General features: G+C 40.9%; 63 protein-coding genes and 3 tRNA genes (2 of these 66 cut by a window edge). 30 read left to right on the top strand and 36 right to left on the bottom strand.

Annotated features, from left to right (window positions below):
- From A11Q_RS12215 to A11Q_RS12205, 3 genes are all read left to right on the top strand, one after another.
- Positions 1-329, top strand: the 3' end of a protein-coding gene (locus tag A11Q_RS12215; RefSeq protein ID WP_015471130.1) for a P1 family peptidase. It extends 730 nt beyond the left edge of the window; the window shows 329 of its 1059 coding nt (coding positions 731-1059); the start codon falls outside the window, past its left edge; the stop codon is at positions 327-329.
- Between the two features lie 49 nt (positions 330-378).
- Positions 379-1074, top strand: coding sequence for an HNH endonuclease (locus A11Q_RS12210; protein ID WP_015471129.1), 696 nt, complete (start codon positions 379-381; stop codon positions 1072-1074).
- A gap of 159 nt (positions 1075-1233) precedes the next feature.
- Positions 1234-1632 (top strand): hypothetical protein, encoded by a 399-nt coding sequence (locus A11Q_RS12205; protein ID WP_015471128.1) that lies wholly within the window; start codon positions 1234-1236, stop codon positions 1630-1632.
- Positions 1633-1664: 32 nt separating this feature from the next.
- Here the strand turns inward: A11Q_RS12205 and A11Q_RS12200 are convergent, their stop codons facing one another.
- Positions 1665-2900 (bottom strand): PQQ-dependent sugar dehydrogenase, encoded by a 1236-nt coding sequence (locus A11Q_RS12200; RefSeq protein WP_015471127.1) that lies wholly within the window; start codon positions 2898-2900, stop codon positions 1665-1667.
- Positions 2901-3096: 196 nt separating this feature from the next.
- Positions 3097-4101: an NADP-dependent oxidoreductase gene (locus A11Q_RS12195; protein ID WP_041575287.1), complete on the bottom strand. Its 1005-nt coding sequence runs from the start codon at positions 4099-4101 to the stop codon at positions 3097-3099.
- Between the two features lie 514 nt (positions 4102-4615).
- Between A11Q_RS12195 and A11Q_RS12185 the strand changes: the two genes are divergently transcribed.
- The 3 genes from A11Q_RS12185 (at position 4616) to A11Q_RS12175 (ending at position 8038) form a co-directional block, all read left to right on the top strand.
- On the top strand, positions 4616-6148 hold the full coding sequence (locus A11Q_RS12185) for an AAA family ATPase (RefSeq protein WP_015471125.1): 1533 nt from the start codon (positions 4616-4618) through the stop codon (positions 6146-6148).
- A complete protein-coding gene (locus tag A11Q_RS12180; protein ID WP_015471124.1) occupies positions 6129-6773 on the top strand; it encodes an HNH endonuclease in 645 nt (214 codons plus the stop codon). The genes A11Q_RS12185 and A11Q_RS12180 overlap by 20 nt, the downstream gene beginning before the upstream one ends.
- A gap of 146 nt (positions 6774-6919) precedes the next feature.
- A complete protein-coding gene (locus A11Q_RS12175; RefSeq protein WP_015471123.1) occupies positions 6920-8038 on the top strand; it encodes a DUF3800 domain-containing protein in 1119 nt (372 codons plus the stop codon).
- 260 nt (positions 8039-8298) lie between these two features.
- On the opposite strand, the gene A11Q_RS12170 is transcribed toward A11Q_RS12175, so the two are convergent.
- From A11Q_RS12170 to A11Q_RS12160, 3 genes are all read right to left on the bottom strand, one after another.
- Complete coding sequence (locus A11Q_RS12170) at positions 8299-9396, bottom strand: tyrosine-type recombinase/integrase (protein ID WP_015471122.1); 1098 nt, start codon at positions 9394-9396, stop codon at positions 8299-8301.
- Positions 9386-9634 carry a helix-turn-helix domain-containing protein gene (locus A11Q_RS12165; RefSeq protein ID WP_015471121.1) on the bottom strand — a complete coding sequence of 83 codons (249 nt, stop codon included), beginning with the start codon at positions 9632-9634 and terminating at the stop codon, positions 9386-9388. Before A11Q_RS12165 ends, A11Q_RS12170 begins: the two co-directional genes overlap by 11 nt.
- Positions 9635-9734: 100 nt before the next feature.
- A complete protein-coding gene (locus A11Q_RS12160; RefSeq protein WP_015471120.1) occupies positions 9735-11108 on the bottom strand; it encodes a DNA primase family protein in 1374 nt (457 codons plus the stop codon).
- A 97-nt stretch (positions 11109-11205) separates the two neighbouring features.
- Here A11Q_RS12160 and A11Q_RS12155 point away from each other — a divergent pair, with 97 nt between their 5' ends.
- A complete protein-coding gene (locus A11Q_RS12155; protein WP_041575284.1) occupies positions 11206-12192 on the top strand; it encodes a hypothetical protein in 987 nt (328 codons plus the stop codon).
- 106 nt (positions 12193-12298) lie between these two features.
- Here A11Q_RS12155 and A11Q_RS12150 read toward each other — a convergent pair whose 3' ends face one another.
- Positions 12299-13363 carry a hypothetical protein gene (locus A11Q_RS12150; protein ID WP_015471118.1) on the bottom strand — a complete coding sequence of 355 codons (1065 nt, stop codon included), beginning with the start codon at positions 13361-13363 and terminating at the stop codon, positions 12299-12301.
- 797 nt (positions 13364-14160) lie between these two features.
- Between A11Q_RS12150 and A11Q_RS12145 the strand changes: the two genes are divergently transcribed.
- From A11Q_RS12145 to A11Q_RS12130, 4 genes are all read left to right on the top strand, one after another.
- Complete coding sequence (locus tag A11Q_RS12145; RefSeq protein WP_015471117.1) at positions 14161-15054, top strand: SpoIIE family protein phosphatase; 894 nt, start codon at positions 14161-14163, stop codon at positions 15052-15054.
- A 10-nt stretch (positions 15055-15064) separates the two neighbouring features.
- Positions 15065-15472 carry a hypothetical protein gene (locus A11Q_RS12140; RefSeq protein ID WP_015471116.1) on the top strand — a complete coding sequence of 136 codons (408 nt, stop codon included), beginning with the start codon at positions 15065-15067 and terminating at the stop codon, positions 15470-15472.
- Positions 15473-15484: 12 nt separating this feature from the next.
- Complete coding sequence (locus A11Q_RS12135; protein WP_015471115.1) at positions 15485-15916, top strand: hypothetical protein; 432 nt, start codon at positions 15485-15487, stop codon at positions 15914-15916.
- Between the two features lie 155 nt (positions 15917-16071).
- Positions 16072-16302 (top strand): hypothetical protein, encoded by a 231-nt coding sequence (locus A11Q_RS12130; protein ID WP_148285001.1) that lies wholly within the window; start codon positions 16072-16074, stop codon positions 16300-16302.
- Positions 16303-16372: 70 nt separating this feature from the next.
- Here the strand turns inward: A11Q_RS12130 and A11Q_RS12125 are convergent, their stop codons facing one another.
- The 6 genes from A11Q_RS12125 to A11Q_RS12095 all read right to left on the bottom strand — a co-directional run bounded on the left by A11Q_RS12125 (position 16373) and on the right by A11Q_RS12095 (position 20915).
- Positions 16373-16780 carry a hypothetical protein gene (locus tag A11Q_RS12125; RefSeq protein WP_015471113.1) on the bottom strand — a complete coding sequence of 136 codons (408 nt, stop codon included), beginning with the start codon at positions 16778-16780 and terminating at the stop codon, positions 16373-16375.
- 9 nt (positions 16781-16789) lie between these two features.
- Positions 16790-17092 carry a helix-turn-helix domain-containing protein gene (locus A11Q_RS12120; protein ID WP_015471112.1) on the bottom strand — a complete coding sequence of 101 codons (303 nt, stop codon included), beginning with the start codon at positions 17090-17092 and terminating at the stop codon, positions 16790-16792.
- Positions 17093-17700: 608 nt separating this feature from the next.
- A complete protein-coding gene (locus A11Q_RS12115) occupies positions 17701-18456 on the bottom strand; it encodes a CPBP family intramembrane glutamic endopeptidase (protein ID WP_015471111.1) in 756 nt (251 codons plus the stop codon).
- Between the two features lie 362 nt (positions 18457-18818).
- Positions 18819-18986, bottom strand: coding sequence for a hypothetical protein (locus A11Q_RS13905; protein ID WP_158320378.1), 168 nt, complete (start codon positions 18984-18986; stop codon positions 18819-18821).
- Positions 18987-19001: 15 nt separating this feature from the next.
- Positions 19002-19790, bottom strand: coding sequence for a helix-turn-helix domain-containing protein (locus tag A11Q_RS12110; RefSeq protein WP_015471110.1), 789 nt, complete (start codon positions 19788-19790; stop codon positions 19002-19004).
- An 876-nt stretch (positions 19791-20666) separates the two neighbouring features.
- Entirely contained in the window at positions 20667-20915 is a 249-nt protein-coding gene (locus A11Q_RS12095) for a helix-turn-helix domain-containing protein (RefSeq protein WP_015471107.1), read from the bottom strand.
- 87 nt (positions 20916-21002) lie between these two features.
- Between A11Q_RS12095 and A11Q_RS12090 the strand changes: the two genes are divergently transcribed.
- Genes A11Q_RS12090 through A11Q_RS12080 form a run of 3 tightly spaced genes read left to right on the top strand, consistent with a single transcriptional unit; the run spans position 21003 to position 23151 of the window.
- Complete coding sequence (locus A11Q_RS12090) at positions 21003-21563, top strand: hypothetical protein (RefSeq protein WP_015471106.1); 561 nt, start codon at positions 21003-21005, stop codon at positions 21561-21563.
- Positions 21564-21609: 46 nt separating this feature from the next.
- On the top strand, positions 21610-22857 hold the full coding sequence (locus A11Q_RS12085) for a tyrosine-type recombinase/integrase (RefSeq protein WP_015471105.1): 1248 nt from the start codon (positions 21610-21612) through the stop codon (positions 22855-22857).
- A 12-nt stretch (positions 22858-22869) separates the two neighbouring features.
- Positions 22870-23151 carry a hypothetical protein gene (locus A11Q_RS12080; protein ID WP_015471104.1) on the top strand — a complete coding sequence of 94 codons (282 nt, stop codon included), beginning with the start codon at positions 22870-22872 and terminating at the stop codon, positions 23149-23151.
- Positions 23152-23445: 294 nt separating this feature from the next.
- Here the strand turns inward: A11Q_RS12080 and A11Q_RS12075 are convergent.
- Positions 23446-23538, bottom strand: a tRNA-Ser gene (locus A11Q_RS12075).
- Between the two features lie 161 nt (positions 23539-23699).
- Here A11Q_RS12075 and A11Q_RS12070 point away from each other — a divergent pair.
- The 4 genes from A11Q_RS12070 (at position 23700) to A11Q_RS12055 (ending at position 25931) form a co-directional block, all read left to right on the top strand.
- Positions 23700-23776: transfer RNA gene (locus tag A11Q_RS12070), tRNA-Arg, on the top strand.
- A gap of 303 nt (positions 23777-24079) precedes the next feature.
- Positions 24080-25342: an MFS transporter gene (locus A11Q_RS12065; RefSeq protein ID WP_041575279.1), complete on the top strand. Its 1263-nt coding sequence runs from the start codon at positions 24080-24082 to the stop codon at positions 25340-25342.
- A 2-nt stretch (positions 25343-25344) separates the two neighbouring features.
- The gene (locus A11Q_RS12060) at positions 25345-25773 is read left to right on the top strand and encodes a hypothetical protein (RefSeq protein ID WP_015471102.1); all 429 of its coding nucleotides are present in this window, start codon (positions 25345-25347) and stop codon (positions 25771-25773) included.
- An 82-nt stretch (positions 25774-25855) separates the two neighbouring features.
- Positions 25856-25931: transfer RNA gene (locus tag A11Q_RS12055), tRNA-Asn, on the top strand.
- 39 nt (positions 25932-25970) lie between these two features.
- Here A11Q_RS12055 and A11Q_RS12050 read toward each other — a convergent pair.
- The 3 genes from A11Q_RS12050 to A11Q_RS12040 all read right to left on the bottom strand — a co-directional run bounded on the left by A11Q_RS12050 (position 25971) and on the right by A11Q_RS12040 (position 28742).
- Positions 25971-27470: an FMN-binding glutamate synthase family protein gene (locus A11Q_RS12050; RefSeq protein ID WP_015471101.1), complete on the bottom strand. Its 1500-nt coding sequence runs from the start codon at positions 27468-27470 to the stop codon at positions 25971-25973.
- 62 nt (positions 27471-27532) lie between these two features.
- Entirely contained in the window at positions 27533-28207 is a 675-nt protein-coding gene (locus A11Q_RS12045) for a hypothetical protein (RefSeq protein ID WP_015471100.1), read from the bottom strand.
- A 148-nt stretch (positions 28208-28355) separates the two neighbouring features.
- On the bottom strand, positions 28356-28742 hold the full coding sequence (locus A11Q_RS12040; protein ID WP_015471099.1) for a hypothetical protein: 387 nt from the start codon (positions 28740-28742) through the stop codon (positions 28356-28358).
- 380 nt (positions 28743-29122) lie between these two features.
- Here A11Q_RS12040 and A11Q_RS12035 point away from each other — a divergent pair, with 380 nt between their 5' ends.
- Genes A11Q_RS12035 through A11Q_RS12025 form a run of 3 tightly spaced genes read left to right on the top strand, consistent with a single transcriptional unit; the run spans position 29123 to position 31145 of the window.
- Positions 29123-29932, top strand: coding sequence for an alpha/beta fold hydrolase (locus tag A11Q_RS12035; RefSeq protein ID WP_015471098.1), 810 nt, complete (start codon positions 29123-29125; stop codon positions 29930-29932).
- 36 nt (positions 29933-29968) lie between these two features.
- A complete protein-coding gene (locus A11Q_RS12030) occupies positions 29969-30610 on the top strand; it encodes a DNA N-6-adenine-methyltransferase (RefSeq protein WP_015471097.1) in 642 nt (213 codons plus the stop codon).
- A gap of 7 nt (positions 30611-30617) precedes the next feature.
- On the top strand, positions 30618-31145 hold the full coding sequence (locus tag A11Q_RS12025; protein WP_015471096.1) for a PaaI family thioesterase: 528 nt from the start codon (positions 30618-30620) through the stop codon (positions 31143-31145).
- 27 nt (positions 31146-31172) lie between these two features.
- Here A11Q_RS12025 and A11Q_RS12020 read toward each other — a convergent pair whose 3' ends face one another.
- Entirely contained in the window at positions 31173-32150 is a 978-nt protein-coding gene (locus A11Q_RS12020; protein WP_015471095.1) for a type II secretion system F family protein, read from the bottom strand.
- A 12-nt stretch (positions 32151-32162) separates the two neighbouring features.
- On the bottom strand, positions 32163-32600 hold the full coding sequence (locus A11Q_RS12015) for a hypothetical protein (protein ID WP_015471094.1): 438 nt from the start codon (positions 32598-32600) through the stop codon (positions 32163-32165).
- A gap of 226 nt (positions 32601-32826) precedes the next feature.
- Between A11Q_RS12015 and A11Q_RS12010 the strand changes: the two genes are divergently transcribed.
- Together A11Q_RS12010 and A11Q_RS12005 are read left to right on the top strand one after the other, a co-directional pair.
- Positions 32827-33297, top strand: a complete 471-nt coding sequence (locus A11Q_RS12010) for a Dps family protein (RefSeq protein WP_015471093.1) — start codon at positions 32827-32829, stop codon at positions 33295-33297.
- 34 nt (positions 33298-33331) lie between these two features.
- Positions 33332-34030: a pirin family protein gene (locus A11Q_RS12005; protein WP_015471092.1), complete on the top strand. Its 699-nt coding sequence runs from the start codon at positions 33332-33334 to the stop codon at positions 34028-34030.
- Positions 34031-34147: 117 nt separating this feature from the next.
- Here the strand turns inward: A11Q_RS12005 and A11Q_RS12000 are convergent, their stop codons facing one another.
- Positions 34148-34921, bottom strand: coding sequence for a S1 family serine peptidase (locus A11Q_RS12000; RefSeq protein WP_041575278.1), 774 nt, complete (start codon positions 34919-34921; stop codon positions 34148-34150).
- A gap of 350 nt (positions 34922-35271) precedes the next feature.
- Between A11Q_RS12000 and A11Q_RS11995 the strand changes: the two genes are divergently transcribed.
- The 4 genes from A11Q_RS11995 to groL all read left to right on the top strand — a co-directional run bounded on the left by A11Q_RS11995 (position 35272) and on the right by groL (position 39208).
- Positions 35272-36102: a phytanoyl-CoA dioxygenase family protein gene (locus A11Q_RS11995; protein ID WP_015471090.1), complete on the top strand. Its 831-nt coding sequence runs from the start codon at positions 35272-35274 to the stop codon at positions 36100-36102.
- A 1-nt stretch (position 36103) separates the two neighbouring features.
- On the top strand, positions 36104-36880 hold the full coding sequence (locus A11Q_RS11990) for a phytanoyl-CoA dioxygenase family protein (protein ID WP_015471089.1): 777 nt from the start codon (positions 36104-36106) through the stop codon (positions 36878-36880).
- Positions 36881-37187: 307 nt separating this feature from the next.
- Positions 37188-37475, top strand: coding sequence for a co-chaperone GroES (groES, locus tag A11Q_RS11985; protein WP_041576151.1), 288 nt, complete (start codon positions 37188-37190; stop codon positions 37473-37475).
- Between the two features lie 86 nt (positions 37476-37561).
- Positions 37562-39208: a chaperonin GroEL gene (groL, locus tag A11Q_RS11980; protein ID WP_015471087.1), complete on the top strand. Its 1647-nt coding sequence runs from the start codon at positions 37562-37564 to the stop codon at positions 39206-39208.
- Between the two features lie 263 nt (positions 39209-39471).
- Here the strand turns inward: groL and A11Q_RS11975 are convergent, their stop codons facing one another.
- Positions 39472-41064, bottom strand: coding sequence for a hypothetical protein (locus tag A11Q_RS11975; RefSeq protein ID WP_148285000.1), 1593 nt, complete (start codon positions 41062-41064; stop codon positions 39472-39474).
- A gap of 202 nt (positions 41065-41266) precedes the next feature.
- On the opposite strand from A11Q_RS11975, the gene A11Q_RS11970 reads away from it, so the two are divergent.
- Together A11Q_RS11970 and A11Q_RS11965 are read left to right on the top strand one after the other, a co-directional pair.
- On the top strand, positions 41267-41656 hold the full coding sequence (locus A11Q_RS11970; RefSeq protein WP_015471085.1) for a response regulator transcription factor: 390 nt from the start codon (positions 41267-41269) through the stop codon (positions 41654-41656).
- Positions 41649-42002, top strand: a complete 354-nt coding sequence (locus A11Q_RS11965; protein ID WP_015471084.1) for a hypothetical protein — start codon at positions 41649-41651, stop codon at positions 42000-42002. The genes A11Q_RS11970 and A11Q_RS11965 overlap by 8 nt, the downstream gene beginning before the upstream one ends.
- 28 nt (positions 42003-42030) lie before the next feature.
- On the opposite strand, the gene A11Q_RS11960 is transcribed toward A11Q_RS11965, so the two are convergent.
- The 16 genes from A11Q_RS11960 to A11Q_RS11885 all read right to left on the bottom strand — a co-directional run bounded on the left by A11Q_RS11960 (position 42031) and on the right by A11Q_RS11885 (position 55692).
- Positions 42031-42234 carry a hypothetical protein gene (locus A11Q_RS11960; RefSeq protein WP_015471083.1) on the bottom strand — a complete coding sequence of 68 codons (204 nt, stop codon included), beginning with the start codon at positions 42232-42234 and terminating at the stop codon, positions 42031-42033.
- 217 nt (positions 42235-42451) lie between these two features.
- Complete coding sequence (locus tag A11Q_RS11955) at positions 42452-42826, bottom strand: hypothetical protein (RefSeq protein WP_015471082.1); 375 nt, start codon at positions 42824-42826, stop codon at positions 42452-42454.
- Between the two features lie 10 nt (positions 42827-42836).
- Entirely contained in the window at positions 42837-44507 is a 1671-nt protein-coding gene (locus tag A11Q_RS11950; RefSeq protein ID WP_015471081.1) for a DUF6531 domain-containing protein, read from the bottom strand.
- Between the two features lie 17 nt (positions 44508-44524).
- The gene (locus A11Q_RS11945; RefSeq protein ID WP_015471080.1) at positions 44525-45427 is read right to left on the bottom strand and encodes a type II secretion system F family protein; all 903 of its coding nucleotides are present in this window, start codon (positions 45425-45427) and stop codon (positions 44525-44527) included.
- A gap of 11 nt (positions 45428-45438) precedes the next feature.
- Complete coding sequence (locus A11Q_RS11940) at positions 45439-47658, bottom strand: ATPase, T2SS/T4P/T4SS family (protein ID WP_015471079.1); 2220 nt, start codon at positions 47656-47658, stop codon at positions 45439-45441.
- Between the two features lie 117 nt (positions 47659-47775).
- Positions 47776-49416: a BON domain-containing protein gene (locus A11Q_RS11935; protein ID WP_015471078.1), complete on the bottom strand. Its 1641-nt coding sequence runs from the start codon at positions 49414-49416 to the stop codon at positions 47776-47778.
- Positions 49417-49435: 19 nt separating this feature from the next.
- Positions 49436-50281, bottom strand: coding sequence for a Flp pilus assembly protein CpaB (cpaB, locus tag A11Q_RS11930; protein WP_015471077.1), 846 nt, complete (start codon positions 50279-50281; stop codon positions 49436-49438).
- A gap of 26 nt (positions 50282-50307) precedes the next feature.
- Positions 50308-50916 (bottom strand): hypothetical protein, encoded by a 609-nt coding sequence (locus tag A11Q_RS13645; protein WP_015471076.1) that lies wholly within the window; start codon positions 50914-50916, stop codon positions 50308-50310.
- A complete protein-coding gene (locus tag A11Q_RS11920; RefSeq protein WP_015471075.1) occupies positions 50910-51587 on the bottom strand; it encodes a hypothetical protein in 678 nt (225 codons plus the stop codon). Before A11Q_RS11920 ends, A11Q_RS13645 begins: the two co-directional genes overlap by 7 nt.
- A 6-nt stretch (positions 51588-51593) precedes the next feature.
- Positions 51594-51914 carry a hypothetical protein gene (locus A11Q_RS13820; RefSeq protein ID WP_015471074.1) on the bottom strand — a complete coding sequence of 107 codons (321 nt, stop codon included), beginning with the start codon at positions 51912-51914 and terminating at the stop codon, positions 51594-51596.
- On the bottom strand, positions 51877-52038 hold the full coding sequence (locus tag A11Q_RS11910) for a hypothetical protein (protein WP_235044615.1): 162 nt from the start codon (positions 52036-52038) through the stop codon (positions 51877-51879). The genes A11Q_RS13820 and A11Q_RS11910 overlap by 38 nt, the downstream gene beginning before the upstream one ends.
- An 85-nt stretch (positions 52039-52123) precedes the next feature.
- Positions 52124-52327: a Flp1 family type IVb pilin gene (locus tag A11Q_RS11905; protein WP_015471072.1), complete on the bottom strand. Its 204-nt coding sequence runs from the start codon at positions 52325-52327 to the stop codon at positions 52124-52126.
- A 324-nt stretch (positions 52328-52651) separates the two neighbouring features.
- Positions 52652-53170: a hypoxanthine phosphoribosyltransferase gene (gene hpt, locus A11Q_RS11900; RefSeq protein ID WP_015471071.1), complete on the bottom strand. Its 519-nt coding sequence runs from the start codon at positions 53168-53170 to the stop codon at positions 52652-52654.
- A gap of 22 nt (positions 53171-53192) precedes the next feature.
- Entirely contained in the window at positions 53193-53912 is a 720-nt protein-coding gene (locus A11Q_RS11895) for a tetratricopeptide repeat protein (protein ID WP_015471070.1), read from the bottom strand.
- Positions 53912-54655, bottom strand: coding sequence for an outer membrane protein assembly factor BamD (bamD, locus tag A11Q_RS11890; RefSeq protein ID WP_015471069.1), 744 nt, complete (start codon positions 54653-54655; stop codon positions 53912-53914). The genes A11Q_RS11895 and bamD overlap by 1 nt, the downstream gene beginning before the upstream one ends.
- 152 nt (positions 54656-54807) lie before the next feature.
- Positions 54808-55692, bottom strand: a complete 885-nt coding sequence (locus tag A11Q_RS11885; RefSeq protein ID WP_015471068.1) for an IdeS/Mac family cysteine endopeptidase — start codon at positions 55690-55692, stop codon at positions 54808-54810.
- A 140-nt stretch (positions 55693-55832) separates the two neighbouring features.
- Between A11Q_RS11885 and A11Q_RS11880 the strand changes: the two genes are divergently transcribed.
- On the top strand, positions 55833-55855 hold the 5' end (the start) of the coding sequence (locus A11Q_RS11880; RefSeq protein ID WP_015471067.1) for an aminotransferase class III-fold pyridoxal phosphate-dependent enzyme. It continues 1399 nt past the right edge of the window; the window shows 23 of its 1422 coding nt (coding positions 1-23); its start codon is at positions 55833-55835; the stop codon falls past the right edge of the window.

Raw genomic sequence — 55855 nt, 5'->3', positions numbered from 1 at the left:
CCGGAGAAAACACCACCATCGGAGTGGTCGCAACGAATGCTCGTCTAACCAAATCCGAAGCTCAGCGCGTGGCGATCATGGCACAGGATGGTTATGCGCGCTCGATTCGTCCGGTGCACACGCCGTTTGATGGAGATACTGTTTTTGCAGCCTCAACAGGGCAGTGGGGAAAAGACATCGAAGCCCGCGCCGATTTAGTAAATCGAATTGGCCTAGTCGCAGCAGATTGTTTGGCCCGCGCCGTGGCCCGTGGTGTGTACGAAGCCACAGCACTCGGTGGCATGCCAGCCTACCGCGAAGTGCACGGTAAAAATCTGCGCGTGAAATAATATTTATTCTAGAGATATTCATAATTAATATTAGGAAAAGAGCTGTTTTTTGAAACCAGGTGATATTATTTCTTATAGTCAAATGTGTATGGAAGAGGGTGGAGGAAGTCTTCAAAAAGGAATGAACTATCGCCTTCGAGGACGGAATACGGTGATCCTAATGAGCTTGCAGCCAAATGCTCCCTACGCAGATGCTGTATTGGATGATGGTAAAATTTTGATTTATGAAGGTCATGATATAAATAACAGACGGAACGGCCCAGATCCTAAAACCCAAGATCAACCGATGTATAATCCAAATTCCAAAACTTTGACAGCAAATGGTAAATTCTATGAAGCCGCGAAAAATGCAGTTCAAGGGGAAAAACCAGAGCTAGTTCGGGTTTATGAAAAGATTAAAGCAGGCATTTGGTCCTTTAATGGTATATTTGAATTAGTAGATGCTAATATTGTTAATGAGAACAATCGCAAAGTATTTAAATTTACATTGCACATTACTGATAAAAGCTTAGATGAAAAATCTAATAATATTCAAACGCTTGAACATAACCGAATGATACCTTCACAAGTAAAACTGGAAGTATGGAAAAGGGATGGAGGAAAGTGTACAACATGTGGAAGCTCAGATAATTTACATTATGATCATATTTTGCCTTTTTCCAAAGGAGGATCATCTTTAGTTGCATCAAATATTCAATTGCTCTGTGCTCGACATAATTTGGTAAAAAGTGACAAAATAGAATAAGCTAATGATCATTCAAGAAATAAATTTTCATTTTTAGTTGTCCAAACTTTTGACGATCTCGTAATATTTATAGCCTTTTAAATCCCACGTTGTTGGCCCCATCGACATCAGATAAATTCGCTCCATTCAAAGTTTCAAATATAAACTTTAAGGAGAAACATGAAAAACGTAATTTTGACTCTAGTGTTAGCGGTTGTAGGTTTGTCGGTAACAGCAAAAGCTGAAAGCCAAGCTTCAGCAGCAGATCGCGGCGCACAGGTCGCTTCTATCGTAGCAAAGGTATTAGCTTCGCCATCTCCATCTGTAACTCAAGAGGCAAAAGATGCTTTAGGAGCTGTAATAGCTCCACAAAGTTATGAGTCTCGTTCGAGCATCACCTCATTCAGCTGTGCTCGTGAAGGATACAACAAAGTTTCCTGCGATATCGAAATCGGCACGGACGATTTAACTGACGACGACAGCGGTTGGGGAACAATTAAAAGAGTCACTGTGGATGGCGTAATGGTTGAAGGTAGTTTGAAAATCAGAGCGGCCACATTGTTTTTGATCGCGGGTTAATTTATTTTGTATCAAAGTTCGTTGTAAAGTCATCAGGGAGCCGGAGTCACCACCCAAATTTCTCCGGCGTCGGTTGCGATATACAAATTTCCATCTGGCCCCTGAACTGTCGAGCGTAGACGAGCCGCAGGTAACTGACCTGCAGTCATTTGCTCTATTAAGTTTTCATTTGCAACTTGTAAGACCTCTAGTCGAGCGCCTCCCATAATTCCAACCACTAGGGCGCGATCCCAACTTTTCCATTGTGAGCCCACTAAAAATCCACAGGGCCCCATTCCTTGGGAGTCATTCATTGAAAGAACAGGTTTCATCGCATTGGGGAATTTATTTAAATCTGTCATAGAGGTTGGTGTTCCTGCCGTATTATTGGAACCATAGCCACAGTAATTATCAGCACAGTTCACTCCCGCATCAGGTTTCGGGTCCCATCCCGCGTTACCTCCAGCAGAAATCAAAGTGACCTCGTCACTATGATTGGGGCCATGCTCTGCTGTGTACGCCTGACCTGTATCGGGATGGAAACAGATGCCTTGAACATTACGATGTCCATAGGTGAAGATGCGCGCGTCACCACCAAACGGAGTGTTGTTGCCAGCAGCTGCTTGCCCATTTCGATCAACACGTAAAACTTTTCCACCTAAACGCTGCAAATCCTGAGGCAGTGGCCCATTGTGGTTGTCTCCGGTTGTGACATATAAATAACCATCGGGTCCAAAGCGCAGTCGCCCGCCGCTGTGCGCTCCGATTCCGCCGTGACTGTTGCTTTGATGTTTAAAAGGGATATCTGTGATAATATCCACGCGGTTGTTGACCACCGAATAATCGCTATTCACTGTTAAGCGCACAACGCGATTCGTACGCGGGTTAGAAATATTGGACGCCATAAATAAATAGATCATGCGATTGCTTTGGAAGTCAGGATCAATAGCGATGCCGTGTGCTCCGCTTTGCCCTTCACAAAACATATCGGGTGCCGCCAATATAGCTCCAGCTGGTCCAAAAAGACGCACAGTTTGTCCATCTGTTTTACGCACGGAAAGTCCGATACATCTTTCTGTAAAAAGCAAATCTCCATTGGGAACAAATGCTAAATCCCAAGGCTGACTGAGTCCCATCATCAAATTTGTTTTTGAAAGTTGGGGTGGATCCGCAGAGAGACTTTGTGGGGGAGTCGTTGATTGACTATTAGCAGGACCACAATTCGAAACTAAAACAAAAGCCAAGAAAATAGCTAGTGCAGGAAAGATAAGTTGCAGTTGTTGGCGCATGACGACCTCACGTTCTGCAGATTGTTATGTATTAAATGAACATACAAGCTGCCGCTAAGAAGAAATGCAAATGAGTCGCCAAACTGAAATGGAATATAAGCCGAAGACAAATAAAATTTCAGTCTATCGGGGCAATGTTCCACCTGAAAAAATCAATCTGAAAAAAACTATAAAAATTAGTTTTGCAGAGAGCTTGCTAGTCTCGGATTTTGACCACAACTTTTCCGCGACTGCGGCCGAGCTCCAGATGATCCAGAGCTTTCTGTGCATCGTCAAAAGCAAATTCTTTATCAATGATCGGTTTGATTTTTCCATCTTCAATCAGCTTCGCTATTTTAGCTAGTTGATCTCCGGAGGGTTTCATAAAGATAAAGCGATAGTGGCCCTTCGTTTTTGCAGCCATGCAATTTGCCTTCAGACCGACAAGACGCAAAATTTCGCGTTTGATAAAACCTAAACCCATATCGTCAGCCAAGCGTTGATCAGGGGCTCCCGAAATAGAAACCACATGGCCACCGGGGCGTAGCACTTGAAATGATTTGTAAAGAGCTTCGCCGCCTAAAGTATCAAAGACGATATCGACCTCTTTCAAAACCTCTTCGAAGTTTTGTTTTGTGTAATCAATAATTTCATCAGCACCAAGGCTTCGAACAAAATCTGTGTTGCGACCGCTGGTCGTCGTGATTACATAGGCACCGAAGTTCTTAGCTAGCTGAATCGCAAAAGTTCCGATGCCGCCGGCTCCAGCTTGAATAAAAACCCGATCTCCGCGTTTCATACCCGCCACATCGAACAGCGCCTGCCAACTGGTTAATCCCACAAGTGGAATGCTAGCCGCTTCTGTGAAGCTCAGATTTTTTGGTATGTGAGCCAGCTCGCTTTCATCCACCGCAATAAACTGAGCTAAACCACCAATGCGATCATTTTGCGGACGTGAATAGACCTTGTCGCCTTTCTTAAAACCAGTGACTTTGCTGCCGACATCGACGACCACACCTGCGATATCATGTCCTAAAATCAAAGGAAATTTATACGACCGCACAAACTTAACTTGTCCATCACGTATTTTGAAATCAATCGGATTCAGACTGGCGGCATGGATTTCGACAAGAACGTCTGTGTCTCCGCAAGTGGGGATATCAACATTGGTGAATTTAAGTTTTTCGTTTTTTCCGTATTTCGAGATGAGGGCGGCGCGCATTTTGGTCATAGATGAATTTTGCAGGAATTAAGCGCCGAGGGCAAGAAGATGAAGTGGAGCAAATGGTACGGCATAGAGCTTTACCTCAGTTGTGTAAAGAAGTACGGCTGGTGCAGTATGTGTTTGAATATAGATGGTATCTAGATTTGCAGTATCAGAATTGCGCTGGATATTTGGTGGCCATAAATCCCTATAGAGGAAATTGCAATTCGATCAGCCTTAGTATTTAGTTTCTTACTTTTCCTGCTACGGGTTACAGGAAAAAGAGACATCGGAGAAATATCCCTGCTGACTTTCTTCAGCGTCTTCTTTTAAGTGCAAATGTTCACTACTCTTCGTAGAAGGCGACACAAGTCAGTCTTAGACAGCATCATCGGTGTTGTAGTTTTGACTTCTATTTTGAGATACAGATTTTTTTGAGCCAGCTTTTAGTCTAGACTATGAAATACTAATTAAAATTTCTTCGTTTAAACAACACTATATAAATAGAATTATATTTGAAAGAGAAATATTTATGTTTGTGTTAGAGAAAATTGTCATTCAAAAACATGAAATTTTGGGTGACTGCACTATTGACTTTTTAGATAACAGAGATTCTGGGTACATTAATTATAAGACTATAATTATCGGAACAAACGGTTCTGGAAAATCCACCCTTTTGTATTTGTTAACTGACATTTTTATCAACCTAGATAAAATGCGTAACGCCGTACTAGATAAAGTATCAAAACAAAAATACCGGTGTGATTTTGAATTATCTTATTCTGTTAATAATAATAGATATGTGATCGATTGTAGAGATGAAATAATTGCAATTAAAAAAAATGACAAACCTGTGATGATTGAAAATATAGAGTTGCCATCAAAAATTATTGTTTCGACAAATACCGTCTCTGAGAGATTTCCTTTAAAGTATGACCGTATAAGATTTTTTGAGAACCACTTCGACGAATATTACCAATACTTTGGAACACGTTCACGGCGAGGGCAGTTGGTTTATGGGATGCATATACGTAATGCTTTTGAAGTCTTTATTAGTAGGTCGAACGATACTTTTTACAGAAGAAACATTAAAAGACTCCTTGAGACGTTAGATTTTCAATCACATATAGATATAAGATATGTAATACATAAATTAACTAAATATAAGCAAGGTTTCGATGAAAAGATAAGTAAGAAAACGGCGCGACAGATAGTAGAGGATGCGATAAATGGAAGAAGTTCTTATAGAACTTCTGAATTAGTGCGGTTAGGTTATTTCAATGATGAAGTTTTAAAAGATAAAATTTCGAAAACTTTATTTGAAATGATAGAATGCTCGTTCCGAGATAGAGGTATTAACTGGCGAAGTGAGCTGAAGTTTGACTTGCTTGGTGGACATCTTGAGTTAAATGGAAAAACTTTAAATAATGAAATGGAAGAATTTAAAGTTTTGCAAGAGTTAGGGATAATTAGGTTACAGGATCTTATTTTATATAAAAATGGAAAGGCCGTAAATTATCGTGAAGCAAGCAGTGGTGAGCTTCAACAGCTGGCAACATTTATGGCTTTACTTGGAGTGGTAGAGGACGACGCATTAGTTTTAATTGATGAGCCAGAAATAAGCTTGCATCCAGAGTGGCAAACTAGGCTCGTGGACAATTTGGATCAGATCTTATCTAAATTTAGAGGCCTACATTATTTAGTCGTGACACATTCGCCGTTTATTATTTCGGATGTAAAATCAGATGAGGCCAATATTCTTAGAATGGAAAAAAAGAATGGTAAAATTTTAGTTAGACAATATAAAGGTGAGACATACGGACTTTCGGTTGAAGAAATTATATTAAATACATTCAATATGGCAACATCTAGAAACTATTATTTAAACGATAAAGTTGGAAAGATTTTTCAATCGTTAAAAGATCATAAAGGAATATGGACTTCCAGCGATAGAAGTAACATTGATGAGCTTTTGGATCTGACTAAAAAACTTAATACGAGTGATCCGATATATTTACTAGTTCAAAAAATATCGAAGGCTATAGATGGGCAAAAACAGAATTGAAAATTTATATACACTAAGCAATTCTGAAAAAGAATTATTGAAATTGCCTGAATCGAAAAAAAAAGATTCCTGGGATACCCATACCTTCCAAGATTTAAAAAAAAACTTAAAAAGCCATTTGTATGTAGAGCAAGAGAATCTCTGTGTTTATTGTAAGCAGGAGTTGTCTAAAGAGACCCGGCTTACGCACATAGAGCATGTTATTGCTCGCGACAACAATGAAAAATTCTGTTTTGCTTTAAAAAACTTAGCACTTTCGTGCCGAGATTGTAACTCAGCCAAAAGTGCTAAGTATGTGTACCACAATGAAAGGACCGAAAAATCTTTATCAAGATACCCGCACCGATCCGTAAGATTTCTCATTCCTCACCCTCACTATGATAATTTTGATGAGCATGTGAGTTTTTTTTTAGATTTTTATCCGATTGAAGTAAATCAAAGTAGCAAAGGGATAAAATTAATAGAAATATGCAATTTGCGCAGATTCGGGTTGATGGCTAATAAAATTACTGCTGAATTCAAAAACTCTGCAGGTGGAATGGAAGAAAAAATATATAAATTATCTGCGAAGTCTCCAGAAGAAGCGCTGGCAGGAATTGATGAAATTATCGCTGAGTTGCTTTGAAGAAGAATATAAAAAATATATAGTGCTGAAGCTAACAGACGATTCAATTTCTGGTAAGTTGTTAGAAGTTTATATTGACATACGCTACGACACTCAATGTTGTGAGATATATTAAACCGCCCCTAAATGGTAGGTAAAAAGTTTGCATGAATAAAGCCAATTTGAAAAGAATGCTTCACATAGATGCTGAAATGCATGGACTGAATAACTTAGATGATGAGTATATATTTTTTTATGACGAAACAAATAATACAAGAAAGTTATACGTTACAGACGATAATACTTTAAATGTGCCGACAGTATCGAATTTCGTATTGGGTGGGATTGTTTGTGACGAAAAAAGTAAACCATTCGATATACTCGAACTAAGACAAAGACTAAAGTTACATAAAAACATTGAAGAGATTAAAACTAAAAATATCGCAAAAGGTAATTTTGAAGAAGCAATTTCTTCAAAAAAATTAAACGGATTTTTAAAGTGGCTTTATGAACATAAAGTCTATATTCATTATTCTGATACAGACCCAATTTATTGGTCTATAACAGATATAATTGATTCGGTTTTAGTTGAAAATCGAGATCTTTTTCCAGATCATTTTATGTTAAAGGCTGAGCTAAATGCTGTATTGGTAACTCATTTTGATTATACGATTTATTTGCTAGGTAAATTTAACTATCCGGATATTCCTCCGGAGGTGTTGCCCAAGTTCGTTGAGAAAATTTTAGAATTAGTCGAAAATCACGATTATGAAGGTGAGTCGACTGAGGAACACTTTAATCATATGATGCTTAAAGGTGTAATTCAGATGGCTAAAAAACAGGAAAAAATGGAGTTTATTCAAGGTCAAAAAGGTAAAAGTCTAATTGATGGGTTCGCAGCATTTTATATAAATAGAATAATTCGGTTTGAAAAATCATATCATTGTTTTGATGTTGAACCAGTTCTTATAGAAAAGATTAAAAATTCTCCACTTATTCATAAAGAAGTTAAAGATAGTTTTTCATTCAAGGATTCTAAAGACGAAGTGGGTATTCAAGTTTCTGATGTTGTTGTCGGTATATTGGGTAAGCTGTTTACTTTTATGAGGCTTAACAGTGTTAAAGATTTGGAATTATTTTATTCATCTTTGAGTGAAGTGGGTAAGGAAAACCTTCGGTTGATAGGTATTCTCACAGATATTTCAAATACAAGATGTAAGGCTTTTCTAAATCGTCTTGGAAGTATCTATGATAGACAGAAAGAGCTTATTTTACTCCAGCATTAATAATAGAAGCGCAAACTACATGACCAACTACAAATCCACTACAACTACCGTTATTTTGCAGGAAATTGCGGGATATCGAAAGCGAACCTGCTCAGCTCATCAAGCCTAACCTGTTATTATTATTTGTTTTTAGTTTTTGATTTTTCTGACCCTGAATACGAACGAATTTGGCGGAGAGGGTGTCGATTAAAAAATCACCGTGATTTCAGTAATTTACAATTTAGCCGCTTACCGCCTCTTACATGGACCTTAAATGCCATTTAATTAGCTTTAAATTCAACCAATTTGCCCATTTCTACACCATGTGTTTCGAGTCCATCTAAAACCTTAGTGGCCCCCTTGATGTCGATTCCTGCTTTACGCATATAGATCATCATGGTGTCCATGTCCTTCCAGCCCCCCATTGCCATAACCTGACTTGGGGGAACACCTTTTGCTAGCAGCATAGTGGCCCAGCTTGCTCTTAGATCGTGAAACCTAATCCGTGGTAAGCCAATAGATACTAAAAACATTCGTAGTTCTCGGGCTTGTTCCCCTTTGTCCCACTTTTGCAGACGGGGAAGCACAAAAAGACTATCCGCTGATTGCAGCTTTAGCTCTTGAAGTAGGGGCATAAGTGGCAAAGGTATTTCTACTATGCGGTCGTCACCTGACTTTGTCGATTTAAAGCCATTTTTGTTATTCCAAGAGCAGTCCACTTTGATTTGTCGTAGCTCAAGATTCACCTTGTCCCAAGTGAGCGCATAGAGTTCGCCGTTTCGCATACCCGTAAATAGGGCCATTGCATAATGCGGGTACCAATCCCACTTTACTTCTTGGGCTTTTCTAAGTAGCACAACGATTTGCTCTTCACTGAGGACAGACTTAATCTTGTCGTTCACTTTGAACTTAAGTTGTGGGGTGGGATTCCTAAGAATCAACCCTTGATCGTATGCACTCTGAAAAACTGAACGTATGCAGTTCAAGATATACTTTTTATGAGATTCAGCGCTTTTACCTAAACCTTCACGGACTAGGCGTAGCACATCGTCCGTTGTGATTTCGTCTACGAAACTATTGCCCCAAAGTTCAAGTGTATGACACCTTAAGACCTTTTCTCGGGAGTGAATCGTGGTGTTCATTAAGTCGGATGTCTTCAGTCGGACTAAGTAGTTTTCCAGATGCTTTGCCCAAGTGGGCATTATCTTCTGTTTGATCTTCTCGTTAACTTTGATCACTAACTCTGTATAAACGCGCTGAGCTTCAATCTTTGTCTTTATGCGAGTTCGTTTAAGCTGTAACGGCTGCCGTGTGATCGGATGCCTTTTCGCATAGGAAACAGAATAGGTCTTTGTGGTCTCATCAAATTTAATGCTCATGTAGCCCTCTTTTATTTTTCAATAAGAGAGCGTTCAATTCGGTTCGTTTGTATCTGTTTCGTCGGCCAAGTTTGTAAAATGGAATTTGGCCATTACTGGCCATGTTTCGCAACATAGCCACAGATACCTTTAAAAATTGAGCTGCTTCATAACTATCTAACCATTCATCTGTCAAAGAACTTGGGTTCTCTGATAACACTGGGTCAGATGGTTTTGCAATAAAAAGCCCTTTTGCCATAAAAAAGTTCCCCTAAATGAAATAAAGCTTACTAAATGGTGTTGCACTGTCGACACAGTCGATTTCGACTTAATCTTTTATAGATCACCAATTAGTAAGTTTAATTAGTATTTTCCTGTGTTGAGTGTGTCGGATTGAATTTCACTCCAATAATTACGCGCGTTCGTTTGCCTTGATACATAATAGCATTTGACGGACGTTTGGCATTTTTGAACTGGGATTCAATTTCTTGAAACAGGTCAGGATACTTTACTCTTGGGACAAGGCCACTTTCTATATCCATCTTTAGAGTTTTCAAAATAATTTCTGTGGGCTGAGTAAAGTTAGGAATAGACTCAAATCTGTCAGCAATCCATAAGCGGATTGAGTTTGAATTCATTTTTAGGCGTAACAGTTCTTCTTTTTTACGTTCTGAAGATGTAAAAGAGTTGTTTGATGTAAGTCTGCTGGCGCCTTCTAAGGCCCAGTTTAAAATTCCTTCAAGTTCACCAGATTTAAGCCAAAAATCTTGCTCTAGATATTCTCTTTTTTGATCTTTGGGGTTAATGGTTACTCCAAATTTGATATACAAAATCCGTCTCCAGATGCCGTCAGTCTTTTCGTTAAATTGCGGAAAGTCATTAGTTGCTACAGTTATCTTGGCTGATGGATTCATTTGAAAAGGATCTTTGAACTTTCTTTCGACTGTAAATGTGCCGCCATTTACATATTGTTTCAGAGCTTCCTCTACTCTTCTATTTACTTGCCCACCTTCTTCACAAATGTTGGCGAGTTTTCCATCCGTAGATGCTAATTTAAAAGTCTTATCAGGTTCAAAGGCGCTAAGAGGTATAGATGAAACATTTTCTGCCCCGAGCAGTAAACGTAAAACTAACAACACGACACTTTTGCCATTTGCTCCATGACCTTCAAAAAACATCATTTTGGAAAATGAAAGACCGGGTATAAAATGATACCCAATCCACTCTTGAAGTAGTTGTCTGTCTATTGGATTTGGCAGTATCTGAGTGATAATTTTATGCCAAATTGGACACTCTGATTTTTCTACATAGGAGTAAGGAATTTGGGCTACGTTAAAAAATATAGGGGTGTGAGGAAGTACATCAGCTTCAAAAAATGAGTTAATAGCTTGGTCCATATCAACAATACCATTTTGAAAAGCCAGATAATAACCGCTGGTCTTATTTAAAAAAGTATTTTTTGTAAGATTTGGAACTTGGCATTTGGTTTTAATATGGTGAAGAGCCTCGTCTGCATTTCTCTTTGTATTATCAAAGTTCTTTTGCTTATAAGCCCAATGCGTAAAGGCTGTTTTGATATTTTCCTCTGTTGTTTCGTAATAACAGCCATTTTTCCACTGATAAAAACGTCCACTGTTATATATTAGCTCAGGGGCTTGAGCTGTTTTATTGAAAAATTCGCTACTTAAAAAGCTGTCGACTACAAATCTGGCGGGTTTTGATTTATTGCTCATTTGTTACTCCTGAAATTTTTTCGTAAAATGCCATTATCTTAAGTGATTTCATCATATCTACTCTCTTTCTTTGTTATTTCGAGATAACTCTCTGGGCATGGATACTGACAAAGACAAAAGCGAAAAGATATTTAGAGATTTGTGCAAAGAACTTTCACAAATAAATACAGAATCAGAGCTTACTAAGCCTATGAAAGAGCTTCTGACGGAATATGGGTTTCGTTCTCATAACCCACTAGAGCATGATTGCTATCCATTTAATATAAAAGTAGAAGAGGGGAGTGTCGTATCTCTTTCAAAAGCGAATGCTGATGAAATTTGGACCTCTGTACTTAAAGAAGTCTTTCCAATAATCTACAGTTATAAAGCCACACAAAAAATAAGTAGTCTGTTTAACCCAGATGAACACTCAACATTAGATTTATTAGATTGTGTTGTTAATATTATTGATTACTTTGTCTATGGGTATGTTTCTGGGCTGGGTACAACATCTAGAGGGAAGTCTCTAGGGGGAGATGCATATCCTAGTTTTAATAAGGTAGATGTAGAAAGAATAGAGAAGTCTTGTGTTGATGCGATAGAGAAAGTCTACAGCTGCATGAAAAATCCTCCAATCGAAATTTTAAAGCTTTTAAACAATATGAAGAGTAACATTAAAAGCAATATTCAAAAAATTGAGCGTCATATTGAACTGAATAGAACTCGTAGGGCATATGCTCAGAGATCATTGTTAATACTGTCATATTATACCAGTAAAAGCACAGGTGTGATTACTAGGAGTATAGCAGCGGATTTAAATAGATTTGGAATTGAACTGAAAGTTACTCCAAAACAATTTGTTGACCAGACTACTCAGTTCGAAAAAAAAGTATGTAGTGAATTATCAAAAGCGAAAAAAACTGATTTGCTAGATTATCTTTTGTCGAGGGATTTGGGCAAAAAACAGAATAAAACATATTTTGTATCTAAACATGAGGAGTTTGATGTCTCCAAAGATAATAGTTTCCCTGAGCCAGAGCCTCAGCAACTTGGACCCGAAGATGCGAAAATCGTAGAAATTCTTAAAAGGAAGTCTAAGAAGTAACCCCAGCAATTTGTATTCAAAATACCTAAAATTAATTCGAAATGAGCCCAATAAAGTATAGGGTTAAAAAGGTTAAGTCAGAATGAAGGCTGGTTAGATGTGTAAGTTAAAATTTAAAGTCTATTTCTTCGGGCAATCTAACTCTTTGAGTAAAAGCTTTCATTATACGTTCTACAACTTTCTCTGAAGGATGAGGTGTTTTTGGTAACTCTGCAATGAAGTGCTTAATCCAAAGAGCGTTGGTGTCACTGTTTAACGCCCTATCTGTAACATGGTGAGAAGGATCATTACAAAAAAATATAGCATTCGCAGGACATGGGTTAGTATACCCCGCTGCTGCTAAATCTATCATAGAGTCCTCCAGCTCTTTAATCCAAGTCTTAAACTGTTGCTCGTCTTTGTAAGGCGGGAGATTCACATCCACAAAAATGTAATATGGAATTTCTGAAGCCTTTTTATAAGCTTTAGTGACAAGCGACTTGGCTTTGACGCTATTACCATGCTCTTCTATTTTTCCTTCTGTAAATCCAAGAATACCGTTTCTATGGCGGCTTTTAGCTTCAACAGCAATTTTGTTAGATGAAAACTTGTCTGCAGCTATAAATTCTGGATGTGTAGAGTTTCCATCAGATTCATCTTGAAAATCCAAATTAAATCCAGCGGCAACGCAAATGGCAGCTACCCTTAGTTCATGCCTTGCGCCCTGAAAAGTTAAAGGGTTAATAAGTCGTTTTTTAAGCTGTTCTTTTAATGTAGCATTATCTCTGATTGTGTACAGATCGTACGCCAAGCGGTACCATGCGTCTCTGTGTCCAAGGTGTATAGGTTTAATAATATTATCGTCAAAACTATGAACAGAGCTAAACCACTGAATAATTGGATGTAACTTCTCGAACGGTTTTGTGAGTCCTTGTTTAAAGAAATCTATTCCTAAAGCTATCAATGCATTATCATGTATTATATTTGCAAAATTATAGCTGCTGCCGTTTGTGCGAAGATATACTTTGCCATCTAAAGCAAATATCACATCATTGTTTTCTGATCTAATTGCCATTGGAGGATTGATGTGGCCAAAGTTTTCAACAAAATCACTTTTGGTCTCTTTTTTGGCCCTAATCATTTTTTCAACTCTTTTAATGAGTTCTGATGACATAGTTTCTGGCTGTTTCATGAAGCGTAATATCTTATATATGTTGCTACTTTGTATACTAAATAAGGAGAAGATTCGTGTGGTAGAACTTAGTTCAGAGTCCAAATCCTTCGTGTCTTTTCTTTTTAAGAAGCATAGAGTTTTCCTACACTTTTCATTGGTAGAGAGTCATCGTTTGATATGGTAGCTCAACAAAGCTTTCTTTTGTAGAGCCCGCGCTGGAATCTATTGAGTCAGTTGTTTTTGAAGTATAAAAAATATCCTAGATTGCGAGTTGTTCTGATTTAGTTAATCTCAAAAAGAATGAGCAGAAGAGCTTACGGGTTGCTTGATGAAGCTATTAAAAAGGCATTCTCCCCTTTATTTAAAAAACTGAGGGTCTTTTTGGTTAAGATAATTTAATTTTATTTAAAATAAGGGTTGGTAGGGACTAACTCTTGAAGCGGCCTTTAATCCAGCCATATAAATTTATTGTATTATTTACAAATGTATAAAAACAATATTAAGTGTTTATGATCATAAGTATTTGATATTACTGTTGATTAATTAATTATACGTATAAATTACAATTGTTTTTCGAAATGATACATATTTGATGTATTATATTCTAATTGCTCTCTTATCTTGTGTACGTACATAGGTAAAGAAGAGCGTTAAAGATAATGTATACATAAATAAGTTATATATTATATGTATATACATAACATTTATAAATAAACTATTTAACTTAAGTAAATACTTGTACTTACAAAAATATACGTATAAATATATAAAAATATATGGTATTATACATATAATATGTATAGGGGACAGTATCTATGAGTCAAATAGGCAAGGCGATACGTAAATTCAGATTAGAGAGTAATATGTCCCAAATGGACATAGCTAAAAGACTGGGCATTTCTCAAGCTCATGTTTCTCGGCTGGAGAAGGGTAACTTTGAAGTCCCGCCTCATCTTTTTGTTAAAATTCAAAGACTCTTAAGGTTGCCAATAGAGTCTCATAAGTTTTCATTAGCAATTGCGAGTGAAAGCAATTGGAGGATTTCTTATTTTTCGTATCCTGAAAAATCTAGTGGAGACAAAGTAAGAGTTAACACAAAAGCAAGCCAAGATAAGGTGTGGCTATTGCACTGTGATGCTGTAGGTTCAGATAATTTTGCAATTAAAGATGCTAATTATTTAGAGGTAAGCTTTGATACAGTTATCAACTCTATTCCTCATATTGGTTTGTCTCCAGAAGCAGTTTATATGGCTGTTAACAAAACTATTAGAAGCTCAGTAGAGCTGTGGAGAGGTGAGCCAAGCGGAAACATAGTTTCTTTAACTAAAGGATCAGATCGGCTGGATTTTATAAATGCTGGTATGCCAACGCCGCTTTGTTATGATGGCAAAAAAACGAGTGTAATTAAAGTTCAATCAGGCAATAAGCCGATACCACCGATAGGACAAGCTGCGAATAAAGAGAGTTTTACTTCTAAGTCAATTTGCATGAAGAAGGAAGACGTAATGTTTTTTTTCTCTGATGGGTTTGAAGAATTGTACAAACAAATTTCAAGAGTGCCATTGGAAATTTTGATTGAAACTTTTTGCAAAATTCAAAAAGGTGATGTTGAGGGTATTGGTTCAAAAATTTTAAAAACCATAGAAGAGCAATTGGCGCACAAAAGAATTGAAGATGACTTTTCTTTCGCGCTAGTTTCACTAATTTAAGGAATGAAGTATGTCTAAAGAATGGGTTATCAAAAGGAAAGAAGTAGCGCGTGCAACATTTGGAAAGCTACATAATCCTCAAAAAATAAGAGAGTTGGATGAACAACTAGAAGAGGTTTGTTTAAGGGCTGGAGATGATAATTTAGTTCAAAAACTGTGTAGAAAAATAATTGAAGAAGTCGTAAACATTATGCAGCACAATGATTCTTGGAATGAAATAGCAGTGCAGTCAAAGTTTAATGATAGTGGTAGTAATTTTAAATTTAGAATACAATATGATGGGGGGCAGTATTACGATCCGATTGAAAAAGGACTTGAGAATGTCGTAGGGCGATCAGTCGATCAGTTTCAAGAATACTTGCGCAGCAAAACAATAGAAGATGGATTAGTTACTATTAAACTTCAGATTAAAATATAAAAGGTGATACTTATGGATAATACAATAAAAACACAAAAGCCTTTTGAGCGAGCAAATTTAATCAACTCTCGTGGAATTAGAATTGGCTATATATATAAATTTACAGGTAAAGTTGGTTACGTTACTGAAACAAAAGATTTTGAATTATTTCAAACTGATTTTGACAAAATAAAAGAAGAATCTAAGGCTGGGGAAGTGGTTGTTTTGGATGTAACGAGTCTTATCAGATGGGATACACTTAGCTTGAAAGTGATCTTTCCTGTAATTGTTGCTCTTAATAAAGAGCTTAAGAATAAAGGTAAGCCGCTAATAGGTGTAATAGGAAATAGGAGTGGAGATGTTTTTGATGCCTCATGGGAGCGTCACAAAGAAAGTGGAACAGAAGTAGTTCCTTGGTTTCAAACTCTTCAAGAATATTTGGCAAACTATAATTTATTGACCTAAGAATATATTTTTTTAGGATAGCTACTTGTCTAAATATGAAAGCTTAAAGAGAAAATTATAATGGGTGAGCTGATGGATAACGGTGGTGTCATTAAATTTCAATGAGGCCATTTTAAATGGTCGGCTTACAAAGTAAGACCAAAAAAAGAGGTGGCATGAAAAACGTTAAAATCACTCGAACGGGACAAGCGCGAGCGAAAAAGATGCTAGATAAATTAATTTCTCGATCTGAGTTTATGGCTAGAAATCCTACTCAGAAGGAGATTGATACTTATGACATGATAAGGAAACAACTAGAGCTTGGAGCTGCAGAGGGTTTTATTTCAAGAATTCAGATATTAGATTCAAAGAGAAAATCGACTAAACCTAAGGCATCTGCCAAGTAATTATTAGCCTTCAATGCCTTATGTTTAGAGGTTGGAGTAATGGGATTTCATTTAAGCGAAATTATCTTAATTAACGATTATCCATGCTTTCCAAATCCCCATCCACTTCTTGTAATTCAGAAATTTTCCCATTAGTAAAAGTCATTTTATAAAACTTCGATTTAATCCCAGTTTTCCAATCTCCAACTCGTAGTTGATAAAGCTGTATTTCAGAATTGCCCGCAGCCGTTAACTTCTTTTGTGATTTGATAGGTTCATTGTTCCACATAGCCTTTAACTGCTCTTGGCTCATTCCGACCCAAGCTTCCCCATTTATAAACTGTTGTTTTTGTTCTGCACTCAGTTCTGGAAATTGTGAAACAATGGTGGTTCTTTCTGTCTGCGTAGGCATTGTGTTCGACCCAGTCATGGCTTTGTCGATATTCGCACAACTTGAAATGGTTAAAATAGTGATTACGCAATAAAATAGTTTTTTCATGTTCTCTCCTTATTTGGTGCTGACCTTTACTTTTTTGATGGAAATTTCAAACGTCCCCTTAAAGAAGTCTTCTTTCATAATCTTTTGAAACGCCTCTTGTGCATCGTCTTCGCCGAATAATAAGAAATGTAGACTAACACCAAGCTCATTAGCCACTTTTACGGCTTGAACGGGGTTGGGAGTTCTATTGCTTAACCATTCGGAGATAGTCGATTTCGGCACTCCAGTCGCTTTTGATAAAGAAATCAGAGTTTCGCCGTGTTCGTGCATAAGGCGTTTTAAGACAGTATTGATCTTTAAGTTGTTAGACATTTTCACCCATCAAAATTCTGAACTGAGCCTCGGTCAGTGTTGAGACCAGTTCCGATATATCGAGCGGAAATACGAGTTCTCGTTCAGAAAAGTCCTGAAATTCCGAGAAGTCGTATTTCGGTTTGGATTACTGACGGGGAGTAGTCCCCACAATAAAGCCATACGCGCATTCGATTCTGTTAATAAATGTCTTTGGGCAGATGAAGGTTAAACGTTGAAGAGCGCAGCTTTTAAAGCGTCTGAATAAGCTTTGTAAGAGTCCTCTGTAATCGGATTTTCGGCGATTACAACGCCGATTACAAAATGACTACAACACCCCTTATTTCGGCTTATTTTGACTGATATAGCGAAAGCGAACTAGACGCTCTCTTTGTTAATTAAGTCTAAGAAATCCCTATGATTTCTTTACTTTACTGTGTCGATGTTGAACTTAAAGTTTTTGTGATTTTTCAAGGTACGAATTTGGCGGAGAGGATTTTAATAATCATTAAAAATGATTTTCCTTAATTATATCATATATTTAAGCCATTACAAAAATAGTTGGGTGACGGGTGGGTGAAATTTTAAACCCATTCCAAAAATTTTTAGCCCTCAATAGTAAAATAATACTATATTGCGAAATAAGTAAAAGCCGAAAGGACAATCAGGGTTATGGTTGTGGGCAATATACCTTTAATGAAAACTTTTTTATCCTCGGTAATATCTCGGTAAATGGAGGTTTTTTTAGACATTGATAAAATACCAATAATTAAAATATCCTGAACCCAATGGAACAAAAAGGCTAAGAAAATACCCTGAGTTTCAAGGACACTCTTAGCCAAAAACCAACCAAGAAAACCAGCCAGAATAATGCCAAGCCACTTACTTGGGTGGCCAAAATAATGCGGCAATCCAAAGGCAATCCCAGAACACAGGGCGAGAGTTGCGGGGGACAAGTTCCCGACACTTAGCGGAATAAGCCTATAAAGAATTTCCTCAATAGCAGCATTAATTAGAGCAAGAAACAGAATGATAAAAAACCATTGAAAAGACCATTTTGGTCTTTTCAATAGTTTCTTATTTGGAATGTATAAGGAAAGAAAAGTTACAAGGCTTATGGAAAATAAAAAGCCAACGGATACAGTTTTCCAAGTTTCCGTTTCGCCAATTCCAAGCCAATAAACAGGGGAAGCCATGGCCGAAAGATCCCCAAAATTCAAGAAATCACTATGTATAAAACCAAAGTAATAACAAAAATTAAATATAATAAAACCGGCCAAAAGACGGGCTAACTGAGCGGCAAATAAAGATTTACTCACTACAAAGCGAAACACCAAAAACTCTACCGACCAAATACCTAAAATTAAAATACTAATGACGACCATGGTTATAACTTTCAGTGTTGGGGTGACCTTGTATGATAAGTATTTTATTCATAGTAAAATTATACTACAATAGGAACGGACTACAATCAAATAATTAGCGGGTATTTCTACGGCCAAAAGTTTCCCAATCTATCCTCTCTTGTTCCTTGTATATGGGATAAGCCTTTATCCACACACTCAAAAAATCCACGACGACAATTAGGATAAATGCCCCGCACATTGCTAAAAATTGGTTCCCCGTTAAAGACTTTCCAAATAAGGGAAAAACGGGAACGGAAAAAATCACGGACAAAAATAACAGCCACGACCGCACCGCAAAGCGGTAGAAAAAATATAAGGGGTCATTCTTATCAGGCCGCACATTATTTAAAAGCACTCGCCACCTCACCTATTAGCCAAAAAGCCCCCGCCACCGTAAAGGTGAGCGGGGTAGGGAGTAGGAAGAGGACAAAGAAGGAAACAAAGAAAAAATAAAAAATCACCTCAATAAAATAAGTAATTTTCTTTTTAGGACGGCCCACCTTTCCCATATTCCTTAAATAGAATTAGGACGGGGATAATTTTTTATCCCGTTCGGCTTGTGATTTTTCCCTTTCAGTTTCCACCACGGCTAAAAACTCGGCGGCGGTTTTATTAAGTAGGGTTTCCCGTAGAACCGTTCGCCGCTCACCGTCCAGATTTTCACTTATAAAAATATCTTTTAACCGCTCTACTTGCTCGCCGCTTATGTAGTCTTTTTTTATTTCAAGCCATTCAATAAAATCACGACAGGCCCGCCAGATATTGACCGCCCTAAATTTCTTTTCCTCAAATTCAAGCCTTAACTCTATTGGTAAAGTTGAGGATAAGATTTTATCCACCATACTCACAGGAACCGCACGGGTTCGCCTAATTTCCCCCGTTGATAAGGCCCGCTCAAAATCCTCGGCCAATGTTTTATTATCCAAATACACATAGGAAAACACAGGCACGGGGGAACCGTTTAACTCATAACACCGCTCTATACTCGTCTTTAAGTCCAGAGTAGGACACCACTCGGCTGGATTTTTTAAATTAACTCGGTATTGATTTACTTTATTCTTATAGGTTTCCCCGTGGATAGACACAGAGGCCGTTATAAATCCTAATAATTGGAGTTTAGTAATCGCCCGCTTAATCGTTGAGTTTCCTAATGAGAGTTTAGCGGCCAATTCTCTATAAGACGGGTTCCAGTTTCTATAAGTTGAGGACATTAAAAATAATAAAACCGCCTTTTCTTGTGGAGTGAGTTCGTCACACTCGGCCAGAAAAGCGGGATACGGAATAAAAATATATGGCACTTGTTTAGGTTTCATTGGTTCCCCCTTTTCTATCTAAATGGGAAACCTTAAAACCATTGAGAACACCTAAGCCCGTGGGTGTTTCCAATAGGTAGGGGAACAAAAGGAAAGAGAAAGAAGAAAAAAGAAAGGGGGCTATTTTCTATTTATAGAACTGATGACAAAAGGGGGCCTCAGTTATGTTTAAATTTTACGGGTGGTTTTTAAATTCTCAGGTAGTTTCTAATTCAGGGCTTAGGTTACTTTTACTTTTCCGTTACAGGGTTGAGACTAATCCCCACTTACAGGCTAAAAAAGTCTTACAGTTTTCTCGTAGGGATTTAGGATTTTCTACGGGCCTATCTTACAACTCAGTTCAAGCGGGATTAAAGCAACTCAATGAACTAAGACTTATACAACTTGACCCCTTGGATAAAGGCTCTAAGCAATGGTTAAGGCTCACAGAACCCACGGAGTATAATTGGGAAGTGATACAAGCACGGTTAGGGTTTAACTTTAAGCCCCTTGATACTGATAAAACATAATCACCGTCAAAAAATGGGGATAATCAAAAATTGATTATTTTCTCTTTAAAATAATTATTATTAGGAAATTTTATCTAATTTCCTAATAAGCGGCGGCACTCGTCAAAGTTTAACGGAGTGGTTCCATTTAGTTTTTATGAGGAGAAAAACAAATGGAGCCACTCAATCTAATATGGCCAGAAGAACAATTTAAAGAAGACTATTTTATAGTCTATCGGGTTAGGTCTTTATCTTATCCTAATTCAATCGCTCTCATAAAAGTCAGTAAGAACCGTTACAAGATTTTTAAGGGAGAATATGAATTAAAATTAGGGGAAATAATTATGCTCTATAAACTCGCTAAAAGCCTAATGGACGACTTTCGCCGCTATTCCTCGTAGAGGTCTTTAACCTTACATTCAAGGGCAAGGGCCAAGGCACAGAGTTTTTTAAATGAGATATTTTCAGCACCCTTTAACTTAGTAATGTTTTGGTAGTGATTTAATCCAAGCCGCTCGGCTATTTCCATATAGGTTAAGCCACTTTCCTCAATCGCCTCGCCAACTCTCAACCGTGGGAGTTTTCGCCGTTTCTTTTTATACAGGGCCTTAATATCTATCGTTTCATTTTGGGCCATAGGCTTATCCTCTCATAGTAAAACAATACTACACTACTATAAAAATAAATTGACTTACAGCATTATTTTATAGTATTATTTTACTATATGAACAATCCACTAATGCTAATCTTTATTTCCCCCATTTTCCTTGGCCCTATCTTAATGGGGTTAGTCCTCGCTTGGTTTCTATGGGCGGTATTAGGGGCCGTTATTGGCCGCATACGGGGGCCTAAAATCATTTACACCCCTAAAACAGACAGCCCCGAACTCATTGAGGCCATTAGAACGGGTTACACCCCACGGCTCGGTTTAGAGTTAAGTGAGATATTCCCCGACACCGTAACGGGGCCAGACATTGACCGCCTTTTAGCGGTGAGAGAAAAACTTTTTCCCCGTGAGTTTAACGGATTTTTCTACTCGGTAGAGACACAAGACTTAAGCCCTAAAGAATTTAAGGCTATGGCTCTACGGCTCTATTTAGAAATGGCCTTTACTCGTTCCTACCTTTTAGAAAACTCGTCAAGACTTTGGCCCGACAAAATGGAGACCCTTTGGGTTTATCACACCCCTAAGCCGCTTAGAAAATTAAACCCCGACTACTACGGGCAATTACTCACGGAGTTTAAAAAATCCCGCACGGGGAACCGCTCGCCCGTAGCGGCTTAAATTCAATCTTTTCAAAAATTTACCGAAAAGAGAGAGGGAAAAACTTATGGACGAAAATCAAAACAAAAAAACAGAGAAAAAAGAAAAATACTTAAGCCCTCACGACAAAGTTAGGAAAGTTGAGGAATGTATTTACAGAATGGTCAATAGTAACCGTTTTATGGTTGTAGTTCAAAAACGGATTAACGGAAAAGTTAGAACAAAAAAAAAGAGACAGGTAAAACTCATTCAAGAAGCCCGACAGTTAAGAAAAAAATTTACCTACGAATTAGAACAAGAGGATATGAAGCACAGAGACGGCCAATTAAAATGGGAAGCCGCCTACGGTAGATACATAAAGCACATAGAACAAAAAATTGAGGACAGTAAAAACAGTTACAAGCCATTAGGACAAGGTTCATTAGAGACGGCCAAGGCGGCCTACAAATATACAAGACATTGGGAAAAATTATTTCTTTCTCAAATATCTATTCACCACATTGAGACAATGATTAGAAGCCGTGAGTTTAGTATTCTTTCCTACGGAATGAAGAAGCACTATATGAGACACATACGGACGGCCTTTAAATATATTTTAGGCCCCGCCGCCAGTATTTACCTTAACCCCGCCCACGGAATTTATTTACCACAGGATAGGGACGACCAGCCTTATCAAGTGAGGTGGATACGGCCCGAAGATATGAATAAGGTCATAGACCTACTACACGGCCCGAATATGGAGCCACTTTCAAAATGGGCCGCCGTTTTTTATATCGCCTACTACACGGGAATGAGGAGCGGGGAACTCTACTCATTAAAGTGGGAGAATGTTCATTTAGAGGAGCCAAAGAACAGTTACATAGTGGTTAAATCTACTTTTAATTGGAGAAACGAAACAATCACTACGACCAAAACGGGCAAAGAGAGGCAGATAGATATAACCGCAATTAGGAAATATGTTTTAGCCCACAAGTTGAGAAGCCCAGAAAAAGAATTTGTATTTCCCCGTGATAGTGAATGGCAAGGTGGTAAAGCGGCCAGAGCCTTACAATCGGTTTTAAAAGAAGTGGGATATATCCCCGAAAAAAATCATAAGGGTGAGGAGGCTTGGCCCATATTCCACTCATTAAGAAGTTCCTATGTAATGAATTTATTAACGGCCCCTATTCCAGTTTCTTATTTAGTAGTCCAGACCCTTACAGGCCATAAGGACTACAAAAGTCTTAAACACTACATAGCCCACCTTAAAAGCAAGGACACGGCGGGGGTTTCTTACAACTTAAAGCCCTACACGAAAAAACAAAAAAGCGGATAGATAGGAAATGATATGGCAAAGAAAAAAACGAAAAAAGAAATAGAAGTAGAAAAAGAACTACGGGCAAATAAGAGAATAAAAAAAATCGTAGCAAAAAAACTTAGAAAATCTCACGAACTTAGTGAGAGTGAAGTGGCTTATTTAGAAATTTGTATGGGGGCATTGTTACAGGACAATCCCAAAATGCCAGATAAAAAATTATGGATAAAGGCGGTTGAGCAGACCACTAAGCAAATGATTAAGGGGTTCAAGAACAGATTAGAAAAACGGTTTAACGAAATCAAAAATAGGTAAAAAATTTCCACCCCAAAGCAGATAAGCACTAATCACAATTCAATAACTAAAAAACCGCAAAAAAAAGCGGTTTTTTTATTCCTAAAATCCAAGCGGAAAAAATTTTTGTAATAGGCCGTCACCCAGTGGGTGACCTGTGGGTTGTTACAAAAAATTAAAATTTCCAACCGTTAAAAATGAGGTGGGGAAATTTTTGTAACTAAACCCCCGAAAACACTAAATTTTTGTAATGGGGCCGACCAAGGAGCAGGGACTTATAAATTTTCTTGTAATAGCCTATATTTCTTAAAAAAATGGCGGAGAGAGCGGGATTTGAACCCGCGGTAGCTCTTTTGGAACTACGAGCGTTTAGCAAACGCTTGGTTTCAGCCACTCACCCACCTCTCCGCACGAAAAATGATCTAAATAAGCTGAATCACACCTGTTTTAGCAGGCGAACACCTAAAGTGCCATAGCGTTTTTACCAAATCAAGACTTGGCATAACACAGCTCTTGATTTTGGACCTCATTTTCTGTACAAATAACCTTCACGTTTAAAAAACCACAGTGCAACCGTAGTTCAGCTGGATAGAATACAACACTACGAATGTTGGGGTCCCAGGTTCGACTCCTGGCGGTTGCACCATTTTTTCTAATAAAATCAATAATTTACAAACTGTCTAAAAAAGTATTAAGCCGCTTAAAGAGCTGAAATCGCTATTCCATCAGTTAACAAACTACAAGTTCGGACGATTTCATTCAGGAAAGACTCTTATGTTTATAACAAGAGCTGCATAGCTGAAAAAATAGACCACAAAACCACAACAAGCTCACATCACTTAAAACTGCTACTATTTTACACAAACTTTAGATTGGTGAATTCATTTTTAAAAGGTGTAGAATAATTTTTTTCGGATTCGCGCACATGCGAAATCTACAAAGGCGCTATATGGATGAAATTTCGACTCTGACCGAAGCGACATCAAACTCAGAACAACAACCCATTAAAATGTCTTTCACCGCCTACCAAAAATTCGTTGTGGCTCTATTGGCCTTTTTGCAATTCACGATTGTTTTGGATTTTATGATCATGTCCCCTTTGGGTGCGATCATGATGCCAGCGCTGAATATGACGACGGCGCAATTTGGAATGGTGGTTTCGGCCTATGCGTTCAGTGCGGGTATTTCTGGATTGTTAGCGGCGGGGTTTGCGGATCGCTATGATCGTAAAAAGATTCTTTTGTTTTTCTATGTGGGTTTTATCATTGGAACTTTCTGTTGTGCAATTGCGCCGAATTACATTTTTCTTTTACTAGCGCGTATGGTGACCGGCTTGTTTGGTGGAGTCATGGGCTCGATTGTTTTGGCAATCACCACGGATTTATTTCCGATGAGTCAGCGTGGACGGGTGATGGGCTTTATTCAAACGGCATTTGCGGCCAGTCAGATTCTAGGAATTCCTGTAGGGCTTTTTCTGGCGAATCTTTGGGGATGGCACATGCCGTTCATGGCGATTGTGGTCATCAGTATCGCAGCAGCTGCTATCATCTGGTGGAAGCTTCAACCGGTGGATGAGCACTTGAAATACAAAACAGATAACAATGCCTTTCATCATCTGTGGACCACAGTAAAAAACACGCATTATCTGATGGCGTTTATGGTGACGGCTTTGATGTCATTGGGTGGCTTTATGTTGATGCCATTCGGAAGCGCATTTTCGGTTCATAATTTGGGGATCTCTTTAGAAAAACTTCCGATGGTCTATTTGATCACGGGCATTGCGACAATTTTTATTGGCCCAGCCGTGGGGCGTGCCAGTGACTTGTACGGCAAAATGAAAACATTCTGGTTCGGCGCTATTTTAACCATCATCATGGTGATCATTTACACGAATTTAGGAATCACGCCGTTGTGGTTAGTGGTGATCGTGAATGTTCTGATGTTCAGTGCGATTTTCTCGCGCATCATTCCGGCACAGGCGATGATTTCGGGAATTCCAACTCCTGAAAATCGCGGAGCCTTTATGGCGGTGAATGCCTCACTTCAACAAATTTCCGGAGGTATCGCTTCGGTGATTGCGGGTCTGATCGTGGTCGAAGGCGCTACAGGTAAAATTGAACACTTCGATACTTTGGGTTATATTCTTTCTGGTACGGTGATCGTATCAGTTTATCTGATGCACAAAGTTTACAGAAGAAGTGAGTCTCACTAACTATGAATACACGTTTAATCATGAAATTGGCCACGTTGGTGTTGGGTTTGATTTTAGTGGTGATGATTTACAATTACACCAGCTCGGGCTCACTGACGCGTACCTTGAATGCTCTTTTTGGTGTGAGTAATGCGAACAGTATCAACTGGTGTGCCGATCATGTGGTGGACGTAAAATGGATCGCCACAGAGGTGCCTGAGGCCTTGAAACAGAAATCTCTAAGTGATTTGCGTCGCCAGTATTGCGAGCTCAGCACCGAGGACATTGTGGATTTAGATGTGGATCATGTGGAGTGGGCCCCATTGGCCGAAAGCAGCGGAGCCGCAGGTCACACCACGGTTTTAGAGTGGAGTTCCCAGTTTGAGGTCTACCGCACTGGCGGAATGCCCTTTAAATCAGCAAAACTCACGCAAGAGCTCCTTCAGAAATAGGTCTGTATCTTAAATTCCCCTTAACGGCTTCTTGACGAAAACCAATCAGTTAGATAATTTGAGTGTTCGTTTTTCGACGAGTTCAGGAGTAGCTCAGTCGGTAGAGCAAGCGGCTGTTAACCGCTTGGTCGGGGGTTCGAGTCCCTCCTCCTGAGCCATTTTCTTACTATCTATTAAAATTAACTATTTTTGTAAATTTACAGCGAGCTGCTGTAGATCTCTTCATAACTTTGAATTCTATTCTCATCTATGCGTTTGAACAGGTGCTTGCGATTCAGTTGCGTGTGATCGGATACTCCCATGGCACCTAAAACATGGGCGAGAGCTTCAATTGTTTCATGGTGGAAGTTCTTCACGCGTTTACGTTTCGATGGCGCATGCAGCCCTTTATAGAGCTGCGGGTTCTGTGTCGCTACACCTGCAGGACATTTGTTGTTGTTGCAACGTAAGGCTTGAATACATCCCAGAGCCAGCATCATCGAACGTGCGGCATAGGTTGCATCCGCTCCTAGGCATAACAACTTGATCATATCAAAGGCCGTGGTGATTTTACCTGTAGCCAAAACTTTGATTTGATTTTTTAAGCCAGCTTTTTTCAGGCAGTCCACGGCAATCACCAAGGCATCAGCCCCCGGTGTTCCTAGATAGTTAGCGAACTCTAACGGAGCCGCACCCGTTCCACCTTCTGCACCATCAATAACGATGTAGTCAGGGTAGATACGCGTTTCTTTCATCGTGTTCACCAAGGTTTCAAACTCTTCACGATGACCAAGGCATAATTTGATGCCGACAGGTTTTCCATCCGACAAAGTTCTGAGGGTGTGAATAAACTCCAACATACCTTGAGCATTTGAAAAGGCTCTGTGCGCCGGTGGTGAAATCACATCTTTCCCAATAGGAACATTTCGGATTTGTGAAATTTCTTCTGTCACTTTCTTTCCGGATAAGATGCCCCCGTGACCGGGCTTAGCTCCTTGTGAAAGTTTTAATTCGATCATTTTGACCTGAGGGCGCTGAGCATTTTTCTTAAAAAGCTCAGGATCGAAATTGCCATCTAAATCACGGCAGCCAAAATACCCAGTCCCGATTTGCCAGATTAAGTCTCCGCCAGGTTCTAAGTGATAAGGTGAAATACCGCCTTCACCTGTGTTGTGAGCGAAGTTTCCATCTTTAGCGCCACCATTCAAGGCCAGAATACTGTTCGGCGAAAGCGAGCCGAAACTCATTGCAGAAATGTTCAGTAGTGAAATGGAATAGGGCTGTTTACAAAGATCACTGCCGATAGTGGTGCGCAATGTTTTGCTATCCACATGAGTGGGATATAACGAGTGATTCACAAACTCGTAGCCCTTTTCGTACACATTCAGTTGGGTTCCGAAGGCGACTGTATCTAAAACTTTTTTAGCCCGTTGATAAACGACAGAGCGCTGTTCACGGCTAAAAGGTTTTCCATCGGTGTTAGATTCAACGAAGTACTGGTTGATTTCTGGACGGATCGACTCAAACAGATAACGGAAGTGTCCAAACACAGGAAAGTTAGCTTTGATGGCGTGTCGTCTTTGACGAATATCACGGAAGCCCAGCATGAAAAAAGGAACAGTTAAGAAAAGATTAAAAAGTCCCATCGGCCAGTAGAAAAAGAAAAGAACGTTCGCGATTAGAATCACTGTAAATGCAATGTAAAACTGGTTTCTCATGATGGCCTGAATATACCATCAGAAAAATATATAGCAATGACGAGTATTTTACAGACAGTTGTTTAAAACACCCAACCCAAACGAAGTACGGCAATATGAGGGAATCCGTGGTCAATCGTGTCGTTGATCAGGCGGCGTGTACTGCGCACAAGCTCGGCGTAGTCTCCGGTCGCTTGAACTCCAGCACTGGCATTCGAGGAAATGGTGATATCGGACCCTACAGGAGTCATAAAACCGAATTCGGCTCCCATCGTAAAACCCGGTCCATCCACAAATAACCAGCCGATGTGAGGCGTGTAGTAGGTGCCTTCGTATTCGGCTTTTGCTGTCACTGTTTCTGTTTGGATTTGCTGCGTTCTTTCCCCAGTCATTTTCTGTTTTCCGAAATGGGAACCAATGAAAAAAGCTCCATTCATAATGTGCCAGCGTGCTGTGATCTCGGTATTGAAGATGCCGATATCTGTGTGCTCGATACGATTACGAAAGCTTCCAATAGAGGCTGAAAATGAAAAAGAAGAGTTCAGATGGTAATCCAAACCTAAACTAGTTGGATGGGGAATCGCCAGCGTCCCATGAAAACCAAAAAGATGGCTATTAGGATCTTTCACTCCGTATTTTTTCGCTTGTTCCCGTTGTAATTCGACAGGGTTTTTTGGCTGTGCTGGCTCTGAAGTATCAGAAGTAGTCTCTTGCGCCCAAGTTGGAGCGCAAGGAATTGTCGTTAGAAATACTGTCATCAGAAATAAAGAGATAAATAGAACGGATTTGATGAGGCCCCCGAGTTTATAGTTTAGGCCCTACAATTTAAGAAAGAACAGAAGCAGAGTCAGCCCCCTATCTGGGGGGCTGTTGTCAGAAAAGAAAAGGAATAATTATAAATAAAAACTATCTTGGATCGATGCAGCTTTTTTGTACGATGCAGATCTCGGCACAGGCTACATTTTTTCCATCAGAGCAATAAGTTGATTTCGTTGCAATCGCGCGGCAGCCATCATTTGGCCAACGAGGATCTTCACTAACAGAGTTTGTTAATTTCAAAGTGTAATCAACCGCTAATAATTGGCCAGCTACATTTGTGAATTGGCGAGCGGCTGTATTAGGGTTTGTTTGTAAGTTTCTTAAAACAGAACGGCTGTCTGAAGAGCTATAAGTACCTAAAACAGTAACGCCTGTAGAGCTTTTAACAGAGTCAGCTACACAGTTGTTCGAGTTAGCTAAAGCAGCTTGAGATAACATTAATGTTGCAGCCAAAATTACAGAACGGAACTTCATAAAAACCTCGTTTGGTAAGAGTTTGTAGTCTTAATTTGAATGGCGTTTTTATAACTCAAAAAATCGAGTTTTCGCACCTAAAAACCTGATTTTGAAAAAAGTGCAGTAGCGTTATGTTCTTGGACAGAGCATTTAAAGGGAGTCTAAACAAAACCCTAACCGAATCCTGACAAAAAGGGGCTTTTTCTAAGCGTTCACCACGCACCGGAAATGAACTTAAGTTTAAGGCTTTTGGGGAGGAAATGGTCTTACAAAAAAGAACTGAGCGCTCTTCCTACTTTATGGGGCGTCTCATGTTGGCGTTAGATATGCATTACCTCAGAGTGTATAACGAGTGTGATGTGATTTTAAATATTTATTAATGTTGCCAGAGGTGTTTTATGAGTCCAGTGAGACCTTCAACAGAAGCTATTATTTTCTTACATGCCTTTCCTTTCAGTTCTGAAATGTGGAAGCCCCAAGTGGATTTTTTTGGAAAAACTCATCAGGTGTTCACTCCGGATTTACGAGGACATGGTCAGGCCAAACGTCAGCAGGGGCCATGGATGATGGCCCACTTTGCCGATGATTTAAAACACTACATGAATGAAAATGAAATTCCGCGTGCAGCTATTTGTGGATTGTCTTTAGGTGGTTACGTAGCGTTGCACTTTGCTATTCATCACTCTGAGCGCATTTCCTCTTTGATTTTGTGTGATACGCGCGCTGATGCTGACTCGAATGAAGCGAAAGATAAACGCTATGCTCAGATACAAAAAATCACTAAGGATGGATTAGACCAGTTTGCCATTGATTTTTCAAAACAAGTTCTTGGAGTCGAATCTTTAAAAAACCTAGAACTTCAAGAGCAATTAAAACAGATGATTCTAGAAAATCGCCCAGAAGATGTAACCATGACGTTAGGAGCTTTGGCTTCGCGTCGGGATAGCTCGTCGCTGTTACACCGAATCCATGTGCCGACATTGGTATTGGTTGGTGAAGATGATCGAGTGACTCCCGTAGAAGTCAATCGCCACTTGGCCGAAAATCTGCCTCAGGCTGAGTTCCGTATAATCCCGCACGCAGGACACCTGCCGAATATCGAGCAACCCGATATTTTTAATTACTGCGTGCAGGATTTTTTTTACAGAATGAAGACTCATCCCTTGCAACAGACAGTTGCACGATCGGCATCGCCTCCGCTACTATAAAGTCTGTAGGACTTTTGCAAGAGGGGAAGATTTGCGATGACCGCTGGTCGAAAAATAATTTCTCAGAGCCAACAGTGGTGTACGCCTCGTAAGTATGTGACGGCGATACACGATTTTTTCGCTGGAGCTCCGGATTTAGATCCCTGTTCTAATGCGAACTCTATTGTCGAAGCTACTACGGAATATATATTGCCTCGACAGGATGGTCTTAAAGAAAGCTGGAAATTTAAAAAGATCTATGTGAATCCTCCGTATGGCCGCGAAAAATCTTCGAAGTCTTCTATTTATGATTGGCTGCAAAGATGTCACGAAGCCCATGCGCAGAACAAAAGCGAAGTTTTGGCTTTAGTTCCTGTGGCCACGAACACCGCCCATTGGAAAGAATTTGTATTCGGCCAAGCAGCAGCTGTATGTTTTCTAGCGGATACACGATTAAAATTTCTAGTCGCAGGAACGGAACAAAACAAAGGGGCCCCGATGTCGTGCTGTATGATTTACTGGGGAAAAGATTTAAAACGATTTCAAAAGGTCTTTGCCGAGTTTGGCGCCATCGTTCCCGTTAAAGAGGCCTATAGCGCAGTTCAAACTCACCGCACATCAATACGCACATCACCAAGCATATCACCACGCATACTACCACGCACAGCGACTTCATCCCGCAACAAAAACAGGGTCTAATAAATCTATGAGCCAAAATATAAAGGACAGTATAAAAGGCAGTGCGAATCAGAAATTGAATTATGATCCGGCCTTGAAGGTGGAAAGACCTTATCCGGGTGATGCCGAAGGCTCCTATGTATTGGATGCTTATCCCGATGTGCACCAGATGGTTTTATTAAAGTCTCCGAATGCAGGCGAACTGCATGGAAAAATTCTATTTGGCAAGAAAGCCGCTGGTCCCCCAGGTCATGTGCACGGAGGCTGCCAAGCAGCCGTGTTGGACGAGATGATGGGCTCTTGCGGATGGCACAATGGAATGGGAGTTCTAGCTGGCAAAATCGAGGTAGAATTCCTACATTTGGTTCCTTGCGGAGTCGAAATTGATTTGAAGGCTCGTGTCCTGCAAAAAGAAAATCGTAAAGTCACTATCGCTGCGGAATTGTGGCATGGTGAAAAACTGCTAGCTCAATCCAAAGGTCTTTTTATTATTTTGAAAGAAGATAAGCTCGAGTTTTTGGACAAAATCAAGAAGCAAGACACATCAACAAAATAAGTCAGAAAACTAAGCCAAAAAACTAAGTCAGAGCATCTGCATAAGGGTTTTCATATTTCCTAAATGCAAATTGAAAATGGTGCCAGCGGCATAAAGCATACTGATCCAATAAAGGATCATTGGCACTGTTTTAGAAAGCACCGCTATCGAGCGGCCGATATCTTTACGTAGCATTTCGGCCTGTTGGCGTAAAGTGGCAGGAAGTTCTCCGCTTTCCCATCCGGTGATGATGGCGCGTTGTAAATCTACACCGAAAATACTTTCAGTTAGAAATGCCTGAGGGATTGTTTTCCCGGCTTTCAGCTCACCCACCATACGATGCGAAGCTGAAGCTATGTCGGGATCAGCAGAGGTATTCGCGGCTAATCTCAGGGCATCAAAGATGGGAATTCCAGACTCCAGCATAATTTCCAATGATGTACAAAAATTTTCTTTTGCAACATTCATTATCAAAGAATTTAAGAAAGGAATTTTTTTAAATAGATTGTGTTTAAAACGCGCTAAAGCGAAGTCGTAATAAGAGCGCATGAACAGATCACGTATAAAATAAATGACTGTGGCTAATCCCGCAACGATGGCCATGTTTTTAATAAAGTAGGCTTTCATTGTCAGTTCGCCTAAGAACACGCGGGGAAACTCGGGCAGAAAGATCGCCGCCGATGTCAGAAGAAAGGGAAGATATAAACCACTGCGAATATCTTTATCAGTAGTGGCACTGAGGTCATATCGCGCCGATAGAAGTTTGGTGATAGAGACCATGCTTCCCGATCTTTCGGCGGCTTCAAGTACAGGCAAATCGAAAAGGGGAACAAATCCTGATAGTTGTAAAGACTCGTGCAAGGTTGTGCCCTTGCGCAGTTGAGTCAGAATCAAAGAGATTTTACTTTTTTGACTAGAGTCCTTTGTCGTGGCACGAAGGTTTTCAAAGAATGAAATCAGTGAAATACCTGCGTGCAGACTTAAAGAGATATTATTATAGAAGTGGCTGAGTTCTCGCAGGGTCACCCGTTAAGGGTACTAGTAATAACCAACGCAATCAATGTTCTGCTGGTCCATAACCAGTCCCAGTTCGGGAAATTTAGCTGTGAGTTTCCAAGTACTGTCCGTGCTTCTGAGTCCAGCACTCCACTCGAGACGGAACTTGCCTTCAGCATCACTCAGAATTTCTTTATGAGCCAAAAAGCCAGTGGATACTTTTGTCTGTCGAACTTGGACGATAGTTCCCACAAACTGGTGAGGTTTTCCTACAGAAATCGAAATGCTCTGCGCCTCGCGTGTGGCCCCTTGATAGAAATCAAAAAGAAACTGTCTTTCGGTGTTGGGGTTGTCTAGAAACCCACCACAACTGACCATGTGCCCCGCATGGGAGGTCAGAGGGCTTAATAGTATTGAGCCTAATAGTATCGGACTGAGCAAAAAGGCCAGAAGTAGTTTTTTTGAAAAGGCTTTTCTCATGAACGTTCTCCATTCCACCAAGTGGTCCAAGCAAGAACTGTGCTGCGATAAAAAACACAGTGTGGCCTTTAAATCGAGTTCAGAGTGTATCAAAACTAGACACTTGCCTTAAATTGGCGGGTGATCACAGGACCTATGACATTATGGACAAAATCTATAAGAGGATGATTTCCTTGGATTTCATGGCTTATAATAGAGCCACTAACACCACCACATGGAGGTTCTCATGAAAAAAATCGATATTGGAATATCAGAAGTTAATCGTAAAGCGGTAGCTGGCGGATTGTCGGCGCTTTTAGCGGATACATATACACTTTATCTTAAAACACATAATTTTCATTGGAACGTAGAGGGTCCGATGTTCCGTACACTGCACTTAATGTTTATGGAACAGTACACAGAAATGTGGAACGCCTTGGACGTGATCGCCGAAAGAATTCGTTCTTTAGGGCATTATGCTCCGGGTTCTTACTCTGAGTTTGTGAAACTGACTTCGATCAAAGAATCAAAAAGTGTTCCTAAAGCGAACAAAATGATTGAAGAAGCGATTGAAGGTCACGAAACAATTATTAAAACTATCCGCGGAATTTTTGACGATGCTGAAAAAGCAAAAGATCAAACGACGATGGATGTTCTGACTCAGCGCCTAGATATCCATGAAAAAACAGCATGGATGTTAAGAAGCTTGTTGAAATAATATTGAACTAATTAAGTCGTTCTAAAAATAAACTATGATCAAAATTCGCAGATCTTCAGAGCGCGGTCACGCCAATCACGGTTGGCTTGATGCGCGCCACACATTCTCTTTTGCCAACTATCATGATCCAGCTCATATGGGCTTTTCGGTTCTACGTGTAATTAACGAAGACCGTATTGCTGGTGGAGCCGGGTTCCCTCCGCATGCCCATCAAAATATGGAGATTATCACCTACATCATCGAAGGTGAGCTTGAGCACAAAGACAGTATGGGCAATACTGCAACGATCAAACCTGGCGAAGTGCAACGTATGAGCGCAGGTACAGGTGTGCGCCACTCGGAGTACAATCACTTAAAGGACAAACCCACGCACTTGATGCAGATTTGGCTTTTACCAGACAAAGCTGGTTATCCCGCTGGCTACGAGCAAAAAGATTTTTCAACAAAGCTCGCCGATGGGGAACTGGTTCTTGTGGCTTCAAATACAGGACGTGATAGCTCGGTGAGTATTCATCAAGACGTGGATTTATATGCCCTTAAATCACCTACCGCAGGTGAACGAATTCTGAACACCGACGAGACACGCGCTTACTGGTTACAAGTGATCAAAGGTGTGGTGAAAATCAATGACGTCAGTTTAGCGGCTGGTGACGCAGCTAGTACCAGTGTGCTTTCGCGCCTTCATTTAAAGTGGCAAGCGGGAAGTGAATTCTTGTTATTTGATTTGCCGTAACAGTAAGACGGCTTTTGAAGCTTCTGAAAAACATGTTACATATCTGAAAATCTATAAAATAAAAAACCCGAGTCACCTCGGGTTTTTTATTTATTCAAATTAAATGATCAATTTTGACTATTGAGTTTCTGTCGCAATCCAGTCGATTACTGCGTTTACTTTTGAGTAAACACCGAATTTATTTGGACGAGCGCAACCAGCACCCCAGCTCACAACACCAACTAATGAGAAATCACCGCTAGCGCTTTTTGTGAAAAGTGGTCCACCAGAGTCACCTTGGCAAGCGTCTTTACCACCTTGTGGAAGACCTGCACAGATCATGCTGTCAGTGATACGGCCGTTATAGGAAGCGGACGCATTACACTCTTTCGCTGATACAAGTGGAACTTCAACTTTTTGTAATAGATCAGGCAATGTGTAAGCACCTTCTTTTGTTGTGCCCCAGCCGCTTGTGATCACGTTGATTGGATCTTGACCGATTTCAGGAATTTCGATTTCGCTGTGATTCAAATCAGCAGTTCTGAAAGTTGATTCACCATTTAGCTCGATCAACGCGAAGTCGTAAGCTAAAGTGCTGCGGTTATATTTTGGATGAGGAATAATTCTTTTTACAGAAAAAGTCTCAGTACCAGTGCGATCTTTTTGATCGTGTAAACCAGCTACAACTTGCATGTTGCTGTTACCCACACAGTGAGCTGCAGTTAATACCCAGTTAGGCTTAATTAAAGAACCACCGCAAAAATGTGAACCATTTGTACGTTGTAATGAAACTTGGAACGGAAATTCCCCTCTTTCCGCTACAACTCCGCCTACTACTTGTTGGTTAAAATCAGCGTGAGCTGCGATTGATAATGTTGCCGTCATAATGATGGCCAATAGTTTTTGTGACATCCTTGTCCCCCTCTGAACTTGGTTTGTTTTGTATTGGTTTTTGTATTTAACGTTGGATCTATTACAGAACATAAAGACTCCTATGTTGATTAAACATTGGGCTAGTCGAGAAAATCGCGACTAGAATCTAGGCATTTTTTGCCCAAACAGGACCTAAGAGCTGACATTCTGTTTAAAAAATAAGCTAACCTATTCTGAGGTCCAAAGGTCTGGGCTCGTCGTTTCATCGACCTTTTCTGGGCTTGCGAAATGTGCTTTTTAGCATGTGCTTCATAATGAACCGAGCCCATTTTTTTCTACGCATTTTTGTACTTTTCACTGAAAATAGATTTTAAATAGAGGTGAGTTTGATGGGTACCCATTTGCTTCCTTTGACCGAGGCAGAGGTGTCTTTGTTTCGTCAAAAAGGTGTGATCTGTTCGAGTCGACCTGTTTTGGAAAAGGCTCGTTTTCAAGAACTGGCTCAGTTGGTGTATCAGACCATTGATAAAAATTTGAAGCCCGATGAGTCGGGTACTTTGTCGTCTTTGCATGTGACAGATCCAGCTTTCATTAATTTTGCCAAAGAGGATTCGCTTTTAAACATAATTGAAAGCTTGATCGGCCCGAATATCGGATTAATTTCGGTGAACCTCTTTATTAAGCGACCTAATACACATCAATATGTGCAATGGCATACGGATGCCCATTCTTATCAGCAACTTAAACTTTTTGATCAAGTAGATTTGGCCTCGATGTTGATTGCGATCACTCCCAGCACAAAAGCAAATGGTTGTGTGCGCTACATTGCTGGCAGTCATCTTAAAAAATCGCGTACCTATAAAGATGATCCTTATCAGAACTGTCTTTTTGGGGACCAGTGGGGTTATTCAGGAGTCGCGGATTCCGAGGTGGACTTGGCGGCTGAAGTGATTGATATGGAAATTCCGCAGGGCTACTGCTCGATCCATGACATCCATACCATGCATGGCAGTGAACCGAATAGCAGTTCAGAGGAAAGAATTTTATTAAATTTCAAATTTTTTCCAACGCATTTAAGAGTCGATACGAATGGAGTGCAGCAGTATTTCAATTCTGCACAGAATGGTTATCTTGTGCGCGGGACTGATTTGGGAAATACCTGTGCTTATTCCTGTGTGGGTGGTGATACTGAATTCACTCACAGAAAAGCAAAGGTGTAGTATGAGTTCTGCTAGTAGGTTAACGGCGGCTGAGCTGGAAAACTACACGCAAAATGGATTTCTAGCTGTGCCACGTTTATTGTTTTCTAACGATGAAACGGAAGCCTTAAAACAGCGAGTGATTGCGGTACATCAAAAAGTAAATCCAAAATTTATTTCATTAACAGGAGTCCATCAGTACGATCCGATTTTACTCGAGTGGGCTCGTCGCAAAGAAATCTTAGATATTGTCGAGCAGATCATTGGCCCTGATATCGGATTATTTTCGACGACATTATTCTATAAAAAAGCGCAGACAGAAGCTGATGTGGATTGGCATCGTGATTCTGAATATCTGAAAGCCTACAATATGTTTGATAACGAGATTCGTCTGGTCAGTATCTTAGTGGCTTTAACGGAAGACCAACCCGAGCAGGGTTGTGTCGAGTATATCCCAGCATCTCATTTGAATCCTGAAATGCGCGATTATCGTGTCGAGTATGGTCAGAAAAAAATGTTCGTATCGGACAAGGGACTTGCCGATAGTTTAGTCAATGATGAGATCCTCTCCCAAAGAGTCCCTGTTCCGTTACATCAAGGACAGTTCAGTTTGCATGATATTCACACTCTTCATGGCAGCGAACCCAACCGAAGCTCCCAAGATCGCATTTTGCTGAATTTCAAGTACTTCCCGACAAGTCTGAAGGCCAATCGTGAGCAGGTTCTTCAGAAGCACGGCATTCAGCAGGATTTGTATCTGATGCGGGGCCGCGATCTCAGTGGCAGTTGCAACCTGTAGTTGAATCAGTACAGAGGTCTTCTTGTTCGTCACCCAGTTAGCTTTTTCAGGTAACCCCCGCCAAAGTCAATATAGAGGCCTTTAAGACGGGTTTGCGCCTTTCTCGGGCGTCATTATAGCTCTCACTTTGGCAGGGGTTTTTGCCCCCTATTTTTGCGCCACTTATTTGTGCATATAAATATTAAATACCTCTCGACCTTGACAGTTTTTTGAGGCACTCCATATTGGTTAAGCAAATTAAATTAACTAACCGGGATCGAAGACTATCCCGAATTTCATGGAGGTCATTTTTATGGCAAAAACAGAGTTGGGTGTACGCCCATTACACGACAGAATTTTAGTTCGCAGAATGGCGGAAGAAGAAAAAACCGCTGGCGGATTATTTATCCCAGACAGCGCTAAAGAAAAACCACAACGTGGTGAAATCGTAGCTGCTGGTAACGGCCGTGTAACTGAAGATGGTAAAGTATTGCCTCTTGAAGTTAAAGCCGGAGACAAAGTTTTATTCTCTAAATACGCAGGAACAGAAATCAAATTATCTGGTGAAGAGTTCTTGATGATGAGAGAAGAAGACATCTTAGGAATCATTCAATAAGGCGCCCCGCGCAGGAGGTGAGCGCATCGCGCGACACTGGACTGCGCTTGAACTTTTATAAATTTAATTCTTAAAGGAGAATTTCAATGAGCAAAATTTTAGTATTTTCAGAAGATGCACGTAGCAACATCTTAAAAGGTGTTAACACTTTGGCTAACGCTGTAAAAGTAACCCTAGGACCTAAAGGTCGTAACGTAGTTATCGACAAATCTTTCGGTTCACCACTTATCACTAAAGACGGTGTTACTGTTGCTAAAGAAATCGAATTAGAAAACAAATTCGAAAACATGGGCGCGCAAATGGTTAAAGAAGTTGCTTCTAAAACTAATGACGAAGCCGGTGACGGAACAACAACTGCAACTGTGTTAGCACAAGCAATCTATCGCGAAGGCGCTAAATTGGTTTCTGCTGGTCACAACCCAATGTCTGTAAAACGTGGTATCGACAAAGCCGTTGCTTTGATCATCGAAGAACTTAAAAACATGGCGAAACCAGTTAAAGGTTCTAACGAAGTAGCTCAAGTTGGTGCTATCTCTGCTAACAACGATAAAGAAATCGGTGAAATGTTAGCAAACGCGATGGATAAAGTTGGCCGTGAAGGTGTTATCACTATCGAAGATTCAAAAACTGCTAAAACTGAAGTGACTACTGTTGAAGGTATGCAATTTGATCGCGGTTACTTGTCTCCGTACTTCGTAACTAACGCAGAAAAAATGGAAGCAGTTTTAGAAAACGCTTACGTTTTAATTTACGACAAAAAAATCTCTTCAATGAAAGACATGATCGGTGTTCTTGAAGCGGTTGCAAAACAAGGTCGTCCATTGTTAATCATCGCTGAAGATGTTGACGGTGAAGCATTAGCAACTTTAGTTGTTAATAAATTGCGTGGCACTTTACACGTATGTGCTGTTAAAGCTCCAGGCTTTGGCGACAGACGTAAAGCTATGTTGGAAGACATCGCGATTTTGACTGCTGGCCAAGTGATCTCTGAAGATCTTGGTATGAAGTTAGAACAAGCTAACGCAACTCACTTGGGTGTTGCTAAGCGCATCGTTGTTGATAAAGACAACACGACTGTTATCGATGGTTCTGGTAAAAAAGCTGACATCACAGCTCGCGTAAACCAAATCAAAGCTCAAATCGAAGAAACAACTTCTGACTATGACAAAGAAAAACTAAAAGAGCGCTTAGCTAAATTAGCTGGCGGTGTTGCAGTTATCCACGTAGGTGGCGGTTCTGAAATCGAAATGAAAGAGAAAAAACACCGTGTTGAAGATGCTTTAAATGCAACTCGCGCTGCTGTTGAAGAAGGTATCGTAGCTGGTGGTGGTACGGCGCTATTGCGTGCTTCTCAAAAAATCGCGACTGCTAAATTCACTGAAGACGAATTAATCGGCGCTAAAATCGTCAAACGCGCTTGTGAAGAGCCAATCCGTCAAATCTCTGCAAATGCAGGTCTTGATGGCGCAATCGTTGTTGACCGTATCTTACAAGAGAAGTCTGCAACTTACGGTTACAATGCATTCAGCGATGAATACACTGACTTGTTAAAAGACGGCGTTATCGATCCGGTTAAAGTTGTTCGTTGTGCATTAACAAATGCAGCATCAGTTTCTTCATTGATGTTAACAACTGAAACAATGATTGCGGAAGCTCCGAAAAAAGACGCTCCAGCAGCAGGTGGCCACGGTCACGGAATGCCAGACATGGGCGGCATGGGCGGTATGATGTAATAGGCTTTGCCTATTCATCGACCGAATCATTAACAATAAAAGTTAATAAAAAAAGGGCTGATCTGAAAAGATCGGCCCTTTTCTTTTGGTTCAACATACAGCCAATATATCTACTATAAAGTATGAAGGCTGTTCTTCTGCCGAAAGTTGGGTATTGGTCTGCTGTGTTAAATCCGGATGCCGAATTGAAAAAAACGGACAGCGAATGCTGCATCTGACCGACACAGAAGATCGGGCAGAAAGCACAATCTCATCAAAAAAGCCTAAAACGTATATTCAATTCCCGCCTGAAGATTTGTCAGCTCAATTGTTCCGCTGCGAGCTGGATTCGTGTTGGTCACAGTCCCGCCACTAAATTCAGTGTTGATTTTGTTCATGTAAAGATCCACTCGCCCACGTAAATCCGGCATGATGGGATAGGTTCCGAAAACTCCAATGCTGGTGATAGTACTGCTAGTATCACCCGATGTTACCGGAGACTGAGACACCTTCTTCGCAAAATTGAAATCCATCTTAGCACCCAATGTGAACTCATTAACGGGAATAGCGGCCCGTAACTGCAAAGCCGCGGCATCAATATTTGTGTCGGTTAACGCTCTTGGGGCGCTTTGCGAAACTTTGGTTTGAATCGAACTAAATCCTACGGCGGCAGTTAATATAGGTCCATTATCTAAGATAAAGTCGTAGCCGAAAGCACCTGTTATGCGGAAGTAGCTATAGCCAATTTTACTACCGAAAGATCCGGGCAAAGGATTTTCGGTCGTGAAATTTAAGTACTGTGTGTTGAAATCAATAAATAGGTTTTCTGAATAGTAGAGCTGTGCTCCTAAATAAATTCCCGGAGTCCATCCCTTTGAAAGTTCAAAGCTATTTCCAGTTACAGGCACCACTGACTCTTTCAATTGTGAAAAAACCCCTTGAGCTGTAATCACACCCAGTTTCTGTTGTTCTGTGCTGTTATTAGTTGCGGTACTTGAAGTTTGTTTTGCGGCCTCCACCGGAGGAGTCACTTCCGGATTTACGGGCTGAGTTCTATGTGAGGGGATATCGCCGATAACGTCGCCATCACGATTAATCTGCGGTAAAGGGTAAGAGACAAAATCAGTTGGTAAAATCTTGCTGCCAGCTTCAACCACACCTGTTTCTTTTTCAAAAATAATCTGTGCGAAGCTCAAGAACGAATCCACTTTTGTGATTTGCACACGGGCGATAATTTCTTTTTCTACACCGACCATGAATTTTAGTTTCGGGTGACGGTTGATTTTAATAATCTGAGCTAAAGCCAGCTCTTGTCCCACCTGTACGCCATTGATTTGTCCGACATTCAATGTCACATCTAGCCCGCGTCGGCTTAAGACATAACCTTGATAGGGAAGTCTGTTTTTGATGTCGCGGTACATCTCAGCGAATTTTTCACGAAGTACAGAGACTTCAAAGGTCTCTTGATCTTGGAAGGACTCTTCCAGCAGTAAAAAACCTTGATCCTGTGTAAACAACTTCAAGCGAGCTGTTAACCCTTTCGGTCCTTTCGTGATAAAGGCCGTTAGCATCCCCTGTGCCTGAGCTTGGTTCAGTACATTTAAGACGCGATCAGGTTCAGAATCGAACTGTTCAATAAAGATATTTTTCTGGCTAGCAGGGAACTTGGCATAACCCCAAACTTTATCGCTTTTCAGCATATCCGTTAAAAGTTTTTCGATGGGCTTTGCGTAGACACCATTGACGTTGTCATAGACCGGAGCCAGCACCAGAGTTTTGATTAGAATCTTTTGGTCGGCTTCGCTGGTGTAGCGGACTGGAAAAGGAGTCTTATTTTTAATTTCATCAGAGCCTTGAGCTAATGCCGTGGAATTCACAAAAACCCCTGAAAGCAGGGAAAGTAAACCGACGGCCACTAATCGAAAAAATACCGAGGTGTTATTCATAGTTATATTTTCTACTGTTTCGCGGTGCCGCGCAATAAAGTCGACAGAGGCTGCTGGACTAACATCGTCCAGATCAAAGGCTAGCTTGCGGAAAAACATTTCTGTGTCTGAAAATAACCGCTAAAATAAGGGCATGAGTATTAAATGTTTGGTTGTTGAAGAAGCCGCCTTTATCCGACAAATTTATCGTCTTAATTTGCATGGAGTAAATGGTGTCGAGATCGTGGCAGAAGCACGTGATGGTGTGGAAGCTCTACGATTGATTTCAGAGATTCAGCCAGACATGGTTTTGCTAGAACTTGTTCTGCCTTTAAAAAGCGGCCTTGATGTTTTGAAATCCCTCCATGGCGTTTCACCAAGAACACAAGTCATCGTGATCTCATCGTTAGATGACGAGTCTCTTCGTGTTCAGGCAAAGGCTTTGGGGGCCCATGCGTATTTAACAAAGCCATTTACTCGCTCGCAATTACTTGGTGCTGTAGAGGAAATCTGCCAGCACTACGCCGGAGTCCAAAATGGATGAGTTAAAATTTGTAATAAGATGTTTTATTTTCTCTGCTGCTGTGCTGATGTTGACTCAGTTGAAAACAGGTAATGTGACCATCGAAAATCGCATTGAAGCTTCGTTGATGAATTCGCGCACAGCCGAGTTTGTGAATAAAGTGGCCCATGGTGGTGTGCAACTCATTAAAGATGTCGTGATGTTAGGAAAATCAACCTATCAAGAATGGGGTAAACCCGCTGTCACTCAAGTTAATGGTGATGGGTTCTTTTCATTACAACCAAAACGCGAAAGCGCAAGTGCTCAGGAAAAAACAAAACAGCCCGAGGCCGAAGACGGCGACGAGCTGTTATCTGAAGAAGAATAATTTAAATTCTTAAATTAGAAGCGTAAAACTATTTACCCGTACCAACATTACCTGATCTAACAGAAGCTGGTGCTGCGCGTACTGAGGCACTGTCTGGAAGAACGCGGCTGTCATCTGGGTGAAGGGTGCGACTGCTGTTACGTAATAGAGGGCATGCTTCTGGACCTGCGGCGAATGCGGCTGCACCAACAAACAAAAAGCTAGCAAAAAACATAATAGCGATCTTTTTCATAAGTAATCTCCTTCTTAATAAAAAGCGTACACTTAAAGACTATTGCGAAGACGATGCCAAGAAGGCTCTAGAAGGTGAAGTATAAAAATATAGTAATTTCAGTAGGTTATAAAAGTGAGCTAGTCGCGGGATAGACAATATTTTAGACACTTAGAAGGGAAACTTGCAGGCGTATCAGACTGATACGCCTAAAATGAGGTAAGAAGTAGGCTGGTAACTAGTTTCCTGTACCAGAGCTATCGTCAGATGAAGGAGTACTTTTACGAACTGGAGCTTTGGGAGCAACCACAGCCGTTGGAACATCTGGAGTTGTTAGACGGCCTCTTAAAAAAGGACGGCTTGGATTTTTAGAGATAAAAATGTGCTGGCCTTCATTTAAACTGGCTTCTGTTACAGAAGGCAAGATGGTTCTGTGCATGCGCATGTTGGGATCTTCACCAATATCGTCTGTATTGGCCGGAAGACGGCTTGTATTGGTGTGCTGAACGATCGGCATTAAGTCATCGTTCACTTGGGCATTAACTTCGCTAACACCACTGCTGGTGATGGCTAAGAACAAAATCGAGAAAGCTGAGATAAAACTTTTTAGCATAAATGCATCCTTACAAATATAAGTCTTTAGTTGCCGGAGCGATGACTTCCAGTAAGTTACTGAATGTGCTTGCTACCTGTGACGCTACTGAAGGTCCTTCAGCGCTGTCAACCTTTGCAATTTCGCCGTTGGGTTTATAGCTGACATGGATTGTTCCCAACCCCGGTCGTGTCACTACAGATGGTTTACCAAAGCGTTCTTCATAGTCAATTCGGACAACTTTTTTCGCATGATCTGTGATAGTGGCAATACGACCTTTAAAGTCATAGGTCATATTGATTTTTTGACCATCCGTATTTTCTGCATAAATCAAGTTACCTTTATTGTCGTAGCGGAAAACAGTTTGAATCACGGATACCGCTTTGCCCTTATCGAAAACTGTCGTCTTTACGCTCGCAACTTTTTTAGTCGCAGCATCGTGAGTGAATTCAACTTTTGAAATAGCAGATTCACGTGTTTTGATGAGGCCATCTGGGAAGTAGTCAAAGATAACTTTGTCGTTATTCTTTTTGATCGAAGTCGCTTTGCCATGGATGTCATGGTAAGTGATATCCGTTGTGCTGCCATTCGTGTTGGTTAACACACGCGACAACACCACTTGGCCACTTGGTAATTGTTTGTGCCAAAACTCGTAGCGATTTCGTGCAACAACATCTTTACCACAGGTTTTAACTACGCTTGACCAATAGTGAAATTTTGCATTTGTCGGAGAGAACTCATACTTGTAGTTTTCGACACACTTATCACGATCAGTAAAACCTACAACCCAGTCTTTGATGTTATCGTAGCGGATCGTGATAGAAGTTCTATCTGGCCATGTGGCTTTTGTTAAGTTGTGGAACTCATTGTATTCGTAGGTGTAAACATCTTTATCTGTTTTGGCCCACGCATTCTTATTCCAAACTAAATTTTCTTTTGAATCGTATTTGTATTCAGAGGTCAAACCATTAGGGCCTGTGATTTGGCGAACTTTTTTGTTGGGAAAGTATCGGAAGCTGAGCTTACGCGCATTATTATCTTCAAGCTGAGTCAATAAGTCTTGATCGTAAGTGAAGCGTAAGAAATTTCCATTTTTATCGTAGTTATGAGTCATGCGACCTTGTAAGTCGAAGCGTTGGTAACTGCCATCAGATAAGTTACGAGTATAGTGCGTTTTGTTAAACACAACATTTTCCACTTCACGTCCGTTGGCTAAGAATCGAGTTCCTTCTTTAACTGGAACTAAAACTTTATACTGAGCTGCTAAAGATGAACGCTTGTCTGAGTTTTCAACGAGTTCATCAGAAAGCTTTTTCCAGTAGTCTTGAGATAAAATCTTAAGCTTAGGATCGACCTTCATGCGTGCGATAATCTGCGCAATTGTTGTGTCGACATCTTTACGCGTGATTTCGCGCGGAGAGAAAACGATTTCTAAACCATCACCACACTCAGAAATTTTAATATTTCCTTCAGAAATAACTTCTAACTTAGTTTCAAAAGTAGAACACCAGCCGAACCCGAACATACCATTAAATAAAGTTCTGCTTTTATAGGCGCGCATAACTTTTAGATCGTAGCCATTGCCTGGAACTTGTAAGTCCGTCCAAACGTTAGAGTAGCTGGCGCTGTTCATATCCACCAACGCGTGAGCGGGTGCGTATGACAACAACAAAGACAAAACAAGAGCAGCACTGTACTTCATATTCAGGATCTCCATGATTACACTTTAATAGTAACAATCTTTTTAATCATCACTCCACCGATTATTTGCAAACCTAGCATACCGACCAGCAACAATAAGCCCAAAGTCGTACCGAACATCGGTTCTAGGTGGGTCGGGTCTAAGAAGTAAAATACAGCCATCAAAACAAAGGGAATACAAGAGACGATAATCCCCTGCATGATCCCTTGTGCGGTCATGGCTGATATTTTTTTCTCGAGCTTCTGGCGTTCACGAATGGTGGTGACGATAGTGGTAAAAGTTTCAGATAAGTTACCACCAGTTTCTTTTAAGATATTAACAGCCACGACGAACATCTGGACGTCGGCCTTAGGAATACGCGCGGCTAAGTCATTTAAAGCCTCTTCGAAGCTTTGACCGAATTGCGTTTGCGTGATCACTTGTGAAAACTCTGCGCTGACAGGGTTCCCCATGATCTCAATCACTCGTTGCATCGACTGCTGTGGATTTGAACCAGCTTTAATACCATTACCCATGATTGTTAGGGCATCCACCATCTGATCTACAAAAACTGAGCAGCGGCGTTCGTAAAGAGCCTTAAAAATAATTGGTGGCAATTGAAAGCCTGCAATACCAGCGGAAGCACCTAAGAAAAGTCCCACCGAAACATTGGGCCAACTGATAACAAAAAATAAAAAGCCCACGCCGAAACTAGAAAGTAAAAGCATGCGGTTAACTTTGGCTTCGTTAACTTCCATGCCCATCAACTTCATGTACTGTAAAACATCAGATTTTTTGCTGAGCCCAGCATTGGTCAGCTTAGTAAAAATTTTATCTGCCCAGAAGTAGATACTGAAGAAAACGGAAACGCCAACCAATATCATCACCAGCCAGTTGTGCTGAAGAATTGATTTAAGGAAGGGTATGTTTGTTAAATCCATAGTCTACCTCTTTAACCTACTTTTTTTACCACAGTGTTCGGTGTTGCAGGTTTTGTGGTAGTTTGAGTCGCAGGGCCTGTCGGTTTAGGTGGAGTTGTCTTCGGAGCTTCATTCGAGAAAATCTCCATTGGAATGTGGCCACCTTTATCTTTAATCTCTTGTACAAATGTAGGAACAGTACCCGTAGACTGAAATTGTCCTAAAACGCGTCTGTTCTTGTCATAGCCTGTTTCTTTAAATTTAAAAATTTCGGCTAGAGTGATCACATCACCTTGCATACCGACAACCTCAGTGATGCTGATAATCTTACGACTACCATCGGAAAGACGTACAATCTGAACGATCAGATCAACAGCGCCAGCAATCTGTTCGCGAATTGCGCGTACAGGTAATTCAAGTCCTGACATCATCACGAGAGTTTCTAAACGAGCCAAACACTCACGCGGAGAATTCGCATGGGTCGTCGTCATAGAGCCATCGTGACCCGTATTCATAGCCTGTAACATATCTAAGGCCGCACCATCACGGGTTTCCCCGACAACGATACGATCTGGACGCATACGTAAGGCATTGCGAATAAGATCGCGAATCGTTACTGCATTTGATCCTTCCATTGAAGGTGGACGTGTTTCTAGGCGCACCACGTGCTCTTGCATTAATTGTAATTCGGCGGCATCTTCCACAGTGATCACACGTTCGTGAGCAGGGATAAATTGCGAGATCATATTCAGTAGGGATGTTTTACCGGAACCGGTACCGCCACTGATGACGACGTTATAGCCGTACTCAACCGATATACGTAAGAAATCCAACATATTTTTGGTGGCACTTCCGAACTCGATATATTTTTCTGCCGAGATCCCACCTTTTTTAAATTTACGAATGGTCAATGCCGGCCCATCAAGAGACAGCGGTTCGATGACGGCATTCACACGACTTCCATCTTTTAAGCGGGCATCCACATAAGGTGTCGCATTGTTAATTTGACGTCCAAGTGGTGTCACGATTCGCTCGATAATACGGCGTAAGTGATCGTTCGATGTGAATTTAATTCCACTGAGCTGAACCTTACCACCCTTTTCAATAAAGATACGATTAGCACCATTGACCATGATTTCGGAAATAGACGGGTCAGCCAACATATCCTCAAGTGGTCCCAATCCAAGGGCCTCTTCAAGGACATCTTTAACCAGACGCTGTCTTTCATCACGCGGCAGGTCCGGAGCCTCGCGATCGACAATTAAACCGATATCGCGTTGAGTTTTTGCACGGAGTTCTTTTTCTTTACTTTCGTTGTCGCCAACTTCAGCTAGAATTTTTTTCAAGTCCACTGTGCGAATCAATTCAGAGTGTATACGTAATTTTAAAAGTGTCTTCGCATCGTAGCCATTAGGGTTGGCAATCGGTGCATCTGCTGCTCCAGCAGTATTAGCTGCAACAGGTGGAGCCACTGGTTTTGGCCTTTGAACATTTTTAAGACGTTGTAAAACGCCACCTGTGAGTTTTCTAACAATATCAAAGTACGCAGCAGAAAGCGGTGACTTAGGATTTGTCAGAACAAAAGGTTTTGAATTTGTTAATGATGCGGCTGTAGAGGCTTCATCGGACGGGATTAAACTTAAAGGAGCTAAGCCTAAATGTTGCCCGATCACCTGTGGAGCTAATCCTGAATTGTTAAACTTGTTCAGAATAAGCTGAAACATCTCTTTCGGAAGAGCCTGAGTCAGCAGCTCGTTAATCATTCTTTGTGTCTGTTGCACCACTAGAATTTCTGGCGTTGATACAATGGTGATGGCTGTTGCATCTTGCAAAACAGTATTTTGCATGGGGCCGATATCATTTCCTAAATCCACAACAATAAATTTGAAAGAGCGTGAAAGGAATTCGAAAAGTTTTGATAAGTTATCCGAAGACACAGAAAGAATTTCTTCTGGTCCGCGTACGGCGCCGAGGTAAGAAAATCCACCTGGGTGCGGAGTCACAATCTGCTGAAGCGGTGTCGAGTTCAATGACTGTGTTGAGTTCGCTAATTCACGTAGAGTTTTAACTGGTTTCAAACCCGTGATAATATTTTGATCGCCCACACTCTTAGAGTCGCAATCCACCAACAATGTCGGCACGCGAAGCTCCATAGCGATAGCTGCAGCGAGGTTGGCAGCAAATACTGATTTGCCGACTCCGCCTTTACCGCCAAGAACTGCGATAAGATGACATTGGGGATTTAAAGCCAAAACGACCTCCGTGTGCCTGATTTTCTTTATATTCTCACAACTTCTTTTCGACAGAAATGTCCAAACACTTTACAGAAAAGTGTAACGACAAAGGTCCGGAGACCTTTGTCTGGAGCGCTAATCACGCACTCGGAATTTCTTTTTAACTTGCTCAACACCCGCGCTGGCTGAGGATTTGATGATAGGGGTGACGAAGACAACAAACTGAGAATTATTGCGTGTGTAGCTTTTAGACGCCTCTAAAGTGATGACAGCATCAGGATTTGCTGGAGTTCCATAATTTGTTTCAGAGTCCTTTTTTAAGATTCCCCCGAAAGCAGCACTTTGGCGATCCCGCACCGAGATAGTCGTTTGAATACTAGTCGTTGTGGCTTCACTTTTAGATGGCGTCGTCACATTAACGGTTAAGTCTTTTAGTGTGATCAAACCCGAACGTTCAGATCTTACTGAGGGAACGACCTGTAAATCCACGCGGGCGGGCGGGGCCGGAGACTGTTGAAGCGAGCCATTTTCGCCGGCTATGAGCGCGCTACTCTGTACGGTACGTGAAATTTTTCCGGGCACATTGTCCTGAGTTAAAACATAGGCTGTATCCAGAACTTTTGCGTAGCCGTGGACCTTCGCCCAGTTCAGCTTAGGAAGTAAGTTACTGATCAACTGAGCTGTTTCACCGATAGTTGATGTGGGTTGACGATTCTCTGTCCCTGCCACAGCACTTAATACCGGAGAAAAAGAAAAATTAAATGATTTTAGATAGTTGTCATTAAACTTCACGAAGTGAGTTACGATTTGAATCATCTTCGGTGGAGGCTCAACTTTTTCTTCCTGAGTCTTAACTGTGATCAAATCCACAACAAGATCTTCCCAGCGGCCCTCATTCTTACGACCTCGGATTTGCACAAAGCCAGCATTTGGCGATGTTTCGATGACCATATCGGGAATATAAAGCTGCACGATTTGACGGATACGTTGTCTTTCGGCTTCGTTATTCACTTGGCCTTCAAGTTTGATATAGTCTCCGACCGCTGAAATTTTGACTTCAGGGTTATTCACGTCATTGGCGATGAATTCCACAATTTTTTTTCGGGCAATCGGGCTTAATGTCACCAGTGATTTGACGCGATCAGGGCCCCATGTGCTGATCACCTGTCCGATGCGCATAAGATCACGTGGGACAAGGACATAGCCATCAAGGTGAACAATTCCATTTACGATTTTAAACTCGATACCTTCAATGTCAGCTAGCATGGCCTGCACTTCACGCAGAGTTTTTTCTGCGGCGTCGTCACGAATATCAAAATGGATTTCGACCAGAAGCTGACCTGTTTTCTTATCGTGTAAAGACACGATTCCATTGCCTACATTCGTAGGGAAGAAACGAAAGAAATCCGTGCCTTCGATACGTTTGATGCCATTGCCACCATCGAAAAAATTGATACGACCCTTAGCGCTGATCTCGCGGTCTGGAATACGAAACTCTTCATCATGGGTAACACCGACAACAAGATTTAACTGGCGGCGGATTCTTTTGCTGTTGGGTCTTTCATCTGTTGGAAGCTCTGCCGTATTGACAGTGCCACCAGCAGTAGAAGTTAAAGGGCGTTGAGTGGGTAAATTTGTTCCTGGTGTTCCCACACTCGAGTTAGGAACATTACCCGGAACCATAGGAGCTCCGGTTTGCGCTTGTGCCGCTGTGCTAAGACCAAAACCTAAATTGAAAAGTACTACCGCCAAGGCAGATAAATTGACAAACTTCATCTGCCTTTTAGTGTAAGGCCTATCGGCCTAGAAGACCATTATTTGGTGCTAAGTTCGTAGGTGACTGAGATGAAGGTCCAGTTGGAAGAATACGTCTTTGAATGTCCTCTGCGGAAGAGGCTGGAACTCGTGGTGCCACTTTACGATCGTAAGGATTTCTAAGAAGGAAATACAAGCTACTAGAGTTCGTAGCGGCTAAATACACCAAATCTTGCGCCTCTTCGATGCGGGCCTCGATTGTAATTGTATTATAGCGAGTATCACCAGTAAGCGTCGTTTGAACTAAACCACGACCTGAAGGATCTCTTTCGATTGTACGTGGGATATTATTATTCACGTTGATCCCTGTCGCCAAGATCACTACGTCTTGCATGAGTACAGTCACTTCACGTTTTTGATTAACACCACGGCCAGAGTCAATGATCGCCAAAATATCTACGCGATCACCTGGGCGAATTAAACGTGCATTGGCACGATCATCACTGACGGGGATTGTAACGGCACGTTTTCCTGGGGATACCTGCGGTGCCATACCTGTTTCAGGGCCTAACTCAAGAATCTGATTCTTCGTCAGAGTTTGACCTTTTTTTATAGGGATCGCCGCAATACCACCAACGACACCTTGAATGTTTTCATAGGCATCGGGCTCGACATCTTTTCTGAGCTTTTCTTTAATTTCTAAAACGTTATCGTAGATCGTATCCATGTGACGGATATCTTCACGTGCGACCACAACACGGATCGTGTCTCCGGCTGCTTTTTCAATCTCGTTTCGTTTTTCTTGTGAGTACGAATAAAGTAAGAACGTGGCAAAAACACCAGCTCCGATCGAGATCCATAAATTTCTTGATTCATTTGGTCCCATGTCTTACCTCTCCATATTAGATAGTACTAATTAGGGTCTTCTCCACAATCGGCATTTACGCAGATCCCATAAACAGTCTTGATCCAAATTCTAGGCGTTCGTATGTCAGAATTGGACTTAGGTACGTATGTGGAAATCACGGTCCAGATATTATTCGGAGCGCCTCTTTCGCCATATTTACGATTTGCCTCTGAGGCTAAAGTTCGAGTTCTTTCTCGAATTTCCTCTTCTTCCCTTTCTGGACTAAAGGTGTAAGCAATTGAACGCTGAGTGGCTAGCCAATCCTCTGAAGCTTGTTGTCCGGCCTCTTCACCCTCTGCCAAGATTCCATGTACGCGGTTGTTTGAAAGTTTGTAGTTGTTCTCTTTTGGATCAGCGCCTGGACGCAGATACATTAAGTCGGATTTAAAACGGAATGTTTCTAAAGCGTAATTATAGGCTCCGATGGAATTTAGAATCCCTGAATGAATAGATCCGAAAAAACCTAAAGAAAAACTTAATATCACCACCAGCAAGAAAAGCATGGGGATACTTTCAACAGTGGCCATACCTTTTTCTGAATTCTTAAAGCGGCGTTTGCGCTTTGAGTCCACGATGGAATATCTAGTAAAAACAGAAGAGGATTTTTTTAACATCCGTTGTCCTCTCCTAAGCCATTAGAGACATTGCTAATAGTACTGAGTGTAGAGGGTGTCCCTGAAAAGCCTTCTAGATTGCCGTTTTCAAGTTGCTTAATACCAAGATCAAAGCGTTGCTGATAAAAAAATCTTTGGCAGTCATCACGACGTGGATGGCGAATAATAAAGGCACGTACAGGAAATTCGAAAAGAGATTTATCTTCAGCTACTGGGCCCAAGAAAGGAACTTTCAGCGAAGCAAAAAGACGTAAGTTGATGCGCGCGCTAGCACCAGTCCAAGGTTGTCGTGACAGGTTAAATCGATCTTCATCCGAAAGATCTTCCATCAGTTTTGTATCCAGTTTGGCGAGGTCTCCGATGACTAAAGAGTCTGAAGATAATTGAAACCAAGGGGAATCAGCTCCGTTCCCTGTTAAAAGGGGAAACGCCGCTGTTAAGTTTTCAAATTTTTGGCGCGCCTGTTGTTGTGCTGCGGGTTCATTGAGATTGGCTGCAGAGTAATTACGAGCTGTAGACCAGACAATGTATTGTGCGACTTCAATTGTCGCCAAAGAAAAAGTTAATGCGAATATGAAAATACCAGTTCCAATAACCATGACAAACGCAAATAGGAAGTCTGCGATAATAAAACCAGAGTTGCCATTGTGTCTGCGAGGGTTTCTTTTCATAGGCGCCTACTGCTCTTTCGGTGCCGAGCTCAAAGAGCGGTGAATAGAGTTCGGGTGACATTTACCAATAGTCAGATTATTTCCATTTTTTCCTGTGCAGCCATCGGAACGCCAAGTCCCATAGGCCGTCATAGCTGAAATATTCGTGATAGGATTTTCCAATAACTTAGAAATTAATTTTTCACTACGGACGTAGTTAGTGATGAACATGAAGACGCCCAATAGCACGACTAATAACAACATAGACTCAATTAGAAATTGGCCTCTATTGTTACTTAAAACTTCATGACTATCGTTCTTGTACCCATGGTACTCGTTTTTCTTCATCGTCACGTCCAACTGGATAGGGTTTAAATCCTGTCCCTGTCGCAATCTGAGTTTCGACTCTGGCCGCAAGGCGCATGCCTCCCTGATCAAACGCTTTTTTAGGCGCTGACATGAGGGTTGTCATGAAAAGAGCTCCCCCGATAACCAGTAGGAGCACGTATTCCAGAGTCATATTTTACTCCGATTAAAGCGACGTATTAGATACCTGCTTAGATATCCGTTGTTACGCCTTGAACGTCTTGTGATAATGACTCCATTTTGTCACCCACCATAGACTTAATTTTTGGTCCGAAAACCATTACAAGACCAACAACAACCACTAATAATAAGATGTACTCAGTAGCACCTTGACCACGCTTGTTGTTAACTAAATTTTTTCTTAAGCGATTTCTTAGATTAGATAATAACTTCATATTCCACCCCTTTTACTGTGATACCTACTTATCGTCTGTTTTTGGGAAAACTTAATATGTCGATATTTTTTAATTGTGTCTTTGTTTGATACATGGATTGAAACATGTCTGGTGTGCAGAAAAGCTCGACTTTGGACGTGTTTTAAAAGGGCAATTTGAGCTGCCCTGTGGTCTAGCGTAATCTGAGAGAGCTTAATATAAGCATTATTCGCAGCAAAAGAGGGGTCTTCATGCTTCCGAAGCAATTGATATTTATATATGTAGTCGGCGTTATTACGTTGTTCGTTGTGAACGCAGTAATGGGCTAAGACTCAAGAATATAAATTAGTTTCTTAGAACGTAAATATCAGAGTAGTTACGGCCTAGCTCTTCAGAGTCCATTCCATATCCTACAACGTAGCGATCTTCGATTGTTTTACCGATGTAATCGGCGCGGATTGGTAATTCACGGCGAGCTGGTTTATCCAATAAAGTTACAATTCTAAGTGAAGCCGGATGAGAAGCTAACAGGCGGCTTTTTAAGAAACTCAACGTGCGAGCTGTATCGATTACCTCTTCAATGATGATGACATCTTTACCTGTGATATTCAGGCTGATGTCTTTCGTCATACGAATAGCTCCGCCTTTTTCAGTAGATTGAACGTAGACGAAATCCACTTGCTGCATTAACTCCACTTTGCGCATAAGGTCTGCCGCGAAGTGAATAGAACCGCGTAAAGGACAGATAAAGATAATCTCTTTACCTTCGTAGTCGCTTTCAATTTGCGAAGCTAATTTACTCACTAATTTAGCGATATCTTCTTTAGATAAAAATGATGTCATTTCGTCTTTGATTTGAGCCATAAAATCTCTCTTTATATCTTTCTTATAGGTGAGTTGTTACACCAGCAGCTTGGGCCATTTTTAAATAGCGCAAAGCCTCTTGGTTCTTCGCATCGTAGCGCAAAATATTCTCCCACTGATCGACGGCTTCGGCAATATGATGGGAATTATAAAGAACTAAACCAAGCTTCAGTCGAGGAGCCACAAGTTGCGGGTCTGTCTGTAGTAAAGTTTTAAGTTCCTTGATTGCTTTATCTTTTTGTCCGGCTTGCACATAGCACTCGGCAAGGCGCAAAACGTAATCTGCTTTTCTAGAGGATAATGAGCTGGCTTTTAAATATTGTTCAGCACTTTCTTCGAAGCGTTTAAACTGTAAGTACATATCGCCTAGCTCGGCGTGCTTCTGCGCGAACTTTTCATTGGTATTGGGATCTTTTTGCTGCTTCTTGCTATCGACTAAAGCTTTAGCTTCTTCGAAGATTTTTCTAGCATCTTCGTAGCGTCCAATATCATTTAAAATAATCGAAAGCCCAACAGCGGCATCTGTGTAACCAGGGTCGATTTCAAGAGCTTTTTTAAACGTCGTGATGGCGCGATTGAATTTACCTTGATCGTAATAGATCGTGGCTAACATCTGCAGAACTTCAGGGTTTCTAGAGTGCAACAGCGTAGGTTGATTCAAAAGTGGTTCTGCTGTGGCGTAATCACCTTCAATAAAAGCGGAACGAGCTTCGTCAATAAGCTGCTGCGAAAAAGACTTCATTACTCCAGTCCCTCGCGCTTAGCTTCTTTGGCTTCATCCGACTCTGGGAATTTTGAAATTAAAAGTCCGTAGTACTGAGACTGCTTTTGGCGATCTTCCAATTTCTGTGCGCTTTTCGTGGCTCCCAATAAAGAGCGAGGTTCTAATCCAAAACCAGGGAACTTTCTGTAAGAACTTTCATAGCGCAGCAAAGCTGATGAGTAGACTTTTTGTTTAAAATAAAAATCGGCAATATAGAGTTCTTTTTCATTCAGCATAGTGAAGGCTTTACGACGATACTCTTGCGCTTGCGGGAAATATTCTGAATTTGGAAAACGGCGAATCAATTCGTTGAAGCTGTAAACAGCATCATTGGCCAATGCGATATCGCGATCAAACGTATCGGGAAGTTGCTGGTAGTAACTCATGCCGATTTGAAAAATCACGTAATCAATACGTGCGTGTCGCGGATGTAACTCTCGAAAGTTTTGATAAGAGACTTGTGCCTCTGGATAAGCTTCACTGCGGAAGTGAACATCGGCAATAGCCAGCTCTGCTGCTGTGGCGTAGGAACTGTAAGGAAATTTATTTTTAACATCGTTGTAGCGTTGAATCGCAACTGTGTAGCGATCTTTCTTGTCGAACTCTTGTGCGATGGCAAAAGCTTCTTCTGCTGTGGACGCAGTTTTATCGGCACTAGTGCATGAAAATACACTGAATGAAAAAATAGAAATAAATAATAATTTCAAGATCTTACTTGTCATTTTAAATGAGTCCTAGTGCTTAAACTGATAAAACCCGAAGGGTCCAGTGATGTCAAAGTGAATCGAGTCCGCGCTGTAAAATCGACATTATTTTTGTGCTGAAAAAACACGCTTATAAAATAAGCTAAAATATATAAACCTAAAATATAAACTTAAAATATGAGGCTCAGCAGCTCTAAATCAGATTGGCGCATCCAACCTGAAAAGGCTCCGGCGCTTCGCACCTGATAATAGCCGTCTTGCTTTTGTAAAACCTCAACTTCAAAGCCGGCGGGAGCTGCGAAAATGACGGGCTTGTTGTCTCCGGCTGCAGTTTGCACGGGTGCTGAATCTGTCATCACAATAGCCCGTGGAATTTTACTGTCTGCATAGGTGAGCCATGTGATACTGCTAAAAATAACAGCAGCGGCGATGGACATGATAATTGGCCACTTAGCTGCACGAGTGTAAAGCCCTTCCAGCACACTTCGTCTGTCGGCCAACTGCTTTTTGAAAAACAGAAAAAAGCTTAATAAAACAAACAGTGAGCTCAGAACAAACCAAAGATCAACAGGAACTAAGCCTGCGGTTTTTTTGAAGTTTTCAAAACCTGAGGCGTTCTTTGCGATGTGGGGCACTTGAAACTGAGTGGCATAGTGTTCGAAAGCTGTTTTGGCCAAAGAGTTCGATGGATTGAGTGTGACAGCTTTTTTCGACCAAACATAGGCTTTCAGCAGATCATTCTGTTCAAACGCAATAGCCGACATATTGTGATAAATCACCGAAGCCTGTGTATCGCTCAAAGTAGAGCGATCCTGAGTTCGACTTTGGTCGAGTAACTGTTGGTAAGCTTCAAGAGATTTACCCCAGTCTTTTTGTTGCTGAAAGGCTAAAGCCTGTTCGAATGTCGCTGGTGGTAAAGTGTGACTATTCTGAATCTGAGTGTCACTTGTGGGTTCACTATCCGGTACAGCGGATACAGCTACGTCAGTAGAAGACAAGACTTCAGAAGGTAAAGTTTCGGCGGTAGTGACGTCGGTGTCGTTTTCTTGCGGCATAATGCCAAAGTCTACAAAGAAGCGGGGTTCGTTGTCACGTGCTACTGCACCGATGTAAGATGTTCTGATTCAAACCAATTTAGAAATTATTGGGCTAAACAACGCTAGGTAAATGCTGGCGTAAATAGGAAAGGTAAATCATGTTATCTCTTTTCAAAAATAC

The organism is Pseudobdellovibrio exovorus JSS (genome assembly GCF_000348725.1).
GTDB classification, from domain to species: Bacteria; Bdellovibrionota; Bdellovibrionia; order Bdellovibrionales; family Bdellovibrionaceae; genus Pseudobdellovibrio; species Pseudobdellovibrio exovorus.
Note: the sequence above shows the minus strand (reverse complement) of the source record. Positions and strands in the feature narration are given on the sequence as shown.

Coding starts and splice junctions, on each gene's coding strand:
- A11Q_RS12205 (WP_015471128.1), top strand. CDS start 1,234: ATGAAAAACGTAATTTTGACTCTAGTGTTAGCGGTTGTAGGTTTGTCG.
- A11Q_RS12200 (WP_015471127.1), bottom strand. CDS start 2,900: ATGCGCCAACAACTGCAACTTATCTTTCCTGCACTAGCTATTTTCTTG.
- A11Q_RS12195 (WP_041575287.1), bottom strand. CDS start 4,101: ATGCGCGCCGCCCTCATCTCGAAATACGGAAAAAACGAAAAACTTAAA.
- A11Q_RS12185 (WP_015471125.1), top strand. CDS start 4,616: ATGTTTGTGTTAGAGAAAATTGTCATTCAAAAACATGAAATTTTGGGT.
- A11Q_RS12180 (WP_015471124.1), top strand. CDS start 6,129: ATGGGCAAAAACAGAATTGAAAATTTATATACACTAAGCAATTCTGAA.
- A11Q_RS12175 (WP_015471123.1), top strand. CDS start 6,920: ATGAATAAAGCCAATTTGAAAAGAATGCTTCACATAGATGCTGAAATG.
- A11Q_RS12170 (WP_015471122.1), bottom strand. CDS start 9,396: ATGAGCATTAAATTTGATGAGACCACAAAGACCTATTCTGTTTCCTAT.
- A11Q_RS12165 (WP_015471121.1), bottom strand. CDS start 9,634: ATGGCAAAAGGGCTTTTTATTGCAAAACCATCTGACCCAGTGTTATCA.
- A11Q_RS12160 (WP_015471120.1), bottom strand. CDS start 11,108: ATGAGCAATAAATCAAAACCCGCCAGATTTGTAGTCGACAGCTTTTTA.
- A11Q_RS12155 (WP_041575284.1), top strand. CDS start 11,206: ATGGATACTGACAAAGACAAAAGCGAAAAGATATTTAGAGATTTGTGC.
- A11Q_RS12150 (WP_015471118.1), bottom strand. CDS start 13,363: ATGAAACAGCCAGAAACTATGTCATCAGAACTCATTAAAAGAGTTGAA.
- A11Q_RS12145 (WP_015471117.1), top strand. CDS start 14,161: ATGAGTCAAATAGGCAAGGCGATACGTAAATTCAGATTAGAGAGTAAT.
- A11Q_RS12140 (WP_015471116.1), top strand. CDS start 15,065: ATGTCTAAAGAATGGGTTATCAAAAGGAAAGAAGTAGCGCGTGCAACA.
- A11Q_RS12135 (WP_015471115.1), top strand. CDS start 15,485: ATGGATAATACAATAAAAACACAAAAGCCTTTTGAGCGAGCAAATTTA.
- A11Q_RS12130 (WP_148285001.1), top strand. CDS start 16,072: ATGAAAAACGTTAAAATCACTCGAACGGGACAAGCGCGAGCGAAAAAG.
- A11Q_RS12125 (WP_015471113.1), bottom strand. CDS start 16,780: ATGAAAAAACTATTTTATTGCGTAATCACTATTTTAACCATTTCAAGT.
- A11Q_RS12120 (WP_015471112.1), bottom strand. CDS start 17,092: ATGTCTAACAACTTAAAGATCAATACTGTCTTAAAACGCCTTATGCAC.
- A11Q_RS12115 (WP_015471111.1), bottom strand. CDS start 18,456: ATGGTCGTCATTAGTATTTTAATTTTAGGTATTTGGTCGGTAGAGTTT.
- A11Q_RS13905 (WP_158320378.1), bottom strand. CDS start 18,986: ATGGGAAAGGTGGGCCGTCCTAAAAAGAAAATTACTTATTTTATTGAG.
- A11Q_RS12110 (WP_015471110.1), bottom strand. CDS start 19,790: ATGAAACCTAAACAAGTGCCATATATTTTTATTCCGTATCCCGCTTTT.
- A11Q_RS12095 (WP_015471107.1), bottom strand. CDS start 20,915: ATGGCCCAAAATGAAACGATAGATATTAAGGCCCTGTATAAAAAGAAA.
- A11Q_RS12090 (WP_015471106.1), top strand. CDS start 21,003: ATGAACAATCCACTAATGCTAATCTTTATTTCCCCCATTTTCCTTGGC.
- A11Q_RS12085 (WP_015471105.1), top strand. CDS start 21,610: ATGGACGAAAATCAAAACAAAAAAACAGAGAAAAAAGAAAAATACTTA.
- A11Q_RS12080 (WP_015471104.1), top strand. CDS start 22,870: ATGGCAAAGAAAAAAACGAAAAAAGAAATAGAAGTAGAAAAAGAACTA.
- A11Q_RS12065 (WP_041575279.1), top strand. CDS start 24,080: ATGGATGAAATTTCGACTCTGACCGAAGCGACATCAAACTCAGAACAA.
- A11Q_RS12060 (WP_015471102.1), top strand. CDS start 25,345: ATGAATACACGTTTAATCATGAAATTGGCCACGTTGGTGTTGGGTTTG.
- A11Q_RS12050 (WP_015471101.1), bottom strand. CDS start 27,470: ATGAGAAACCAGTTTTACATTGCATTTACAGTGATTCTAATCGCGAAC.
- A11Q_RS12045 (WP_015471100.1), bottom strand. CDS start 28,207: ATGACAGTATTTCTAACGACAATTCCTTGCGCTCCAACTTGGGCGCAA.
- A11Q_RS12040 (WP_015471099.1), bottom strand. CDS start 28,742: ATGAAGTTCCGTTCTGTAATTTTGGCTGCAACATTAATGTTATCTCAA.
- A11Q_RS12035 (WP_015471098.1), top strand. CDS start 29,123: ATGAGTCCAGTGAGACCTTCAACAGAAGCTATTATTTTCTTACATGCC.
- A11Q_RS12030 (WP_015471097.1), top strand. CDS start 29,969: ATGACCGCTGGTCGAAAAATAATTTCTCAGAGCCAACAGTGGTGTACG.
- A11Q_RS12025 (WP_015471096.1), top strand. CDS start 30,618: ATGAGCCAAAATATAAAGGACAGTATAAAAGGCAGTGCGAATCAGAAA.
- A11Q_RS12015 (WP_015471094.1), bottom strand. CDS start 32,600: ATGAGAAAAGCCTTTTCAAAAAAACTACTTCTGGCCTTTTTGCTCAGT.
- A11Q_RS12010 (WP_015471093.1), top strand. CDS start 32,827: ATGAAAAAAATCGATATTGGAATATCAGAAGTTAATCGTAAAGCGGTA.
- A11Q_RS12005 (WP_015471092.1), top strand. CDS start 33,332: ATGATCAAAATTCGCAGATCTTCAGAGCGCGGTCACGCCAATCACGGT.
- A11Q_RS12000 (WP_041575278.1), bottom strand. CDS start 34,921: ATGTCACAAAAACTATTGGCCATCATTATGACGGCAACATTATCAATC.
- A11Q_RS11995 (WP_015471090.1), top strand. CDS start 35,272: ATGGGTACCCATTTGCTTCCTTTGACCGAGGCAGAGGTGTCTTTGTTT.
- A11Q_RS11990 (WP_015471089.1), top strand. CDS start 36,104: ATGAGTTCTGCTAGTAGGTTAACGGCGGCTGAGCTGGAAAACTACACG.
- groL (WP_015471087.1), top strand. CDS start 37,562: ATGAGCAAAATTTTAGTATTTTCAGAAGATGCACGTAGCAACATCTTA.
- A11Q_RS11970 (WP_015471085.1), top strand. CDS start 41,267: ATGAGTATTAAATGTTTGGTTGTTGAAGAAGCCGCCTTTATCCGACAA.
- A11Q_RS11965 (WP_015471084.1), top strand. CDS start 41,649: ATGGATGAGTTAAAATTTGTAATAAGATGTTTTATTTTCTCTGCTGCT.
- A11Q_RS11960 (WP_015471083.1), bottom strand. CDS start 42,234: ATGAAAAAGATCGCTATTATGTTTTTTGCTAGCTTTTTGTTTGTTGGT.
- A11Q_RS11955 (WP_015471082.1), bottom strand. CDS start 42,826: ATGCTAAAAAGTTTTATCTCAGCTTTCTCGATTTTGTTCTTAGCCATC.
- A11Q_RS11950 (WP_015471081.1), bottom strand. CDS start 44,507: ATGAAGTACAGTGCTGCTCTTGTTTTGTCTTTGTTGTTGTCATACGCA.
- A11Q_RS11945 (WP_015471080.1), bottom strand. CDS start 45,427: ATGGATTTAACAAACATACCCTTCCTTAAATCAATTCTTCAGCACAAC.
- A11Q_RS11935 (WP_015471078.1), bottom strand. CDS start 49,416: ATGAAGTTTGTCAATTTATCTGCCTTGGCGGTAGTACTTTTCAATTTA.
- cpaB (WP_015471077.1), bottom strand. CDS start 50,281: ATGGGACCAAATGAATCAAGAAATTTATGGATCTCGATCGGAGCTGGT.
- A11Q_RS13645 (WP_015471076.1), bottom strand. CDS start 50,916: ATGTTAAAAAAATCCTCTTCTGTTTTTACTAGATATTCCATCGTGGAC.
- A11Q_RS11920 (WP_015471075.1), bottom strand. CDS start 51,587: ATGAAAAGAAACCCTCGCAGACACAATGGCAACTCTGGTTTTATTATC.
- A11Q_RS13820 (WP_015471074.1), bottom strand. CDS start 51,914: ATGAAGAAAAACGAGTACCATGGGTACAAGAACGATAGTCATGAAGTT.
- A11Q_RS11910 (WP_235044615.1), bottom strand. CDS start 52,038: ATGACAACCCTCATGTCAGCGCCTAAAAAAGCGTTTGATCAGGGAGGC.
- A11Q_RS11905 (WP_015471072.1), bottom strand. CDS start 52,327: ATGAAGTTATTATCTAATCTAAGAAATCGCTTAAGAAAAAATTTAGTT.
- hpt (WP_015471071.1), bottom strand. CDS start 53,170: ATGGCTCAAATCAAAGACGAAATGACATCATTTTTATCTAAAGAAGAT.
- A11Q_RS11895 (WP_015471070.1), bottom strand. CDS start 53,912: ATGAAGTCTTTTTCGCAGCAGCTTATTGACGAAGCTCGTTCCGCTTTT.
- bamD (WP_015471069.1), bottom strand. CDS start 54,655: ATGACAAGTAAGATCTTGAAATTATTATTTATTTCTATTTTTTCATTC.
- A11Q_RS11885 (WP_015471068.1), bottom strand. CDS start 55,692: ATGCCGCAAGAAAACGACACCGACGTCACTACCGCCGAAACTTTACCT.